Here is a 46050-nt window from a genome sequence, read left to right on the forward strand (position 1 = left end):
GTCCGCCTGCGCCATCTGCCTACGGATTTTACCTTCAGCGAGGCCGCCCCTGTCAGCTATGAGCGTTTCGGCTATGACTACACGTCAGGCCTGACGCGCGCCTTGCTCGCGGCCACCTGCGCCGAAGAGGAAACCCCGCCGGCGCCTGCGCCTGCGCGCGCCCTCCTGCTGCCTGCCATGCCGCAAACGCAATCGGGGCAGGCCCCCTCTCAAGAAGGATGGGCCCACCCCGACACGTCTTAAGCTCATTTTCCGTCCCCGGATCACCGGGGATCAGCACTTTTGCCGGGCAGCCCGAGGGCTGCGCCGGGCAAAGGCGCTGGCGTTTACATCGTCACGACCACTTTGCCCTGCGCTTTCCGGTCCTGCAGTTCACGGATGGCATCTGCCGCCTGCTCCATCGGATAGGTATTGGAGACGTGCGGGCGGATCTTGCCGGCCTTGTAGAGGTCGAACAGTTCCTTGACATTCTGCTGGTGGGCCTTGGGATCACGCGCCACCGCCGCGCCCCAGAAAACGCCGCGCACATCGCAGCTTTTCAGCAAGGTAAGGTTCAGCGGCAGTTTCGGAATGCCCGCCGGGAAGCCGATCACGAGGAAACGCCCTTCCCAGTTCATCGCCCGCACGGCCGGTTCGGCATAATTGCCGCCCACCCCGTCATAGATGATATCGACCCCGCCGCCGGAAATCGCCTTGATGTCCTCGGAGAATTTCTTCTGCCCGTCCCGGTCCAGTTCGCGCTCATAAACGAGCCCCTTGTCGGCGCCCTTGGAGAGGCAGAAATCCACCTTCTCCTGGCTGGAACACGCCGCGATCACTTCCAGGCCCATCGCCTTGCCAAGCTCAACAGCGGCAATGCCCACCCCGCCGGCCGCGCCCAGCACGAGCAGCTTCTCGCCGGGCTTGGGGTCGCCCCGGTCCTTGATGGCGTAATAGGAGGTGCCATAGGTCATCAGGAAGGCAGCCGCCTCTTCAAACGGCATGCCCTCGGGGATCGGCATCACGCCGTGTGCGGCGGCGAGGCAATATTCCGCCATCCCGCCATTACCCGTGGAGGCCAGCACCCGGTCGCCCGGCTTCACATGCGCCACTCCCTCGCCCACGGCAGAGACAATCCCGGCCACTTCCCCGCCCGGAGAGAACGGGCGCGGCGGCTTGAACTGGTACATGTCCTGGATGATCAGCACGTCCGGATAGTTCACCCCGCAGGCCTTCACCTGCACCAGAACCTGTCCCTTGCCAGGGGTTGGCACCGGCACATCCTCGATCACGAGTGTTTCTGGCCCACCGACCACTTTCGACAGTACGGCTTTCATATGCCTCTCCCTTCAAAGCTTGTTGTTTCGACCTTCAGACGGTAGCCATGCCGCGAGCAGGCGCCAAGCCTTACGCGAGGGGAAAGGAACCATTGCGATGTCAAAAATCTGGGCCATCGCCATCCATGGCGGCGCCGGACCGATCCCCGGCCGCGACTACGCCCCGGAAGAAGCCCATATCGCGGGCCTTCTGAAACGCGGCGCGCAGGCGCTCGCTGGCGGCGAAGCCGCGCTCGATGTCGTCGAAGCCATGGTCATCGATCTGGAAGCCTCCGGCCTCTATGTGGCCGGCAAGGGCGCCAGCCCGAATACGGCAGGCGAATGGGAACTCGACGCCGCCATCATGGACGGGCGCACCCGCAATGCCGGCGCCGTCGGCGCGCTGCAAGGCTTTGAAAGCCCGATCCGCGCGGCAAGAGTGGTGCTGGAGAAAACCCCCAACGTCCTGATCGTCGGCAAGGGCGCAGAGGCCATCGCCAGCGCCGCCGGCCTCGCCCGCGTCACCGATCCTGCCAGCTATTACGGCGCCGTCGATGAAGACACCGTCCAGGATGGCAGCGTCCAGATGGGCACCGTCGGCGCCGTCGCGCTCGACATCTATGGCGACATGGCGGCGGCCACCTCCACCGGCGGCGTCCTCTCCAAAACCCCCGGCCGGATCGGCGACACGCCGATCATCGGCGCGGGCACCTGGGCGGACGAGCGCTGCGCCATCTCCTGCACCGGCCTTGGCGAATACTTCATCCGCGCCAACGCTGCCGCAGACGTTTCCGCCCGTATCCGCTATGGCGGCGCCACGCTCGGCCCCGCCCTCAGCGGCGCGCTGGATGATGTCAAACGCCTCGGCGGCAATGGCGGCATGATCGGCGTCTCCGCCAATGGCGATCTCGCAGCTGGGTTCAATTCCAGCGGACTGAAACGCGGCCTGGCTGACTGGAAAGGCCGTTTCGAAGTGGCAACCTTCCTATGACCGTACTTTTCTGGGCCCTCGCCGTCATCATCGTCTTCGCCATCGCGCTGGCCGCGCAGATGCGGGTGATGATCTCCATGGTTCTGCGCCGGGCGCTGGCGGCAAAGTTCGGCGGGGGCCCGAATGATGTCGAATACCGCGCCGCGATCCTGTCGCTGGGCCGCGGCCCTGCCGATACAGAGGCGGCAAAATATCTGGAGACGGACTATCCCAAACCGCTGGCCCATATGAAGCTCGCCCGCCGTGTCTCCCTGGCGGGGCCCCTTGCCCTGCTGGTCGTCGTCGCCATCGGCCGCTTCTGGCTGGGGGCGTTCTGATGCGGGGCTATTTCGCCATCGGCTCCGAACGTATTTCCAAGCCGATGAACCTCGGCGCCCTGATGAGAACGGCCCATGCCTTCGGCGCGAGCTTCGTGTTCTCGATTGATGCCGAGCGCAACCTGAAGGAAGCCTACGCTGCGGACACGTCCAAATCCGCTGGCCAGATTCCCTACTATCAGTGGGACTCGCTGGACGACATGCAGCTGCCCAAGGGTTGCCAGCTGGTCGGCATCGAGCTGACCGATGACGCTGTGGACCTGCCGGTCTTCCGGCATCCTCCGCAGGCGGCCTATATCCTCGGCCCCGAGAAGGGCAACCTGTCCAATGCGGCGCTCGAGCGCTGCGCCCATGTCGTGAAGATCCCGACCCGTTTCTGCATCAATGTCAGCCTTGCCGGCGCGCTGGTGATGTATGACCGTCACCTGTCGATGGGGGGCTATGGGCCAAGGCCAATCATGCCGGGCGGCCCGGATGGCGCGCGCCGCAAGCATGTTCAGGGTCCGGACAGAAAGAAAGCGGCCAGCTGATCCTTCAGCGGACGCCGAGCAGCCTCTGCACCATGCCCATGACGCCGGTGAAACGCAGCCCGCCATCGCGCACGGCCAGGGCGTAGCAAACCTCATCCTCATCCGCGACGGGCTGGTGTGTATCATTGGGGCCGTTCAGGCAGACATCGCCCGGCCCGTAAGTGCCCCGCTCATCAGAAAAGCCGCCAGCAAGCACCATGGTGAACTCGTTCCCGCCATGGGAATGACGCGGGATCCTGGAGCCAGCCGCGATCCGGTAGAGCTCCACATCCATGGACGAGCCGACATCCAGCCTGAGCCGTTTGAGGCCACGCCCAAGCATCTGCCAGCCCTGCCGGCCCGCAGCATCCAGCGCCGCAGAGCGGACAGGTTCGGGCAGCTCGAGCAGCTCATTGAGCGCGTCTCCGGCCGACTTGCCGGCAGCGCGCTGCACGTCTTCGGGAACCTCCAGCGCATCGATCATGGCCAGCGTGCGCGCCAGCGCGCCTTCGCTCATCCGGGCGGCGGGCGCCGCCTCGAAGAAGTTGCCGGCGATCATCTCGCTCACGGCCACCGAGGCGCGCACATCGGCCCGCATCAGGCTTTGCGCTTCCAGCATCATCGCAAAGGCAGGATCGATGCATCCCGCCGCATAGGCGCTGTAAAGTTCGCTGAAGGCGTTTTGGGAGGTAGCGGTCATAGGCGTCAGAAGGTCTCGTTCCTTTAGGCAAACATTGTCCGGTTTGGTCTTTCGTCAAGCAGACACAGCCGGAGATTGCAGTTTTCAGGTCAGACCCCTCCTTCAAGGTCTCCTTTCAACCGCATGAAGGCCAGGCGGATACGGGATTTGACCGTGCCCAGCGGCAGATTGAACGCCCTTGCGATTTCCGAATGCGAGAGCCCGTCATAGAAGGCCGCCTGGACGAGGATCAGCTGATCCTGGGGCAGGTTTGTCAGCCGCTCGCGCACTATGGCGTCGAGCTGATCGCGGGCAAGGCTTTCATCGGGGGCCTGGATTTCCGGCGGCAGCAGAACCGGGTCATCGGCGCTCAGTTCCGGGCGGCGCTGGCGCCGCTGAGCATCAATCCGGCGATTGCGCGCGATCCTGAAAATCCATGTGGAAACAGAGGCCTGGTGCCGGTCATACATCGCGGCCTTCTGCCAGACGGCGATCATCACTTCCTGCGCCAGTTCCTCGGCTTCGGCGTCCCCTGCCCCAAGTCGCAGCATGAAGGCCTTCACCCGCGGGGCGTAATAGCTGAACAACTCAGAAAACGCATTACGGCACCGGCGCTCGGCAATCGCAGCCATCTGGTCTGCATGCCGTTCCCGCATCACCGGGTCTGCTGTGCGGACGGTATGGTCAAACACGCGCCGGGCCTTTCGGGGATACGAACACGCATTGTCTGTCTTCATGAACCGCAAGGCAACCATGGCGCTAGTAATTTCCTTTTTACGCTCGTGTCAGGTGTTTTGCTTGAGTATGCCCCCGGTGTATGGATCTGGGAGCGTCGGAGGTACTGTGTGAGTATTTTATCTAACATGCAACATAAAACGACACGCATCGCGCGGCCTCTCGGTCTCGTGATCCTGGCGGCGGCCCTTGCGGGCGGGGCTGCGGCTGAGCCAAAGGCGCTCGGGCGGTTCAAGGACTGGGCTGTCTTTACCGAGGAAAGAGGCGGCGACCTGATCTGCTATGCGGCCACGGAAGCCAGCTCCAAGGCGCCTTCCTCGGTCAAGCATGGCGAGGTGTGGTATTATGTGACGAGTTGGAAGTCCGGCCAGGCCAGGAACCAGCCGAGCTTCCGCGTGACCTATGACCTGAAGGCCAGCAACGCGCCCAAGACCACGGTCGGGCGGTCCTCCTGGCAGATGTTCGTTTCCGGCCGCGAGGGCTTTGCCGACGATGCCGACGATCCGCGCATTGTCGACGCGCTGAAGAAAGGCTCAAGCCTGACCGTGACGGCCCAGTCGGCGCGCGGAACGAATGTGACCTATCGTTTCTCCCTCAGCGGCTCTGCCGACGCGATTGCCAAGGCCGAAGAGGCCTGCCGCTGACCGGCCCAAACAAAAGCGGCGGCCTCCCGAAGGAGACCGCCGCCTGAGTGTTCAGCTTGCTGAACCTGTCGCGATTACTGGGTAACCGGCGTCAGGATGATCTCGACGCGGCGGTTCTGAGAACGGCCCGCTTCGGTCGAGTTGTCTGCCACCGGATAGTCAATGCCCATGCCGATAGCCGACATGCGGACCGACTGGACGCCCTGGTTGACGAGATAGCTGCGCACAGCGTCGGCGCGCTGCTGCGACAGGCGCTGGTTGAAGTCGCGGGCGCCTTCGGACGAGGCGTGGCCACGGATGTCCACAGCGGTGGAGGGATACTCGTTCAGCGTGGCCGCAACCTGGTTCAGGGTCTGGAAGAAGGCCGGCTGGATCTGCGCGCTGCCCTGCTGGAAGGAGATGCCCGAGGGCATGGTGAGGGCAATCTGGTCGCCCTGACGCTCGATCTCGATGCCCGTGCCGGCGGTCTGCTGGCGCAGTTTTTCTTCCTGCTTGTCCATGTAGACCCCAACCGAGGCACCGGCGATGGCGCCGACAGCCGCGCCGATGGCGGCGTTCCGCTTGTCGTCGCCGCCTGCCATCATACCGGCGCCCGCGCCGAGGATGGCGCCCGCAGCGCCGGTGGTCAGGACGCGCTGGCTCGGGCCGGTTTCGCAGGCTTGAACGAACGGCAGCATAAGTGCGGCCGCAATGAGAACTGATTTCTTCATGAGAAGGACTCCCTGTGGATGAAGTTGCAGTGCCGCCTGTGGCATGACCAATATGAACGGGAGCCAACTGGGCGGCGGATTTTCTATTTCCCCTCTAAAATGAAGGGATTTTCGAACTCTGGCGCGTTAAACTCTGTCCATGTTCGCGCCGTTTTCCTTGTGCGCCTGCTCATGCTATAGGCCCGCCCATGACAATAACCCTCGACCTCAGCCGCCGTAACGACGCTGTGCCTGGCAAGAAACGCCTGACGGGCCTTTCGGTTCCCGCGCTCAAGGCGGAACTGGAGGCCCTCGGCCTTGAGCCAAAGCCCGCCAGCATGCGCGCGCGCCAGCTGCGCCGCTGGATTCACCATTTCGGGGTAACCGATTTCTCCGCGATGACCGACATCGCCAAGGATCTGCGCGCGCAGCTTGCCGAGAAGTTCGAACTCGACCGGCCGGGTATTGCCGATCATCAGGTGAGCCGCGATGGTACCCAGAAATGGCTGACACGCTACGCCCCCGGTATCGAGGGCGAAAGCGTCTATATTCCGGATGTGGGCAAAGCGGGCGCGCTATGCGTCTCCTCACAGGTGGGTTGCACGCTGAACTGCACCTTCTGCCATACCGGCACGCAGGCGCTGGTCCGCAATCTCACCGCGCAGGAAATCGTCCAGCAGGTCATCATCGCCCGCGACGCGCTTTCCGAATGGCCCTCCTCCAATGAAGACCGCCGCCTGACCAATATCGTGTTCATGGGCATGGGCGAGCCGCTCTACAATCTCGACAATGTGGCCGAGGCGATCGACACGATTTCCGATGGCGACGGCATTTCCATCGGCCGCCGCCGCATCACCGTCTCAACGGCCGGGGTGGCTCCCAAGATCCCGGAGCTTGGCGCCCGCACCGGCGCGATGCTGGCCATCTCGCTGCATGCCACGAATGATGATCTGCGCAACGAGCTTGTTCCGCTCAACCGCAAGTATGACATCCAAACGCTGTTCGAGGCGATCCGTGCGTATCCGGATCTTGGCAATTCCAAGCGCGTCACGTTTGAATATGTGATGCTGAAGGGCGTCAACGACACGCTGGCCGAAGCGCGCGACCTCGTGAAGCTGATGAAGGGCGTGCCCTCGAAGATCAACCTCATTCCGTTCAATCCCTGGCCGGGCTCGCCCTATGAGTGTTCGGACTGGGAGACGATTGAGGCCTTTGCAGAAGTGCTGAACCGGGCGGGCTATGCCTCCCCCATCCGCACGCCGCGGGGCCGGGATATTCTTGCCGCCTGCGGGCAGCTGCGCTCGGAAAGCGTCAAGGTGCGTGCCAGCGAACTGCGCAAGCAGCGCCTGGCCGCCGACGGCTCAGAAGCGCAGGGTTAGCACCGGCTGTCTCAGCGTTGCTTGCGGACCAGCCGGTCCCAGATCGCGCCGGGAATGTTGGAATAATCGTCCGTCCACGCACGGCCCCCATCGCTTTCCAGAACGCTCCAGGCTCCCGTGGAATCGAGAGGCGCCAGCGCCAGATCATTTCGGGCAAGGGCCACAACAACGCTCGACTGGGCACGATAACCCGTTTCCCGCACGGTATGATACTGCATCCGGGCGGGCACGCCGAGCTCTCCGGCCACGCGGCCAACTACCGTTTCCAGCGCCATATAGCGGTTGGAAACGTGCAGCAGCAGGACACCGTCTTCCTTCAGGCGCGAGAGATAGAGCGCAACGGCCTCACGCGTCATCAGATGTGCGGGCACCGAGTCGGACGAGAAGGCATCGATCAGCAAAATGTCGAACGCGCCTTCGGGCTCTGCGGCCAGGGTGAGCCGGCCATCGCCCAGAACAATGTCCGCATCCGGCGTACATTCCGAAAGATAGGTGAAGCGCTCCGGATCGCTGGCGAGACGGGCGACGATGGGGTCGATCTCGAAAAAAGTGTAATGCTGCCCCTCTGTGGAATAACAGGCCACAGAACCCGCCCCGAGGCCCAACGCACCAACCCTTCCAGGGCGCGTATGGCCAGCAAAGACCTGGCCGATGGGTGTTTCCGGTGCATAATAGGTGGCCGGCCGCCAGGCATCCTCCCCAAGTGCCTGCGCGCCGTGCAGCGTGGTGCCATGCACCATCACGCGGTAGCCATCCCGGTCATGGATCTTCACGACGCCGAAAAATCCGCGCTCTGAGTAAGCGCCAACCGTCGGGCTCGTCGCCGCGCCAATCGCCCAGATTGCGGCGGCCGCGCCGACGCTGGCAAGCCGGGAGCGGCGTACGGCGTAAAGCGCGACCAGCGCCAGAACCAGAAGCACGAAGAAGGATCGGCTGGGCTCCCGCGCCAGGGCCGGAACATCGTACACATATTGCGCAATGATCGCGAGGCCGCCGGCAACTGCCGCCACCACGATCATCCAGGTCGGCCCAAGCCAATAACGCTGGGGCATCAGCAGCAGCGCCGCGATCAGCATCAGCGGATATTCGGCAACCGTGGTGAAGATGACCGGCACAAGCAACGCATTGAACGCGCCGCCGAGCACCCCGCCGAGGGACATCAGCAGATAGAACTCGGTGAGGCGGCCCGTCTCCGGCCGGTCATTCGCCAGGAGGCCATGGCAGGCGACAGCGGCGAAGAACAGGGCCATCAGATGGACGGCGAAGCTGAGCAGGGTCGGCACGCCCGACACCTTCGTCAGCACAAAGAGGGCAAGCCCAGCACACACCGGCAGAATGGACATGGCGGCCGGCAGGCTGATCGGCGGCCTCTTGGCGAAGACGACAATGAAGCTGCCGATATAGAGCATCAGGGGAGGCGCCCAGAGGAAGGGCGCGCTGGCCACATCCGTGGCGATATGGGTGGTGACGCCGACCAGAAGGCTGGACGGGACGAAGGCAAGCAGGAGCCACCAGAGACGCTGGCGCCAGAGGCTGCGGGCGGGCACTGCGCTGGCCGCCGTGTCACTTGGGGCAATAGCTTGGGCAGCTTCGGCCGGAGCGCGCATCGTGAGCAGGCCGCAGCCGACAAGCAGCACAAACAGCACGCCATATCCGGCAGACCAGGCCATCGCCTGCCCTGCCAGCGGCGCGAGCGGCTCCAGCAATAGCGGATAGGCCGCCAGCCCCAGGAGAGAGCCGGCATTGCTGGCGGCATAGAGATGGTAGGGATCGTGGGCGTCTTCCCGCCCGGTGCGCGCATACCAGGCCTGGATCAGCGGCGCGGTCGCCGAAATGATCGCAAAGGGCGGCGCAATCGAGACGGCAAACACCCCGATCAGCCAGAGCGCCGGGCGGGCGGGATCGGGATCGCCGAACAGCCCCGTGAGTTCAAACGGCAGAACCAGCGCGGCGGCCACCAGAAGCGCGCCATGCACCATCACCTGCCGGGAAAGGGTTTTGACCAGATGCGTCAGCAGGTGAGCATAGGCATAGCCGGCCAGCAAGGCTGCCTGGAAACAGACCAGCGACACGTTCCAGACATTCGGAGACCCGCCGAGCAGCGGCGTTGCCATACGGGCAAACATCGGCTGGACGAGGAAGACCAGCGCCGCAGACAGGAACACCGTGACGACAAAGGGCACGCCGGCGAACCTGTGCAGGAGCGGGCCGGACGGCGGCGCGTGAACGGCGGAAGACTGGTTCATCGGAAGACCCCTTTGACGCCACCCCTAGCAAAGGGGGGTAAAGGACAGCTTTCACAGCATAAGCACTTGGCGCAGTTGCGAATCCCCGGCCGATGATTAACCTGCAGGACATGCGGTTGCCTCCCCTTCTTCTGGCCCTCTGCGGCGCGGTTCTTTCAGCCTGCGGCAGCGCGGAAGACGGCCCCTGCAAGACGCAAACCTTTGAAAACCTTCCCTATCTCGTCTGCGAGTTCGATGCGTCGCAGGATACGATCCGCCTGTTCCTGCGGGACGAGACGGGCGCGCCCTTCGGTCAGTTTGACCGGCTGGCCAATCATGTCGCCTCCAAGGGCGGCAATCTCGTCTTCGCGATGAATGCTGGTATGTATCATGACGACCGCCGGCCCGTTGGCCTCTATATCGAGGACGGCGAAGCGGAGATGGGCCTGGTGCGCTCGGCGGGTCCCGGAAATTTCGGCATGCTGCCGAATGGCGTCTTCTGGATCGACAATGGCCGGGCGGGCGTTTCCGAAACCCTCGCCTTCGACGAGATGTTCAGGGACGCCCCGCCGCGCTTTGCCACCCAGTCCGGCCCGATGCTGGTGATCGATGGCGAGCTTCACCCAGCGCTCAATCCGGATGGCACGAGCCTGCGCCGCCGCAACGGCGTCGGCGTCAGCGCAGATGGCCGCCATGTCTATTTCGTGATCAGCGATGTGTCCGTGAACTTCCATTCCTTCGCCCGCCTCTTCCGCGACGAGCTTGGCACACCCAACGCGCTCTATCTCGATGGGGCTGTCTCAAAGGTCTACGTACCCGCGCTCGAGCGCAGCGAGGCCGGCCTGGACATGGGCCCCATTGTCGGTGTTGTCCGGGAATGAAGACACTCGTCCTCTCCCCGGAACGCCGCCAGCGCCTTGTCGATGAGCTGCGCAAGCTCGCATCGCAGGATTTCGACATCACCCTCAGCCAGTTCCAGGCAGGCGAACTGCTGGACCGGATGACGGCGCTGATCGGCCCGGCGGTTTATAACGAAGCGGTCCAGGACGTGCGCCTGCATCTGCAGCGCCGCCTGGATGACCTCGACGGCGAAGTTTTCGTTGACGATCCTGGCTGACTGCTAAGCTCTGCTGACAGCTCTGATGAGCAGGTTGCAGATCCTCCAGCCCGGCCATATCTGCGGCCCAGACACCCGTTCCAGATTATAAGAGATGTCCCATGACGCGCACCCTTTACGGCCTGAAAAACTGCGACACCTGCAAGAAGGCGATCAAGGAACTCGAAGCGTCCGGGAAACCCGCCGAGTTCGTCGACATCCGCGCCGAGGCTGACCTTCCCGCCAAACTTCCCCGATGGATCGCGGCGGTCGGCGAAAAACTCGTCAATCGCAGCTCCACCACCTGGCGCAGCCTGTCGGACGCTGACAAGGCGCGCGCCTCCGGTGTCACCCTGGAAGGCCTGCTCCTGGGCAACCCCACCCTGATCAAACGCCCGGTCATCGAGACGGGCGACGATGTACTCGTGGGCTGGAGCGCGGAGACGAAATCCCGGATCGGCTGACAAATGCCCGCATTTTTGCCCGCAAGCGACGGAAAAGCAGCCTGCATCCGTTAGACCTGAACTGTCCTTCTCTGCGGAGCTTTACATGCGCCTTTTCCTTGCGGCCTGTGTTTTCAGTCTCTCTCTGGCAACCGGATGCGCCTCAGCAGCGCCCGCGCGGGCGGGCAGGGGCGAAACGCTCCCGGTGATGACGGGCGGGGAGACCCGGGACCTCATCCTTTACACCCCCGAACCCGCCAGGGCCCCCGTACCTCTGGTGCTCGTCTTCCATGGCGGCGGCGGGGGCGCAGAATGGATGGCCGGAAAATCGCAAACCCTCACGCGCACGCTCACTGAGGCGGGCTACGCCGTCGCCTACATGAATGGCTCCTCCCGCCGGGGCGGAGACAATCTGCGCACCTGGAACGCAGCCCATTGCTGCGCCTATGCCCAGCGCAGGAACATTGACGAGACCGCCTATGCCGACGCCGCCATCGAAGCCCTCGACCGCCGCCTCGGCATCGACCGTGCCCGGATATTCCTGACCGGCCATTCCAATGGCGCGATGCTTTCCTACCGGCTGGCCGGGGCCATGAAGGTCACCCCGCGCGGGATCGCCCCGGTCAGCGGGGCTATCTTCGCCGACCAGCCGGATGTGCCCGCGCGCACGTCGATCTTCATGTATCATGCGCAGGACGATGAGGTGCTCAGCTATGACGGGAACCCCGATGACAAGGCCGAGCGCTGGCGCACGCAGCCCCATCTCGGTTTCGTGAAGGCAGAGGCAAAGCTTGCCGAGATGAAAGCCTGCGGCGCCCCCACCCGCGCTTCCTCCGTTCCGGGAATGACGGCCACGACGCGAAACTGCGCCGGAGGCTCCGTCCTCGTCGCAACTACCTCCAGCACAGGCGGCCATGAATGGCTCGCCCGTCCGCAGGCTGATTACCAGATTGAGGATGCCATCCTCCTCTTTTTCAACAGCCAGAAATGAGCGGGCGCTAAGCCGTCACAAGCAAGGCCCCGAGGCGGTCCAGGGCGCTCGTCCAGCCGAGCTCGGCCTCTGCGAGAAGATCTGATCCGTCAACGGCAAGTGTCTGCAGGGTCACCACAAGGCGCGTTCCCTTGCCCTCTGCAATGAACTCTGCCGATACGAGGCTCATGCCCTGCAGCTGCGCCTCATCCCGGATCACTTCGGTATAGATGATCCGCGCATCGGGCACGATGTCATGATAGCGGCCGACCACAGTGGCAACGGGATGCCCCTCCACGAGACAGGTCTGAATGTCTTCCCCGCCCACCCGGAAATCTGATGCATCATTGCGGATTTCCACCTCGTCGGAAGGCGCCCCCCACACCCGCCGCAGATCGGGATTTGCCCAGGCATGAAATGCGCGCGCCGGGCTGGCCGCATAAGTCCGCTCAAGCGTGGCGGTTCTGTGGGCCATCGATTTATGGCTCATTGAGTGTCTCCTTTGGTCTCAAGAATTTGTCCCAGGCGGTCGAGCCGCGTGTTCCAGGCGGCCTCATAGCCCGCAATCCACTGATCCAGCGCGGCGAGGCGCTGGGCCTCCAGCCAGCAGGTGCGAACGCGGCCTGTCTTCACTGTACTGATCAATCCCGCCGCTTCGAGAACCCGGACATGCTGCAGAAAGCTGGGCAGCGCCATGTCATAAGGCGCCGCAAGATCAGCGACACTCGCTTCGCCCTGCGCCAGGCGGGCGATAACTCCCCGGCGCGTTGCGTCGGCGAGCGCCTGAAAGCCGCGATCGAGGGCATTTGAATCCGGGGAAAGAATGTTAGGCATATACCTAAGTAACTCGATCTCGCAGCACCGGTCAAGTCACTTAGTAAATTGCCTAACTTTTAAAGTGCGCCGCGTTCACCGGCAAAGACGGGCACAGTCCCCAAAACAGCAGGTCAGTTCTCGTCGTCCCGCCTATCGGCAATATCTTCGGCGATATCCTGGACGGCAGAGTCAGTGGCTGCGGCCACGTCTTCTGCGGCCGAGCTCGCTTCGGTCGCAGCCGCGCCAAGCATCCGGTCCATCCGTGCGCCGGCCGACTGGAACGACCCGTCCGCCAACCGGAAAATCAGCATAACGGCAAAGAACAGGACCAGAATTGCGGTCAGTACTGCGTGAAAAGCTTTCATCTGTCTCTCCCCCTTCGGCCGGCAATGGCGGTTAGTTAATGCGCAGGCCACCCGAAGGTTCCCCGTGGTCAGCTTTTGTCTTCCCCCTTTCCCGCGGGCAGCATCTCGCCTATGTTGATGGCCATCCGAGGGGTGTCCGGCATGGGGCCGGGCTGAGAGTTACCCTTTGAACCTGATCCGGGTCATGCCGGCGCGAGGGACGGAGTGAACCAATGGCCAGCACGGCCCTCCCGCCATCCATGACGCCAGCCGTCTCTGCAGTATATGACGGGTATCCTCCGGCAGCGCGAGCATTCCTGCTTGCGATCCGCCAGCTGGTCTTCGAAACGGCGGCAAATCTTCCTGAGGTGGGCGCTTTGACCGAAACCCTGAAATGGGCCGAGCCAGCCTATCTCACACAGGCCACGAGAAGCGGCACCACGATCCGCCTCGCCTGGTCGCCGAAACGTCCCGAATTTGCCAGCATCTTCGTCAGCTGCCAGACCTCGCTCATCGAAGACGGGCGCGCGCGATACAGCGATGACCTCACCTTTATCGGGAACCGCGAAATCCGCCTCCCCCTCAGCCAGCCCCTTCCGGCCACCCCCGTGCGTCACTGCATCGCCATGGCCCTCACCTATCACAAGAGAAAGTCCGCACCATGAACAAGCCAGCCAAGCCCGGCGATTTCGACGCCCCCAAAGTCACCACCGGCGCCCTGCCCGCCAGCCGCAAGGTCTACACCCATCCCGCGCCGGGCCTCGCCGTGCCCCACCGCGAGATTGACCTTCATCCGTCGGCGAACGAACCGCCCGTGCGCGTCTATGACACCTCCGGCCCCTATTCCGACCCCTCCGCCGAGATCGACGTGGAGAAGGGCCTCCCCCGCCACCGGCGCGACTGGCTGCTGGCGCGCGGCGGCCTCGAGGAATATGAAGGCCGCGATGTAAAGCCGGAAGACAATGGCGGCGCCACCGGCAAATATCTCGCCCGAGAATTCCCGGTGAAGCACAAGCCCCTGCGCGGCCTGCCCGGCCAGATGGTCACGCAATACGAGTTCGCCCGCGCCGGGATCATCACCAAGGAGATGATCTATGTCGCCGAGCGGGAAAACCTTGGCCGCCAGCAAGCCCTCGAAAACGCCCGCGCCCAGATCGACCAGGGCAATTCCTTCGGCGCCGACATCCCCGAATTCATCACACCCGAATTCGTCCGCTCAGAGATTGCCCGGGGCCGCGCCATCATCCCGGCAAACATCAACCATGCCGAGCTGGAACCCCAGATCATCGGGCGCAACTTCCTTGTGAAGATCAATGCCAATATCGGCAACTCGGCGGTTGCCTCCTCCATCGAGGAAGAGGTGGAGAAAATGGTCTGGGCGACCCGCTGGGGCGCGGACAATGTGATGGACCTCTCAACGGGGCGCAACATCCACAACACCCGCGAATGGATCATCCGCAACAGCCCGGTTCCGATCGGCACAGTGCCGATCTATCAGGCGCTGGAAAAAGTGAACGGCGTCGCCGAAGACCTCACCTGGGAAGTCTACCGCGACACGCTGATCGAACAGTGCGAACAGGGCGTCGACTATTTCACCATCCATGCCGGCGTGCGCCTCGCCTATATCCACCTCACCGCAAAGCGCGTCTGCGGCATCGTCTCGCGCGGTGGCTCGATCATGGCCAAATGGATGCTCGCCCATCACAAGGAGAGCTTCCTCTACACCCATTTCGAGGAAATCTGCGACATCATGCGCGCGTATGATGTCTCCTTCTCCCTCGGCGACGGCCTGCGCCCCGGCGCCATCGCGGACGCCAACGACGCGGCGCAATTTGCAGAGCTCGAAACCCTCGGTGAACTGACGAAGATCGCCTGGGCCAAGGGCTGCCAGGTGATGATCGAAGGGCCCGGCCACGTACCGATGCACAAGATCAAGGTGAACATGGACAAGCAGCTCAAGGCCTGCGGCGAAGCCCCCTTCTACACGCTCGGGCCGCTGGTGACGGACATTGCCCCCGGCTATGACCACATTACCTCCGGCATCGGCGCAGCGATGATCGGCTGGTTTGGCACATCCATGCTCTGCTATGTGACGCCCAAGGAGCATCTGGGCCTGCCGGACCGCAATGATGTGAAGGTCGGCGTCATCACCTACCGCATCGCCGCCCATGCCGCCGACCTCGCCAAGGGACACCCAGCCGCGCAGCTGCGCGACGATGCCCTCTCCCGCGCGCGCTTCGAGTTCCGCTGGGAAGACCAGTTCAACCTGGCCCTCGACCCCGAAACCGCCCGCGACTTCCATGACCAGACCCTGCCGAAAGACGCCCACAAGGTCGCCCATTTCTGCTCCATGTGCGGCCCGAAATTCTGCAGCATGAAGATCACCGCCGAAGTCCGCGACTACGCCGCCGGAATGTCCGAGAACGAACGTCTGGACCTGGAGCGGCAGGCCGCAGAAGCGCGCAAGGGCATGGAAGAAAAGAGCCGTGAGTTTCTGGACAAGGGCGGAGAGATTTATCTCTCCGAGGACGGCCGGAAGCGCGAGGCTATAGACTAGGGTAGTGCTTTCGACAAAAAGCCTGCTGATGGGTGGAGCATGAATGACAAACCAGAAGATAAAATCGATAACTTGATTTCGTCCGGTTCTGATATTGGCGGCGCTGCAATTGGAGGAGCCATAGGCCTGCTTGGCGGTCCAGTCGGCGTGGTCGGCGGCGCTGCAGGGGGCGTTGTCGCCGCCCGTGTTCTCAAGGGCATTGGCCTTGAAATTTCTAAGCGCCTACTTGGCCCACGTGAAAAGACTCGAATAGGAGCTACTCTGGCAATTGCCGCGGTCGAAATCGACCAGAGAATCAAAAATGGCGAGACACTTCGGAACGATGACTTCTTCAGCCAGCCCAAAAACGGGCGAAAGAAATCGGAAGAGTTCGCAGAAGCGATTCTTCTAAAGGCGCAACGCGAAGCAGAGGAAAAGAAAATCCCATACCTTGCAATGTTTCTGGCCAATGCCGCATTCGATTCTGAACTGAATGTCGAAATGGCTCATCAAATAGCAAAAGCTGCTGAGAGCCTGACATATCGCCAATTTGTCTTGTTTAAGGTCGCGGTTCAAAGAAAACAGCTTGGCCTTAAGCAAACCGCATTTGGCGCAGGAACATTTGACCGAATGACTGTCCAACTAATGTACGAAATACACGACCTTGCGCGCCGAGAGTACCTTAACTTCGAGGGCACTGCTGTGCTGGGCGTAACAGATCCAATCCCCAACGCTATGGCGCCCATGGGCATGGGCGCGCATATCTACAACTACCTTCGCCTCAAGAACATTCCGGACACGGAGGTGGCCGCAATAGCGGCATACCTGAAATAACTATTGAAGACGCAGCGCGACTCGCAGCACGCATCAGATGGATTGAGCGGTGCGATACCCACCGTGTTCCCTCGCCCCATGGTGGGTTGCGCCTTCGGCTAACCCGCCCTACGGGGCGTCCCGCGCCCTCGCACCCATCACCCCATTCGCGCGTCTCGCCTTGACGCACTCAAAGCTCCCGGCACGGAAGGCGCGGCAGGCTTCGGGGCGGTCTTCGTAGACTTGGCAGGCGGCCTTGCCGTTGGACAGGTCAAGGTGGATGCAGTGGCCGCAGTCGAAGCGCACGAAGGTGCGCCCCTCTTCGGTGAAGAGGCTCTCCGGCGGCAGGGACCGGGCGGCGTCCCAGGGGAGAAGTTCGAGATAGCGGGGGTTCCGGCTGAAACAGCAGGCGCCGCAGGACACACAGTCAAACGACACATCGGGCATGGGATTGCGAAAGAAGGCTCCACCGCCCGGCCCGCGCCTCTCGCAGCTCCCGGCAGCGGCGCGCGATTTACGCCAACTCAATTTCGCATGCAAGAGGGGCCGCCCCGGCTGGAGCGGCCCCTCCAAAACTCTGGCTAAACTCTGGCGGTCAGCCCGCCTCAGCTGCCGAATTTGGCGCGCAGCCTGGCAAGGGTGGCTTCATCGGTTTCGGCCAGCTGGATAATCTCCGTATACCGCTTGGGCGTGATGCCTTCCTTCTGGATGGCGGCCGTGATCTGCTGCTCGGCCTTGGCCTGAACGGCAGCCGCCTCGTCCTCGCTCTTGGCCGCCTGCAGCTCCAGCGTCATCTTGTTGGCAACTTCCGTCACCTTCTTGTTGGCGGCCACGAACTGGGTGGCTTCGGCGTCCGTCATCGGCGCAATGGCGGCGGGCGCAGCTTCAGTGCCCTGCGCGATGGCAGCGCCCCCGCCCATGACGGCCAGCGCCAGCATTGCCGAAACAGTACGTGCCCGGAATTTCTGTAGAGCCATGATATGATCTCCTCTCAGGTCTCTGCAAATGTCCGGCGCAACCAAACAAATGCCGGCCAGCGGCTCAACCCCGCGCGCTGCTTTCTGAGGGGATTTTAATATAAAGCTTTGTCATGACATTCCGGACACGAAGGCGCGTCCTGAAGCATCTTCAGCAGAACACGCTAAAGCTCTGGCACCTGCGGGCTGAGGCGCCCGCCCATGCGGATCGGCTCCACGCGCAGCGCAAGGCCCGTGCGATCATCGGTTTCCACATAGGTGCCACAGAGCGTGCCCTCGCCCAGCGCCGGCTGATACCGCTCGCCCGGCAGCTGCGTGGTGAAGCGGTAAAGCGACATTTCCTTCTGCATACCGATCACCGAATCATAATCCCCGCACATGCCGGCGTCCGTGTGATAGGCCGTGCCGCCATTGAGGATCATCGTGTCGGCCGTGGGCACATGCGTGTGGCTGCCCACCACCAGGCTCGCGCGGCCATCGCAATGATGGCCCATCGCCATCTTCTCGCTGGTGGCCTCGCAATGCATGTCCACGATTACGGCGTCCGCCACCGCGCCCAGCGGCATCTGGTCGAGCGCCGCATCGGCCGCCGTGAACGGACAGGCCAGCGATTGGCGCATGAAAACATTGCCCTGAAGCTGCACCACGCCCACCCGGCGCCCATCGGGCAGCATGTAAAGCTCTGCCCCCTTCCCCGGCGCGCCAGCGGCTGCCGGATAGTTCAGCGGGCGGAGCAGGCGCGGCTCCCGCTCAATATAGGTGAGGGCTTCGCGCTGGTCCCAGGCATGATCGCCCAGCGTCAGGCAGTCTGCGCCTGCGCCGAAGAACTCCTCCGCAATCTGACGGGTGAGCCCGAAGCCGCCGGCGGCATTCTCGCCATTGACCACAACAAAATCGAGCCGCAGACGCGCGCGCAGGCCCGGCAGGTGCTCCAGCACCGCCGCCCGGCCGGGCTTGCCGACAACATCACCGAAAAACGCCAGTCTCATGCGTTCAAGCCTATGACTCCAATATCCCTCAATGAAAAGGGCGCGGCAGCCATTCAGCCCCGCGCCCTTCCCAGTATGCCTTGACCGGCAATCGCTTACTTGTTGCCAGCGGAGAAGCCGAGCTTCGTCTTGTCCAGCTTCTTGGCCGGATCAGACGGGTTGCTCGCGGCATCCACGAAGGTCTGCGCCGTTACCGGCGTTTGCGGCGTCATGCTGATCGTCAGGGTCTTGGGATCCTGAACGAAGCTGGAGATCGCCGTTGCCAGCTCGGTCACCACAGCAACGTCGATGCCAGTGCTGCCCGCCATCATCGGCGCCATCGCCATCACGCCGGAAATCTGCGCGCGCAGGTTGGCCGGATCTTCACCCGACTGCGCCGCATAGGCGTTGAGGGCGCGGTTGAAGAAGCCCTTGTCGGCGAAGGAGATTTCAAACTGGTGGAAGGCCAGCTTGCTCATCATCGCGTCCATCATGGCGTCGGGGTTGGCGTCCAGCTGCGCCGCAGACGAAGCCGCAGCAATCGCCTTGGAGCCTTCATACTTGGCCGAAACGTCCAGCTTGAAGCCATCGTTAAGCTGCCAGTAGTTCTTGCCCTTCGGCAGGGTCACGATGTCCGCATCCGGATCATAGAGCTGCTCGCCTGCAGCGCTCAGCGTCAGCGTCTCATAGCCGAGCGTCGCCAGCGCGCCGGCAAACTGCTCCCCATCGGGATTGTCGCGGGCAGCCACTGTCAGGGTGAACGGGTCGGTGGTGATCTTGGTCGCCCGGCCCTGCTTGTCACGGCCGACATAGGAGTTGAACGAAGCCAGGTCGATGCTGGCCCCGACGACGTCCGCCTTCAGGCCCTTCATCACGGCGGCATCAAAGCCCGGATTGCCCGGATCGGCCTGCATCGCCTCGGTCATGGCCGTCGGATCGGCCGAGCTGTTGGCAGCAGCGGCGATCAGGCCATAGTCGAGACCGGCAAGGCCAAAACCGTCCAGCTTGATGTTCACGTCGCCGGAGGTTTCCTCGCTGAACTGGAAGTTCAGCTTCGAGAGGCCCATCCTGCCGGCCTTCTCGTCCTTCAGGCCGTCAATATAGAAGGAGGCCAGCTCAAAGCCGCCCGTGCCGCTGGCATCTTGGATGTCGAGATCAACATTCTTGATTGCCCAGCGATCAAAGGACAGCGCTGCGCCTTCGGGAAGATCGTCGGGCTCGCCCTGGCTGAACAGGCTGGCGACCCAGGCAGCCGTTTCCGGAGACGGGTTGATAAGCTCAATGCTGCCCACAGTGCCCCTGCTCTGGTCTTCAGAGCCTTCCACCGGGGTGACGGTGATGTCGGACAGGCGCATCAGCGAGAAGTTCGCCGCGCCATTGATCATGCCGAGGCCGTCGAATTCCAGCTTGGCAGCCTTGACCACAGGCGGCGGGCCGGCTGGCTCTGTGGCATTCATGCTGGCGCTGTATTCGTCCAGCGTCATTTCCGAGCCGTCATCGGCAATGCCGTCGCCGTCATAGTCCATATAGGAGAAGAGTTCGGCGATTTCCTCATCGGTATAGAGCGGCTCGCTGGCGCCGGTGTCCCGGGGGATGGACAGGATCACATTGGTGAAGATGGCCTTGTCGCCGCTGATGTCCTTGCTGTCAAAGGACAGGATACCAGAACCGGACTCAGACAGGGAGAAAGCGGCGAGGGCCTGGGAGGCAGTTGCTGCATCCCCTTTCCGGAGCGAGACATCAGCAAGTTTCGACACATCAAATTCAACTGCCGCGAGAGCAGCCTCACCACTCGGCTTGTCTTTCTGCCCACATGCCGTAAGCAAAGTTATAGCGATCACGCCGGTGAGCAAATACTTCATAAGATGTCCCTCTGGTTTCGGTTTGGGGGGGTGCGGTGTGGCCGCTGTGTTCAGTGCGGATTCTTTACACATGCTCTACAACAATGGCCAGACCATGACATTGAAGGCACCCGGCGGTCAGCGGGTGAAAGTACGCCTTGAGGTCAATGCCAAGGCCAGGCGGCTGATTATCCGGCTGGACGAGCGCCGCCGGGAGGCCGTCGCGATTGCCCCAAGCCCACGTCAGATGGAGGCTGCGGCCGCCTTCGCAGCAGAGCGCGTGGACTGGATTTCCTCAAGACTTCAACACCTTCCGGAGATTGTTCGGTTCGAGGATGGCGCGGTTTTCAATTACAGGGGGTCTCCCTGTCAGATTTCGGGTGAGGGCGAAGGCCGGCTCGCGAAGCTTACTGCCGGTGAGCCGAAAATCCTGTATGTTCCCGGGGATGCCGAGACCATTCATATGCGGGTCGAGCGGTTCCTGAAAAAGCAGGCACGCGCCGATCTGGCGCGCGCTGTCAAACGCCACACCGAAACGCTTGGCGTTGAATATAAAGGGATTTCCGTCAAGGATACACGGTCCCGCTGGGGGTCCTGCACCTCCGATGGCCAGCTTTCTTTCTCCTGGCGCCTGATCATGGCCCCGCCCGAAGTGCTGGATTATGTGGCAGCCCATGAGTGCGCCCACCTCAAGGAGATGAACCATTCGAACAAATTCTGGTCTCTGGTGGCCAAATGCTGCCCCGACTGGAAGCGCCACAGATCCTGGCTGCGCGTTCATGGGGCAGAACTTCAGGCCGCTGGTGAATAATCCGTGTCAAGACGGATTTTCTGCAAAAACCGGAAATAAATTTTCTCCCCAAGAGGGAGAATACTGATTCCAGACCGAAGCCTGCCTGAACGCCTGAGTATTTAGGTCCTTTATGGGTATTCAGATATCCAGCTTGGATTTGGACTCAGGCAGGGAGAACTCAAACCCGATCGCGCGGGCGCCATACGCCCCTTCGCGATACCGTTCGATATTCTCTTTGAACCAGTCCTGGATGTGCTCGAAGATATGCGCATTGAAAGGCCGGGCATCTTCCTCGCTGATCGGCAGACGGAACTCATATTCGGCCCCCTCCTCGATATGCACGATGAAACTCTCGCCGGCTTTGCGGCAGTGCAGCGCCAGCCTCAGCCAGTCCTGCGATTTGGTAACCCGCACGGCGAGACCAAACGACACCGGCCCCAGCGGGCGGAAGCCACGCGGCGGGATGGAGAACGCCTGGTCACCATAGGAGCGCGGCTCGAACGGGCCGGCGGGCGGCACCAGATGCACGCACACCCCATCGCTGGCGCCCAGATAGTCACACAGCCCCGAGCGGACCTCTTCAGCGAGGCGCCGGATACGGTTGTAATTCTCCTCTGCCAGGGCCTGATAGACCTCGACAGTGGCCACAAGTTCATCGAAGCGGGACATGGGCGACAGCCTCATTGTACAGATTGGATCGGTTCGCCGGCGAGCCTAGCCTCTATGCCTCCCGGCGCCAATCAGGCAGCTGGTCTTCGCGCGCCCGCCAGCGGGGTGACCGGCGCCCCGCCCATCCCGGCGACATCCGGCTGCAGCGCCAGGGGCAGCGTCGTGCGCGCCATCTCGATGGCGAGCGAGGGCGCCGCGCCCTCCCCGAAGCTGCGGATGAGCACACGGATGGTTTCGAGAAAGACCGCCTCTTCCTCCACGATCTGGCCATAGCGCGCCGCAATCGGGCCGACGAGCCCATACGCCAGGAACACGCCGAGGAATGTGCCCAGCAGCGCCGCCCCGATCATCGCGCCCAGAATGGCCGGTTCCTGATCGATGGCGCCCATGGTGCGGATGATGCCGAGCACGGCTGCCACAATGCCCAGCGCCGGCAGCGCGTCAGCCAGCGTCTGCAGCGCGCCGACCGCCTTGGCCCGCTGCGCCATATGCCCGTCAATGGCTTCCATCATCCGCTGATCCGCCCGCTGAGGATCGGAGAGGTCCAGCGCCATCAGGCGGAAGGCGTCGCAGATCAGCGTGCGCGCAGGCGCATCTTCCAGAATGCGCGGCGCGGCCTGGAAAAGCGCCGATTCCTCCGGCCGCTCGATGTCCGCCTCGATGGCGACAAAGCCGCGGCGTTTGACAGCCCGCATCAGGCCGCCGGTCAGGGTGAAGAGATCGGCATAGTCGGCCTTCTTCCAGCGCGCGCCCTTGAAGGCGCGCACAAAGCCCGCCAGCGCCTCACGCGCCACGGCCGGCGAATTTGCCAGCATCACTGTGCCGATGGCCGCCCCGCCGATCAGCGCCAGCTCAAACGGCAGCGCATGCATCGCCGCTGGCCCGCCGGTCAGCGCCAGCCCACCTCCCACCAGCAGGAGAACAATGACAAGACCGGCAAGTTGGAGCACCGCGCGTCATTTCCCTTTCAAGACTCAGAAGCTGAGCCTACCCTTCATGCCCGGCGCGTCTTAAAGCCACGTTCACAAGGGGCATATTCGGGCGCACCGCACTCGGCAAAATCCGTGGGGAGCGGAAAACATACTCATGCCAGGCACAAATGACCGGCTGCCCGATCAGTCCCGCCCGGATCGCCGGGGCGCCTTCATCCTGCTTTTCTTCGCCCTCATGGCCATCGGTGCCGGCAATACGATGCTGCTCGCCGCGGTGCTGCCCCAGCTGACACGGGAAATGCAGATGCCGGACTGGATGGCGGGCGCGGTGTTTTCGCTCTCGGCCCTCCTCTGGTCGCTGACCTCGCCCTTCTGGGGCAAGCGGTCCAATCTCTGGGGCCGCCGCAAGGTCGCCGCCATTGGCCTGGCTGGCTACGCAGCGTCCATGTTCTTCATCTGGCTGACCGGCCGGCTCGCCCTTTCCGGCATCATGACGAACATCATCGCCGTTTTCATCTGCCTTGCCCTCGCCCGCTCGCTGTTCGGCCTGATCGGCTCGGCCGCAAACCCCGCCGCGCAGGCCTATGTGGCGGATCGCACCAGCAAGGCAGAGCGCCAGAGCGAGATTGCCTTCCTCTCCTCCGGCTTCAGCGTGGGCAGTGTCATTGGCCCGGCCTTTGCCGCCGCGCTGGTGGCCTGGGTCGGCATCCTCTCCCCTGCCCTGGTAACCGCGCTGCTCGCCGGAACGATGGCCGCGCTGGTCTGGTGGCGCCTGCCGGAAACCCGCGCGCCAGTAGCCGACGCGGTCAAGATCGATGCCGAGATCGGCGCCAAAGGCCTCTGGCACTCAGACAGGGTCCTGCCCTTCCTCGTCTATGCCGTGGCCATGTCGCTGGTCACCGGCGTGCTGACCCAGGTGTTCGTCTTCGCGGTGATGGACAAGCTCGGCGTCTCGGGCCGCGAGGCGGCTCAATATACCGGCCCGGCCTTCACGGTCGGCGCGGTGGCCGTGCTGCTTGCCCAGCTCGTGATCATTCCGCGCCTGCACCTGCGCAACAAGACGCTGATGTGGGTGGGTTGCGTGCCGCTACTGATGGGCACACTGATGATTGTCTTTGCCAATGATTTTGCGAGCCTCATCCTGTCGCAATTCCTGATCGGCCTTGGCCAGGGCCTTGCGCGGCCTGGCTTTTCCAGCGGGGCCTCGCTCGCCGTCTCGCCCCAGCTTCAGGGAAATGTCGCCGGGCTCGTCATCTCGGCCAATGGCATGGGCTATATCGTGACGCCCTTCTTCGGGCTGTTTTTCTACGAATATGTCAGCCGCGAACTGCCCTTCTATCTCTGCGCAGGCATGCTGATCGCCATGTTCCTCTATGCCCGGTTTGGCATGAAGGACGGTCTCGGCGAGATCCGGGACGACGACTGACGCCGCCCCGGACCTTGCCTCAGTTGATGGCTGGCGCGCCCGACCGGACAGCCTCCAGCATTTCCTTCGTCGGATAGCCGTCAGCCAGGAAGCCGCGCGCCTTCTGGAAGTTCTGCAGCGCGGTCTTCGTCCGCCGGCCGGCGATGCCATCCGGCGTGCCCGCATCATAGCCAAGGGCGTTGAGGCTGGTCTGAAGCTCACGCACTTCCGCCACAGTCAGTGGCGGCAGATGCTTCGGCCAAGCCGCCACCGGGCCGCCCTTGCCCACGATCATGTCGCCGGACAGTCCCACCGCCAGCGCATAGGAATCGGCCCGGTTATAGGTCTTGAACACGTTGAAATTCTTGAACAGCAGGAATTTCGGCCCGCTCGCCCCGGCCGGCAGCCAGAGTTCTGCGAAATCTGCCCCGCCAGTATCAAAGTTTCCGCCCCGGATCGGGGAAAGACCGGCCGCTACCCAGGTCGCCATCCGGCGTTCGCTGCCGTCGGCCAGGCTGAAGTCAAATCCTTCCGGTGTCAGCACTTCGATGCCCCAGGGCTGACCCTTCATGTATCCGGACCGGGCAAGATAATTGGCGGCCGAGGCGAGCGCATCGGCTTCGCTTTTCCAGACATCCTTGCGGCCATCGCCGTCAAAATCGACCGCATGCGCCACATAGGTGGAGGGCATGAACTGGGTCTGCCCCATCGCCCCGGCCCAGCCGGCGATCAGGTCGCCGCGGCGGGCGTCGCCATCCTTGAGGATTTTCATCAGGGCGTAGAGTTCCGTTTCGGCAAGGTTCCGCCGCCGGCCTTCCACCGCCATGTTGGCCAGCGCGTTGGCCGCATCATCCCGGCCGATGAAGCCGCCGAAATTGGTCTCCATCCCCCAGATCGCCAGCAGCGCCGAGCGGTCGACCCCATAGGCGGCCTCGATGGCATCCAGGGTCGCGCGGGTGGAGGCGAGTTTCTGCTGGCCCTGCGTGATCCGCGTATTGCCCAGCGGCGTGGCCAGATAGTCCCAGATTGGCTTGGCAAATTCGGCCTGATCACTTGGCGCGGTCTGGGTCTGCAAGGTGTCGGCGGTGCCCAGCCACATCGTGATCGGGCTGATATTCTCCAGCAGCGATTTGACGATCGCCCGGTCATGGCCTGCCGCCATCGCGCGGGCGGAAAAATCGTTCCGCCAGGCATCCATCGCGGCATGGCCGGAGGATCTGTAGACAATCGGCCCGGTTTCAGGCGCCGGAGAGGGCGTTCCGGTCACCGGGGGCTTTGGCGAAGGGGCCTGCGGCCCGGCCGCGCAGGAGGCCAGCGCCCCGCAGACAACGGCAATTCCCATCCATTTTGACTGAGCCAATCCTGTGATAATCATGGATTTTACCCTCTCGGTGGCTTTCTCGCCGCAGTTACCGTTCTTGACTCGGCTATCCGGATTCATTACGCGCTCCGCTTTCCCAATTTATAAACGTTCCAGGCCAGACCCATGAAAGTCCGCTCGTCTCTCAAATCGCTCAAGTCGCGTCACCGTGACTGCAAGATCGTGCGCCGTAAGGGCAGGGTCTATGTGATCAACAAAACCGACCCGCGTTTCAAAGCGAAACAAGGCTGACCCTTAGATGAACAGGGATTGAGGCGGCACCATGACAGCCCGCATCGCCCTGTTCGATTTAGGTGGCGTCCTGCTCGATTGGTCGCCGGCGCGGCTCTATTCCCAAATCTTCAGCAACGCTGCTGAAGCAGACCGGTTCCTTGCCGAAGTGTGCACCATGGAGTGGCACCTCGAGCATGACCGCGGCGTCAGCTTTGCTGACAATGCCGCCCCGCTGATTGCGCGCTATCCCCAATACGAATCCCAGATCCGCGCCTGGCACAGCCGCTGGGCCGACATGTTTGATGGCTACATCACCGGCACGGACCGGCTGATCGAGATGCTGTTCGGCCGCGAAGTGCCCCTCTACGGCCTTTCCAACATGCCCGGCGAAGTCTGGCCGCAGGTGCTGGACATGTTTCCGGCCCTCCGCCGCTTCCGCGAGGTTGTGGTTTCCGGACAGATCGGCCTGGTGAAGCCCGACCCGGCAATCTTCCACTATGCCCGCACGCGCATGGGCGACCCTGATCCGCGCGATGTGCTGTTCATCGACGATGCGCCGCGCAATATCGCGATGGCAGACGCGCTCGGCTACCAGACCCACCTGTTCACCGGCGCCGCGCGGCTTGAAAGCGAGCTGATCCGCCAGGGTCTTCTCTGAGACCAGGCCCTTCTTTAACAGTTGACCTGAAAGCGGGCGTTGCCGCCGGCCGCCGGGGCGTCATATTGGAAAGCATGATCAAGCAGCTTCTCCCTGCCCTTCTGCTGTTTGCGCTGGCGCCGCTGGCGCAGGCCTTTCCATCCGATCAGATGTTCGAGAAGCTGAAGACGGCCGAGGATGAGGCGATCGCAGCCGATGTGGCTGACGACATCTGGGCCAGCTGGCTGGAATCCGGCTCCCCCAGCGCAGACCTCGTGATGCGCCGCGCCGCCGAAGCGCTGGCCTATGGTGAAACAGAGCTTGCGCGCGACCTGCTGGACCGGGTGATCCTGATGCGGCCAGACTTTGCCGAAGCCTGGCACCGGCGCGCCGGCATCTTCCTGTCCGAAGAAAACTATTCCGAAGCGCTGCGAGACCTGAACCAGGCCCTGGAGGCAGAACCCCGGCATTTCGGCGCTTGGCTGGGCCTCGGCTTTGTTCTCGAACAGCTCGGCGGGGAAGCCGAAGCGCTCGACAGTTACCGGGAGGCGCTGAAAATCTATCCGCTGATGCCCCAGGCAAAGGCGGCCGAGGCCCGCCTGACGCTGAAGGCCGAAGGCCTGGAGCTTTGAAACGCATGCTCATCGTTTCCCTCGTGGCCCTGTCGGGCCTGAGCCTTGGTGCTTGCGTGAGCAGCCTGGCGTATACCTCGAAGGTCGAAGCGGCCTATCCCGCCGAAGGCCAGCGCATCGGCGTGAACGGTCACGGTGTTCATGTGATGACACGCGGGCCGGAAACCGCGCCTGTTGTGCTGATGATCCACGGCGCCAGCGCCAACGCCCGTGAGTTCAGCGGTACGCTGGCCCCGCGCCTGGAGATGGACCTGCGCGTGCTGATGGCAGACCGGCCGGGGCATGGATATTCCGACCGCTTCAGCGGCGCCGAAAGCCTTGCCGCGCAGGCAGGCCAGATGGCCGGCGTACTGGAGCAGATGGCGCCGGGGCAAAAGGCCACCATCGTCGGGCATTCCTTCGGCGGCGCTGTTGCCCTCCGGCTCGCGCTCGACCGGCCAGACCTTGTCTCCAGCCTCGTGCTGCTTGCGCCGGTCACCCATGATTGGGGAGACGCCGAAGGCGGCACCGCTTGGTACAACTCTTTCGCCGCCGCCCCTGTAGTCGGCCCGGTCTTTTCCCAGCTGGCGCCGATTGCCGGGCCGGCGCAAATGAAAAGCGGCATTTCCGGTGTCTTCGCGCCGGCCCCCACTCCGCCCGACTATTTTGAGAATTCCGGCGTCGGACTTTTCCTTCGCCCGCCCAATTTCCGCGCCAATGCCCGCGATATGACCCGGCTGAAACAGCAACTGGCCGAACAGTCCCTGCGCTATGATGAGCTTGCCGTGCCCATCACCGTATTTTCCGGCAGCAAGGATACCGTTGTTTCACCAAAACTTCATACCGCCCGGCTCAAGAAGCAGGTTCCCCTCGAACTGGTGATCCTGCCGGACGAGGGACACATGCCCCATCATGGCGAAGGCGGCGCTGTTGCGGGTGCCATCCGGCGGCTGGCTTTTGGCCACCAGACCCGCTAAGAGCCTTCCCTTCGCCTCAGCCCGGAAAGGACGCCCCATGGCCGATGATGACAGCTTCGAGCTCACCAAGATCGACGAAACCACCCGGGAAAAGCTCCGCCAGACCGTCGCCAAGATCGAGCGTCTGGAAGAGGAGAAGAAGGAGGTCGCCGAGCAGATCAAGGAAGTCTATGCCGAGGCCAAGGCCATCGGCTTTGACACCAAGGCCCTGCGCCAGGTGATCCGCCTCCGGAAGATCGAACGCGCCGAGCGCGAGGAACAGGAAATGATCCTGGAAACCTATCTCATTGCTCTTGGCGAGGCCTGAGACCAGAGGGACAATTGCGGCAACGGGCAAATTCGTCTGATGTGATCGCATGGCCAGAGAAGTCGATGAGCGCAAGAAGCGCGCGGCGCTGAGAAAGCTGCGAAAAGCCGCGATGCTGGCCGAAAAGGGCCTCGGGCCGCCCTTGTCGGACTGGGAACGCGAATTTCTCGAAGAGGTCGAAGGCCGGATCGAGAAATTCGGCTCCGCCTTTGCCGACCCGATGAAGGGCGCCGAAGGCGAGGCGCTGTCGAGCCTGCAGCAGGCAAAACTGCGCGAGATCGACAAGAAAGCCCGCGGCAAGCCCAGCCGCGGCCTTCAGACCCGCAAGCCGATGGGCATGAAGCGCAAACCGCCCCTCCGCGCCCGCAGCCATGAGTCCGGGCCCGAGCCCGAAGAGACCCTGCCCGAGCCGCCCGCCAAGCCGAAACCCACCCTCGTGCCCGCCTCCAGCCTTCCCCCGCCGGAGCCCGGCAAGATCACACGCCTGCGCCAGGCAAAGCCCCGGCTGACCGTGATTGAGGGCGGGGCGAAAAAAACTGAAAACTGACCGCCGTTTCAAGCGTATAGTCAGGTATGACCGAGCTGACCGCCCCCGCCCTCGCCCGCACCCTGCTTGTTACCGGCGCCTCTACGGGCATTGGGGAAGCCTGCGCCCGTCACATGGCTGCCAAAGGCTGGACGGTGTTTGCCGGGGTGCGCAGCCAGAAGGATGCTGATGCCCTGAAACAGGACGCGGCCGGAGATCTGCGCCCGATCATTCTGGACGTGACCAGGCCCGAACAGGTGGACGCCGCCGTTGCCATGATCGGCGCGGCGCTCGGCACCCAGCGGCTCTCGGGCCTCCTCAACAATGCCGGCATCGCCAAGATGGGGCCGCTGGCAATCCAGCCGCTGGAAGATTTCGAGGCCCATTTCGCCGTCAATGTCTTCGGCCTGCTGCGCGTCACCCAGGCCTTCGTGCCGCTGCTCGGCGGCGACCCGGCCCGCAACGGCCCACCCGGCCGCATCGTCACCATCACCTCGGTCGGTGGCAGGATCGCCGCGCCGTTTCTGGGCGCCTACACCGCCACCAAACATGCCAATGAGGCGATGACCGATACGCTCCGCCGGGAACTGGCCGTCTATGGCATCGATGCCATCGCTGTGGGCCCGGGCTCCGTGCGCACGCCGATCTGGGACAAGGCCGAGAAGGACAATGAAAGCGGCCTCTATGCGGGCAGCGACTGGGCCGAGTCTCTGAAAGTGTTTGAAGAAACCATGCTGACGGGCGGCAAGACCGGCCTGCCGCCTGAGAAGATCGCCGAAGTGGTTGAACACGCACTCAGCAGCCCCAAGCCCAAGGCTCGCTACGCCCCGGTGCCCGACAAGCTCACCAACTTCACCATCGCCACCCGTCTCCCCAAACGCTGGCTCGATGCAGTGTTCATCAAGCGGTTCAAACTGCAGAAGAAACGCTGACCCTCCCCTCTCCCGCTTGCGGGCTTGTGAGGATCAGCAATCGCACTGCGATTGCCCGAACAAGGGGAATAGAATTTGACGCCCCCGTCATCTTTCTCCCTTGACGCCCCTCGCGGAAGGGTGCCGCATGTCTCCCAAAACCGGGAGGAATACATGGCAGATCTCAAGGGCAAGGTGGCGGTGATCACCGGCGCGGCAAGCGGCATCGGACTGGCCGGCGTGGAAACATTCATCGCCGCGGGCGCCAGGGTGATCGCGGGCGACATCCAGGACGAAAAAGGCAAGGCGCTGGAAACCCGGTTCGGCCGGGACAAGCTCCGCTTCGTCCATTGCGACGTGACCAATATGGACGAGCTTAAAGCCATCATGGACGCTGCCCCGGCCGCCTTCGGATCGCTCGACATCGTCTGGAACAATGCCGGCCATGGCGGCACGCCCACCTCGGTGGAGGAGCTGGACCTCGACGGCTACGACCAGACGATGAGCCTCCTGCTGAAGCAGGTGTTCGCGGGCACCAAATTCGCCATCCCCCACATGAAGGCCAAGGGCGGGGCGATCATCAACACCTCCTCGATCAGCGCCGTTTCAGCAGGCTATGCCCCCATCACCTATTCGGTGGCCAAGAAGGGCGTCGCCCACTTCTCCAAGCTCGCCGCCGCTGAACTCGCCAAGTACAAGATCCGCGTCAACGCCATCCTGCCGGGCTTCATCGCCACCTCGATCTTTGGCGCCTCGCTCGGCCTGCCGCGCGAAGTGGCCGACCAGATGGCCGAGATGCTCTCCCAGGCAGGGGGCAAGATGCAGCCCATCGGGCGCGTCGGCAAAGGCAGCGACATCGCCGAGATGGCAGCTTTCCTGGCGTCTGATGCGGCCGAGTTCATCACCGGTGGGGAATTCCTCGTCGATGGCGGCATGACCGTCGGCCCGCGCCACAGCTGGGACGAGACCGCCGCCAGCCCGGTTCTGGAAAGCCTCGGCATCAGCCCGGAACAGGCCGAGCAGATGCGGCTGGCACAGCAAGCTGCCGCTCAGTCCTGATCGGCAACCCGCAGCTGGGGCACGGCTTCCACCGCCTTGAGCAATTCCTCCAGGGTCGCCGCTTTCCGGAAGAGGCGGCCCTGATCATCGCCGAGGGCATAGCCGTCTTTCGTGCGCGTCAGCGGAAAGCGCCGCCAATGGGCCCGCGACCGATAGATCCACACCGTCTCGGGGGACTGGCCAACAGCGGCCCAACCGGTCCACATGTGGCCCGGTGGCAGGCTTCGCCAAAGCTGGTCAATCGCGTCGATATCTTCAGGTGAAAAGCGTAGCATGAACGGCAAGGCACCTTCTGGCTCAGAGGGATCTGTAAGTCGCCCCGGCCTCTCGGGCAATCTTCAGGGCGCATTGTGGATGCTGGTCTCAGGGGCCGGCTACACCCTGCATATTGCCCTCGCCAAGGAAATCACCGCCGACGCGCACCCGATTTTCCTGGCTTTCTGGCGCAGCTTCCTGGCGTTTGCGATTGCCATGCCATTCGTGTGGATCGGCGGCGTGAAGATCCACACCGCGCGCTTCGGGGCGCTGGTGACGCGCAGCCTGATCGGGTCGGCGGGGTTTGTATTCGGGCTGATTGCGATCTGGCCGATCTTCGGGTTGCCACTGGCGGAGTTCAATGCGCTGTCGTTTACGCGGCCGCTATTCGTGACGCTGCTGGCCATTGTGCTGCTGCATGAGAAGGTGGGGGTTCACCGGGGCGGGGCGGTCATCATCGGCTTTGCCGGCGTGCTGATCATGACGCTGGTGCCTGCCCTTCTGGGCAGCGACGGGGGCACGCATCTGAACCTGGGCGCGCTGTTTGCGCTTCTCTCTTCCCTCTGCTTTGCCTTCACCATCGTGCTGGTGAAATCGCTGACCGGGGTGCATGCGCCGCTGGCCCTGCTGGTATGGGCCAACATGCTGTCTTCCCTCATCATTTTGCCCTTTGCCCTGTTCTTCTGGAGCAGCCCGGACCTCACCGGCTGGGCCCTCATCTTCGCCATGGCCTTTGCCGGTTTCGTGGCCCAGTTCTGCTTCATCAAGGGCATGTCGGTGGGCGACGCCTCGTTCCTTTCCCCGCTCGACTATGTGCGCCTGCCGATGGGGGCGCTGGCGGACTGGGTGATGATCCGCCTGCTGCCGGGCCCCTTCGTCTGGCTGGGCGCGGGCATCATCATCACCTCGACCCTCTACATCACTTGGCGGGAACACAGGCTGAACCGGAAAAAACCGGCGCTGCCGCCAAAGCCCGTATAGGCCCGGACAAACAGGGCCAAAGCGGCGCCAGGGCCGGTCACGGCGTGGACAAATCCGGACACGTCCGGACAGATCATGGACAATTCCGGACAGTTTCGGACACATCTGCGCCACCCCCGGACGCCCCCGGACAAATTTCGTTTGTGAACGAATAACAGATCGTTTATTGTTCACCCCATCTCAGGGGAGGCCAGCATGGCGAAGGTTCTTGTCACGGGCGCAACCGGCTTCATCGCCGGACATGTCATCCACCAGCTGATCGAGGCGGGCCATGAGGTGACCGGTACGGCCCGTTCCGCTTCAAAGGGGGCCGCGCTCAGCCAGACGCTCAGCGCCTATGCCGGGCGCCCCGTCTCCATTCCCATCCGCGAGGCAGACCTTTCCTCCGACAAGGGATGGGCCGAGGCGGCCGAAGGGATGGACTACGTTCACCACATCGCCTCCCCCATTCCGGTGACCGTGCCGAAGAATGCCGACGAGCTGATCATCCCCGCCCGCGACGGGGCGCTGCGCGCGCTGAAAGCCGCCAGGGCCGCCGGCGTCAAACGCGTGGTGATGACCTCCTCGATGGCGGCCTGCGCCTATGGCTGGGGCGAGGCGCGGCCCAACCCGATCACCGAGGAGCACTGGTCTCAGGACAAGGGCGCGCCGGACATGACGCCCTATATCCGCTCCAAGCTCGTCGCCGAGCGGGCGGCCTGGGACTATGTGAAAGGCGAAGGCCAGGGGCTGGAGCTGACCACGATCAACCCCGCCCTGGTGCTCGGCCCGGTGATGAGCGGGGACTTTTCGGCTTCGGTTGAAATCCTCACCCAGCTGATGTCCGGCAAGCTGCCGGGCACGCCGAAGGTGGGCTTCGTGGTGGTGGATGTGCGCGATGTGGCCGCGGCCCATGTCGCCGCGATGACCAGCCCGGCGGCGGCGGGCGAACGCTTCCTTCTGGGCGACCGGTTCATGTGGTTTTCGGAAGTGGCCGCCACCCTCGCCCGCGAATTCCCGGCCTATGCCTCAAAACTTCCGTCCAGGGACATTCCCGCCTGGATGGTCCACCTCACCGCCCTCATCAACCCACCCGCCAAACAGCTCATCCCGGAACTGAACCGCGAACGCCACATCTCCAGCGAGAAGGCCCGCCGCGTGCTGGGCTGGACGCCGAGGAGCAGCGAAGAAGCGGTGATCGCGGGGGCGCAGAGTTTGGTGGCGTTTGGGGTGGTTTGAGGGGGCTTCAATTTAGTTCATCAGCTGCAATTTTTGATTTGATAAATTCAACCCAAAACACACCTTAAATTAACCGACTTCACAAAAGTCTCGACGACATCACAATTCGTTGCAACTGATAGAAAATGCCAAAAGTGAACCCCAATATCCTCATCTGGGCTCGCGAAACTGCTGGCTTCTCTGCCGAGGAGGCAGCGAAGAAGTTGGCAATATCCGAGGAACGCTTGCTCGCTTTTGAAGCTGGTGAATCCGAGCCGTCGCGTAAGCAGCTTGTGAACATGGCTGAAAGATATCGGAGACCACTTCTTACATTTTATATGAGCTCGCCGCCAAAACAGAAACAACTTGGACAAGACTTTAGAACTCTTCCTCTCGATCAACGTGAGGCAGCCCAGCCTATTCTCTCGACGCTTATTCGAGATGTTTATGCGCGCCAAAACTTAATCAAGTCTGCCCTAGAAGACGCAGACGAAGCAAGGGCGCTGCAGTTTGTCGGCTCTGCCCAAATGAAAATGGGGGTGGCCGAAGTTGCCAATTCTATTCGGCAAGTAATCCATTTTGATCGGGATAAATTCCGGGGCCAAAACTCCGTGAACGACGCCTTTGCAATGTTACGTGAAGGCGTGGAGGAGGCCGGGGTGTTTGTCCTTTTGATGGGCAACCTAGGGACACACCACACCGATATAGACGTCCGCGCATTTCGTGGGTTTGCATTGGCCGACCCCATTGCTCCGTTTGTGATTATTAATGAAAAGGACGCCAAGACAGCTTGGTCGTTTACACTGCTTCATGAATTGACCCACATTTGGCTCGGACAAACTGGAGTGAGCGGTTATGACGGCGAGGCTGAAGTAGAGAAGTTTTGTGATCAGGTCGCAGCACACATACTGCTAGATGCCGCTGAGTTGGCAACCATTCCGAGCGTTGTACGGAATGATTTTGATCTGCTAGTTGCCAATCTTTCGGATTTCGCAGAGCGCCGAAAAGTCAGCAGAAAAATGGTCGCCTTCAACCTTCTGTCTACAAACAGAATATCTAGAGATATGTATCAGAGGCTCATTCGCCAATTCGATCAAGATAGAGTTCAGGCCGCGAAGTCTAAGGAGAAATCTGGTTCTGGCCCAGACTACTATGTTGTGCGCAGACATCGAATGGGCGCCGGTCTTGTTAACACCGTTCGGCGAATGATTGCCGACGGAGCTATGACCACAAGCAAAGCAGGGACGGTATTAGGCGTTAAAACTACCGCGGTTCCTCGCCTCGTCGGCAATGGCGCCGGGTAGATACTGCTTATGGCTATCTTCCTTCTAGACGCTGACACACTAATCAAAGCAGATCGCACATATTATCCTCGCAAGCGATTTCCGATTTTTTGGGATTGGCTGCTGTCTCAAGGACAATCAGGGAAGATAAAAATTCCGGCTGAGCAGTATGAAGAGATTACAGCAGGCAGCGGCGATTTGGTCGATTGGTTGAAACAAAAAGAGGTCAGAACCGCACTTGAGTTTGACGAGGAAGTCGATCCAACGCTGGTAAATTCTATAATAGAAGGTGGATATGCAGTCGATCTTGATGAGTCTGAAATTCTAGAAATCGGTCGCGACCCGTTCTTGATAGCACATGCACTCAAAGCCCCCAAAAACCGGACTGTCGTTTCATTTGAAGTGTCAAAGCCATCAAAGAAAAGACAGAATAGAAAAGTTCCGGACGTTTGCCGTGATTTCAAAATTCGTTGCATCACGATTTTTGAAGTTCTTGAGGAACTCGATTTCACAACCGAATGGTCACCGTAACTCCAAATACTTAAATTACCCCCGCCCCCAATGCGGCGGCTTGATCACTTCCATCAATCGCTCCGGCGCCTTGAGCGGGGCGAAGCCGAGGTCTGCATAGACGCCGTGGGCGTCGGCGGTGCCGAGCATCCAGCGGCGGACGGTTTGCGTGTCCGGATGGGTCATCAGGGAGCGGACGAGATTGCGGCCAAGGCCCTTCCCGCGATGGGCGGGCACCACCATCACATCACACACCCAGGCGAAGACGGTGTAATCGGTCACCGCGCGGGCAAAGCCCGTCAGCGTGCCGGCTTCGTCCCGCGCGAGGGCGCAGAGGGAATGGGCGCAGGCGCGTTCCACCGTCTCGCGCGGAATGCCGGGCGACCAGTAGGCCGCCTGCAGGAGGGGGTGGAGCACGTCGATGTCTGCGGGTGTGGGCGGGGCGAGGGTGATCTTCATACGGCAGATATGCCTTGGCCGCGGGGGATTGGGAAGCGGCCTGCAAAGCCCCCTCGCCCTCTTCAGAGGGAGAGGGGGTTGGGGGTGAGGGTGGCGGCGCTAGCTTCAGCGAGCAAGTTTGGCGTTCCGGGCGGCCCCTCACCCCCAGCCCCTCTCCCCGCAAGCGGGGCGAGGGGAGCAGTCCGGGGAAGACCCTTACCGTCACTTCCCTTCCGTGCCCCGGCTCGTCCTTCGGCTTCGCTCAGGATGAGCCGTTCGGGAGGCCGGCCTTCGCGGCAGGCCCTCACCCCCGGCCCCTCTCCGATGGAATGGGAGAGGGGGGTTAGCCCTCCCCTGCCGTACCCGGCGTGGTGAGATTGTCATGCAGCGCGCGGATGCGGGCGTTGAGGTCGCGCAGGTCGTCTGCGGACATTCCGGCCTTCTCCACCAGGTTTGTGCCGACGCAGCCTGCCTGCAGCTGCATCGCGCGGCCCTGATCGGTGAGGCTGATCAGAACCTGACGCTCGTCCTGCGGGTTGCGCAGGCGGGTGAGGTGGCCGGCGGCCTCCAGGCGCTTGAGCAGCGGGGTCAGCGTGCTGGGCTCCAGCTCCAGCTGGCCGGAGAGCTCGCTGACCGACTGATTGTCACGATCCCAGAGTAGGTTGAGCACCAGATACTGAAGGTAGGTGATCCCAAGTTCGTCAAGCACGACCTTGTGAACGCGCTGGATGGCCAGGTTGGTGGCATAGATCGTGCGGCAGATATGCTCGCTGAGCGGCGGGGGCAGCGGCGGGTTGGCGGCGGTCAGCTTGGGCATGTCATATTCCTTTGGTGCGCGGGGGCAGAAGGGACCCTTATCGCGAAATTACCTATCGCGATAAAAATAATGCTTGACGCCGAAATGGCAATCTCCTATCTGATGTTTATCGCGATAAGGGTTATCGCAAAAAACAACTGGAGCCCCTCATGATGAAGTCCCTTCTGTCTGCCGTTGCCCTTTCCACCCTGGCCGCTGGCCAGATTTCCGCCGCCGACCCTGCCCCCAAAACCCCTGCCCAAGGAGAAATTCAGATGTCCATGATCACCACCAAAGACGGTACCCAGCTCTTCTACAAGGACTGGGGCCCGAAAGACGCCCAACCCATCGTGTTCCACCATGGCTGGCCGCTGACGGCCGATGACTGGGACAGCCAGATGCTGTTCTTCCTGTCGGAAGGCTACCGCGTTGTCGCCTTTGACCGCCGCGGCCAGGGCCGCTCCACCCAGACCGATATCGGCCATGACATGGACACGTTCGCCTCTGACACGGCCGATCTTGTCGCCGCGCTGGACCTGAAGAACGCCGTCCATATCGGCCACTCCACCGGCGGGGGCGTTGTTGCCCGCTATGTGGCGCAGGCTGAGCCGGGGCGCGTGTCGAAAGCCGTGCTGATCGGCGCGATCACGCCGGTTCTCGGCAAGATCGAGAGCAACCCGACCGGCGTGCCGCTGGAAGTGTTTGAAGGCTTCAAGGTGGCCCTTGCCAAGAACCGCGCCGAATTCTACCGCGAAATTCCCTCGGGGCCGTTCTATGGCTTCAACCGGGAAGGCGCCGAAGTCAGCGAAGGCCTCATCCAGAACTGGTGGCGCCAGGGCATGATCGGCAGCGCCAAGGCCCAGCTCGACACGATCACGGCCTTTGCCGAGACCGACTTCACCGAAGACCTGAAGGCAATCAAGGTGCCGGTACTGGTGATGCATGGCGGGGATGACCAGATCGTCCCGGTCGATGAAACTGCCCGCCGCGCCGCCGCCCTGCTGCCGAACGGCACGCTGAAGGTCTATGACGGCCTCTCGCATGGCCTCTTTGCGACGCATCCGGACGTGATCAACGCCGACCTGCTGGCCTTCATCGAAGGCTAACGGCCTGCCTCAAAAAAGACCCGGGCCGCCCTTCCCAAGGCGGCCCGGGTTTTTTGCTGCTGAGGGGTCAGAAATCGTAGGCGATGCCCTTGCGTTCCCAGTCGCCATAGCGGGTGGGTTCGATGGTTTTCGGGCCGCCGATCTCGTCTGCCGGGAGGGCGGCCTCGGCCCGTTTGCGGGCGTCGGCTTCTTCCAGCGCGCGGCGGGCCGCTTCGGGCAGGCCCGCGCGGCGGGCGATCTCTTCTTCGGGCAGATCATTGCTCATTTGAAATCTTTCCCAGACGTTCACCCTTTCCCATATAGGGCTGCAGACACGAATTGCGCAAAGGCGCGCAGGCTTCGTTCTTGTTGATGAGGAGCACCCCACCGATGGGCACGGCCAAGACATTCATCCTTCTCGCCGCCATGACGGCCATTTTCATGGCGATCGGCTTTCTTGTGGGCGGCACGGGCGGCATGATTGTCGCCTTTGTGGTGGCCGCCGGCATGAACGTGTTTGCCTGGTGGAATTCCGACAAGATGGTGCTGCGGATGCAGGGGGCACAGGAAGTGCTGCCCGATACGCGCAACCCGATGCTGCGCGCCTTTGGTGAGGATGTGGCGCGCCTGGCGGAGAATGCCGGCCTGCCTGCCCCGCGCATCTACATCATCGACACGCCCCAACCCAACGCCTTCGCCACGGGCCGCAACCCGCAGAACGCCGCCGTTGCCGCCACGACGGGCCTGCTCAACATGCTCAACCGCGAGGAAGTGGCCGGGGTGATGGCGCATGAGCTGGCCCATGTGCAGAACCGCGACACGCTGACGATGACGGTGACCGCCACGCTCGCCGGGGCCATCGGCATGCTGGCGAACTTTGCCCTCTTCTTCGGGCGCGAGCGGACGGGGCTGATCGGCGCCATCGCCGTCATGATCTTTGCGCCGATGGCAGCAGGCCTGGTGCAGATGGCGATCAGCCGCTCGCGGGAATATGTGGCTGACAAGCGCGGCGCGGAGATTTGCGGCAACCCGCTCTGGCTCGCCTCGGCGCTGGAGAAGATCGAGCGCGGCGCCCGCGCCCAGATCAATCCCTATGCGGAGCGTAACCCCGCCATGGCGCACATGTATATCTCCAACCCCCTCAACGGACGCGGGGCAGACAACCTCTTCTCCACCCACCCGTCGACCGCCAACCGCGTCGAAGCCCTCCGCCGCATGGCCGGCGAAATGGGCCTCTCGGCGGCGCCTGCCCCGGCGGCGCGGTCAAGCGGGCCGTGGGGGTAAGCGAAAGCAGGCAATGGCTGGCGCTGCCCGCCTCGCCCGGTTACGGGGGAGGATGACAACCTCTATCGGAGAGCCCTGATTTGAGCGGCGCGCATATCCGGCTGGCCGCAGGCCGCCTTCTCAATCTTGTGCTCGACAAGCGGCGCACGCTGGATGACGCCATGGCGGCAGACGACGCCTTCAATGCGCTGGACGGCTCAGACCGCGCCTTTGCGCGCGCCATCGCTTCCAGCGCGCTGCGCCATCTTGGCTGGATCGACCGGGGCGTCTCGCCTTTCCTCTCCCGGCCCTTGAGCGCGACGGGCGCGGAAATCCGCGCGCTGATCCGGGCCGGCGCGGCGCAGATCTGGTTCATGGATGTGGCGCCTCATGCCGCCGTATCCGAAACGGTGGAGGCTGCCCGGCTCTGGTCACCGGCCCGTTCGGGCGGCGGCTTTGTCAACGCCGCCCTGCGCCGGGTCAGCGAAACCGGCAGCCCCGCCCGCACCATCAGCCCCCTGGCCCTCTGGCCGGACTGGCTGGCCAGCCGCCTCGGCTCTGCCTATGGCCGCCAGACGGCCGAAGCGCTCGCCCTGGCCCAGCTGGAAGAACCCGGCCTCCACCTCTCTCCCAAGGGGGACGGCGCCCGCGTGGCCGAGGCGACCGGCGGCACGCTGCTGCCCGATGGGGCCATCGACATCATCAGCGGCGCGGTGGAAACCCTGCCGGGCTATGCCGCTGGCGACTGGTGGGTGCAGGACGCGGCCGCGCGCATTCCGGCAAAGCTGCTGGCTCCCCAGCCAGGCGAGCGGATCCTGGATCTTTGCGCCGCGCCGGGCGGCAAGACGCTGCAGCTCGCCGCCGCCGGGGCCGAGGTGACCGCGCTGGACCGCTCCCGCCCCCGGCTTGAACGGCTGAAGGAAAACCTTGCCCGCACGGGGCTTCACGCGGAAGTGATCGTGGGCGATGGCGAGGCCTGGGAAGCGCCCGCCCCCTTCCCGAAGCTCCTGCTCGACGCGCCCTGCTCGGCGCTCGGCACGCTGCGCCGCCATCCCGAAGGCGCGTGGATCAAGACCGAAGAAGATGTGACCCGCTTTCCCGCCGTGCAGGCGCGCCTGCTGGCGGCGGCCACCGGGATGCTCGCCCCCGGCGGCACGCTGGTTTACTGCGTCTGCACGCCCCTTCCGGCCGAAGGGGTGGAGATTGTCGAAGCGGCCATATCGAAAGGTCCGCTGAAACGGGCGCCGGTGCAGGCCAGCGAGATTCCGGGTTTTGAGGCCTGCCTGACACCGGCCGGTGACGTGCTGACCCTGCCCTCGGCCGGGCGCCAGTATGACGCCTTCTACATTGCCCGGCTGACCCGGCCGGATTGAACCGGCTGGCAACCTTTCCAAACTGTAATTGTTTGCTGAACGGAAATCTGTAACACAGTTCATATCTCATTCAGCAGCGACTGCGGTATAACCAGCCCCATCGCAGGTATGCAGTGCGAAAGGAATAAACACATGACTATGGCGATTACCCAACGGGCAAAGCCCCTCAAAATGGCTGCAGGCGCTCTTGCGGCTCTGACCATGGTGCTGGCCGGTTGCGCCAGCACGTACAACTCCAGCCGGGTGACCCCCGGTTCGGTCGGCCAGGCCTCGACGGTCTATACCGGCTATGTCCAGTCGGTGCGCGAAGTGACCATCAAATCCGACCGTTCGCTGATCGGCGCGGCTACCGGCGCCGTGCTCGGCGGTCTGGCAGGCTCTGAACTCGGCGGCGGCGACAAGGCCCAGACGGCCGGCGCCATCGGCGGCGCAGTTGTCGGCGGTATCGCCGGTAACGAGGCCGGCAAGGCCATCGGCACCAAGCGCGGCTATGCCTACACCGTTCGCTTCGACAATGGCGAAGTGCGCGAGATCGTGCAGGGCGCTGACATCTACATCCAGCCGGGCACCCCGGTGAACGCCATTGCCGGCGCGGATGGCTGGCGGATCGTTCCCCGCTAAGCCCCGCACCCAAGCGGAACCCTCCCCGACAGCCGGCTGCCCAGCGTAGCCGGCTGTTTCGCATTTGACCCCCGCAGACCGCGACAAAACACGGCCTTTGCGCGAAAGGCCGTTTCCCAATTGGGGAATCCGCTTTAGGGAGGGGACATGAAACCCGTCCTGATTTCCCCTTCGATCCTTTCTGCGGACTTTGCCAAGCTGGGCGAGGAAATCCGCGCCATTGATGCAGCCGGCGCCGACATGATCCATGTCGATGTGATGGATGGCCATTTCGTGCCCAACCTCACCTTCGGCCCGCCGGTGATCGAGAAGCTGCGCCCGCATACGAAGAAGCTGTTCGACGTGCATCTGATGATCGCGCCGGTGGACCCCTTCATCGAGGACTTCGCCAGGGCGGGCGCCGACATCCTCACCGTCCATCCGGAAGCCGGGCCGCACCTGCACCGCACGCTCCAGTCGATCCGCGCCGCCGGCATGCGCCCCGGCGTGGCGCTCAACCCCGGCACGCCTGCCAGCGTGATCGAGCCGGTGATCGGCGACATTGATCTGGTGCTCGTGATGTCGGTAAACCCCGGCTTTGGCGGGCAGAGCTTCATCGAAAGCCAATTGAAGAAGGTCGAGCAGCTGCGCCGCATGATTGATGCGTCGGGCCGCGACATCATTCTGGAGATCGACGGCGGCCTGAACGCCGAAACCGCACCGCGCGCCATTGCTGCGGGTGTCACAGCCATTGTCGCCGGGTCTGCCGTATTCAAGGGCGGGCCGGAGGCATATGCTGCAAACATCCGGGCACTGAGGCCGCAGGTAAACGCCTGATCGCATAGTCCGGGGACGGGTCTGAAGTCTTGGCCGAGAGCGATTCTGATTTCCACACCGACCGCACGCGCACCAGCAGCGATGATGCTGCCCTGTGGCGCCGCTTCCGGGGTGTTGTCGGCGATGACGCGAAAGTCTCCACACTGCAGAAGCTGAAGCTGACCGGCCACGGGCCGGATGGTTTCTCAATGCACATCTCAAACCTTCTGCCCCCGGACGACCGGCGCGGCGAAGCGCTGATGGCCGGCATCTGGCGCATCGGCCAGCAGCGCATGGCGATGGCCAGCGGCGAGCCGCCCTGGAGCCTTGAAATGCCGTCCCGCCATTTCGCAGACCGGGTACACCGGTTCGGCTGGCTGCCCGATCTCTTCGCGCGCGGAGAGGAGGGCGCCGCCCTCGCCCGCCGCCTCACCGATGACTGGATCGAGCGTTTCGGCAAGTTCAATGGCTTTGCCTGGCGCATCGAGCCGACCGCGAGCCGCGTCTGGAACTGGATGCGCTGCGGTCCGGCCCTGTTCGAAACGGGCAGCGCGGAAGACCGCAGCCAGCGGATCGACGCCCTCTCCCGCCAGCTGCGCTATCTCGCCGAGGTGATCGACACCGCGCATGATCCCAAATCGCGCTGGATGGCGGCGGTCAGCCTGATCGCCCATTCCCTCTGCCTGCGGAAGGGCGCGGGCCTCAGCGAAGCGCTCGCGCGCCTGGAAGGCGAAGTCACCGCGCAGATCCTGCCCGATGGCGGCCATGTCACCCGCAGCCCGGCCCACACCCTCTCCTCCCTGCTCCATCTGCAGACGGTGGAAGACGCCCTCATCCGCGCCCAGCGCCCGGTGCCTGACTGGATCACCAAATGGACCCCGCGCATGGGCGCGATGCTCGCCTTCTTCCGCGCAGGCGACGGCGCGCTTGATACGTTCAATGATGGCGACGAGAGCCGCGCCGAAGTGGTCGAAGCCGTGCTCTCGCGCCTGGAGGCGCCGCCGCGCCGTTTCCTGTTCGCGCCGAAATCCGGATTCCAGAAGATCGAGCGCGGCAGCCTCCGCTTTGTGCTCGATTGCGGCGAGGCCCCGCCCCGTCCGTTTGCGGAACATGCCCGCGCCGGCGCGCTCGGCTTTGAATTCTCCGACGGCCCGGCCCGCATCATCACCTCGTGTGGCTATTCCTCCGAAGTGAATGTCGACTGGCAGGCCGCCGTGCGCCGCACCAGCGCCCACTCCACGCTGATCCTCGCCGGCCGCGACAGCTCCGCCTTCGTCCTCAACGAGGAAACGCGGATGCGCGCCGTCACCGGCCCGGAAGGCATCGCCGCCAAGCGCCTGGAGGAGGCGAGCGAAATCTGGCTCGATGCCCAGCATGCCGGCTACAAGGCCTCCCACGGCCTCCTCCACCGCCGCCGCATCTTCGTCTCCGGCGCAGGCGACCGGCTGACCGGCGAGGACTCCCTCGTCCGCCCCGTTGCCCAGCCAATGAGCGACGACAAGAAGGGCGTGCCCTTCGAAATCCGCTTCCACCTCCACCCCACCATCACCGCCCATATGGGCCGCGATGCCATCCGCCTTGTCAGCGAGACGGGCGCGGTCTGGCGCTTCAAGACCAGCCATGAGGGCGCGCGCCTCGAACGCACCGCCTATCTCGCCCGCGGCGTGGTGGAGACGCCCGAACAGATCGTCCTCTCGGGCTTTGCTGACCCCAATGGCGATGGCAGCCAGCCGCCCAACTGCATCCGCTGGGCCTTCATCCGGGAAACGGCGTCTTGACGCCGCCTGAGGGGGTGCTAGGCCGCGCGCAGCTTTCCCAACGCCTCTGAAGGAGCAGCCCATATGTCCGGCGCCCCCGTCACCCTCCGCCGCGCGCTTATCTCCGTGTCCGACAAGACCGGCCTGATCGACCAGGCCAGGCGCCTCGCCGCCCTCGGCGTCGAGCTTGTCTCCACCGGCGGCACGTCGAAAGCGCTCAAAGACGCCGGCCTCGCGGTGAAAGACGTCTCCGACCTCACCGGCTTCCCCGAAATGATGGACGGCCGCGTCAAGACGCTCCATCCCGCTGTGCATGGCGGCCTCCTCTACCTGCGCGACAACCCCTCCCACGTCAAAGACGCCGAAACCCACGGCATCGGCGCCATCGACCTCATCTACGTCAACCTCTACCCCTTCGAGGCGACCGTCGCCTCGGGCGCAGATTTTGAAACCTGCATCGAGAATATCGACATCGGCGGCCCCGCCATGCTGCGCGCCGCCGCCAAGAACGGCGCCTTCGTCGCCGTCTGCACCGATGGCGGGGATGTCGACGCTGTCCTTGCGCAGGCCGAGGCCACCGGCGCGGTCTCCCCCGCCCTCCTCCGCAAGCTGGCCGCCAAGACCTATGCCCGCACCGCCGCCTATGACGCGGCCATCTCCGGCTGGTATGCCAAGCAGATCGGCGAGGACGCGCCGGACTGGGCCGCCATCGGCGGGCGCCTCCAGCAATCCCTGCGCTATGGCGAAAACCCCCACCAGAAAGCCGCCTTCTACGTTACCGGCGAGAAGCGCCCCGGCGTCGCCACCGCGCGCCAACTTCAGGGCAAGGAGCTTTCCTACAACAACATCAACGACACCGACGCCGCCTATGAGCTGATCGGCGAACTGGGCGCGGAAAAACCCGCCGTCGCCATCATCAAGCACGCAAACCCCTGCGGCGTGGCCCTTGGCCCGAACATCATCGAAGCCTACAAGGCCGCCCTCGCCTGCGACCCGACCTCCGCCTTTGGCGGCATCGTGGCCCTCAACCGCCCTCTGGACGAGGAAACCGCAAAAGTCATCACCGAGATCTTCACCGAAGTCGTCATCGCGCCGAGCGCGGACGCGGCGGCTGAAGCGGTCTTCGCGAAAAAGAAAAACCTCCGCCTCCTGATCACCGACGGCCTGCCCGACCCCGCCGCAGGCGGCATCTTCGCCAAGACCGTCGCCGGCGGCTTCCTCCTGCAGGACCGGGACGCCGGCCGCATCCATCTCGACGACCTCGAAGTCGTCACCAAGCGCGCGCCCACCCCGCAGGAACTCGAAGACATGCTGTTTGCCTGGCGCGTCGCCAAGCATGTGAAATCCAACACCATCGTCTACGCGAAAGACGGCGTCACCGCCGGCATCGGCGCAGGGCAAATGAGCCGCATCGACTCTGCCCGCATCGCCGCCCGCAAGGCGCAGGACGCTATGGAGGCCGCCGGCTGGGCAGAGCCGCGCACCAAAGGCTGCGTCGCCGCCTCCGACGCCTTCTTTCCGTTCCCGGACGGTCTCTTGCAAGCCGCCAGCGCCGGCGCCACCGCCGTCATCCAACCCGGCGGCTCAATCCGCGATGATGAGGTGATCGCCGCAGCGGACGAAGCGGGGCTCGCGATGGTGTTCACGGGAATGCGGCACTTCCGGCATTGAGGGACTATTGTCCTTGCGAGGGAGTCGGCCTGGAAAATCTTACGATTTCCGGCGGATTTTTTCCATCCACCTCATCGATAATCGATTGGTGGCCGCTTCTATGCCAATCCCTTATATAACTGCCCCAAATGCCCATTTCTGCGAAAAGATCTGCAGCTTCTTCTTCGGTAGTTACCTGCTTTGATCGCACCGCGTATTCGATCATGGCTAAGCCAATTTGTTTTGCAGCATCCTCTTTGGCTTCGTAGAAGAGCTTTTCCATTGGCCATAGCTCCCGCGCTTTCGTTGCCGGAGCGCAATAATGCATGCTGTTGGAGTCAAATAGGAAAACTCTTCGAGCCAAGTCTGTCTTCATTTGTGAAGAGAGCCCCGGTTGATCAATTACAAAAATGGGAGACGCATACTCCTCGCCTTCAATGACGATCGTGGTGTTTTGAAATTTTATCCAGTTGTCATCGTAAACTAGGCTAAATAGGCATTGTCCAGGATGCGTAAAGACGACCACGCCATTGTCAGTCTCGTTGCGCTCTGCGGTCTTCATATCCGGAGGTCCAGAGAAACCGTAAGAAATCGACGTTTGCGGACCAACGCTGTTGGTCGAGAAAACCGTGCCCCGGGCATGAGGGGCTGTGGGGGCATAATTGGTACAACCGGCCAACCCGCAATAGGCGCCAATTGCCGTAATCCTAAGCAGTACGATCATGGAAAACTTGCATCCCCACCACATTCCGTCTTGTTCCCCGCCATTGGTCGACCGTCTTTCATTGAAGCTAACTCCGACAAACAACTCGAGGCAAGCGTAGTCAATCGAACGGCGTTTAGCCAAGTCTGGATATACAAATGAACAAGCGTAGGGTGGGTTGAGGCGTAGCCGATACCCATCGGGCTGCGGCGCGGAGGAATGCGAGGTGGTGGGTATCGACCCGCTTTCGCGGGCCTCAACCCACCCTACGGGTACGGAGCAAGGCCGCCCCTTTCCTCTTTGCTTTGAGCAGCCCCACCCCACCCCTCCCCATGACTATGGGGAGGGGAGGGGTGGGGTGGGGTGGGGCTCAGCGGGGACAAGCACGCCCCCTATCCCCCAATCTTCCCCCGTCATCCCGGAAATCGCGCAGCGATTATCCGGGCCCCAGAATCCCCCGTGTCATCCCGGCCAAGGCCGCGCAGCGGCCGCAGAGCCGGGACCTTCTCTCCGCTCTTGTTCCACCTCCAGCAGGTCCCGGATCGGCCCTCCGGGCCGTCCGGGATGACACGGAAAATGAAAAACTTATCCGCCCGGGTCCCTCCCTCGCGCAAACTCACGCCTATCCTCCCCACAGGAGCCGCGCCGGTACCGT

Annotated in this window: 54 protein-coding genes and 1 riboswitch; of the genes, 34 read left to right on the forward strand and 20 right to left on the reverse strand. The window is 63.2% G+C overall.

What is annotated here, in order from left to right; all coding sequences use genetic code 11:
* A partial coding sequence (locus C0456_RS15680; RefSeq protein ID WP_291054020.1) for a hypothetical protein occupies positions 1-243 on the forward strand: 243 nt, incomplete at its 5' end.
* An 83-nt stretch (positions 244-326) separates the two neighbouring features.
* Here the strand turns inward: C0456_RS15680 and C0456_RS15685 are convergent.
* Positions 327-1316 carry an NADPH:quinone oxidoreductase family protein gene (locus C0456_RS15685; protein ID WP_291054022.1) on the reverse strand — a complete coding sequence of 330 codons (990 nt, stop codon included), beginning with the start codon at positions 1314-1316 and terminating at the stop codon, positions 327-329.
* A gap of 97 nt (positions 1317-1413) precedes the next feature.
* Here C0456_RS15685 and C0456_RS15690 point away from each other — a divergent pair, with 97 nt between their 5' ends.
* The 3 genes from C0456_RS15690 to C0456_RS15700 are packed head-to-tail and all read left to right on the forward strand — an operon-like array spanning position 1414 to position 3133.
* The gene (locus tag C0456_RS15690) at positions 1414-2286 is read left to right on the forward strand and encodes an isoaspartyl peptidase/L-asparaginase (RefSeq protein WP_291054024.1); all 873 of its coding nucleotides are present in this window, start codon (positions 1414-1416) and stop codon (positions 2284-2286) included.
* Positions 2283-2603, forward strand: a complete 321-nt coding sequence (locus C0456_RS15695; protein ID WP_291054026.1) for a hypothetical protein — start codon at positions 2283-2285, stop codon at positions 2601-2603. Before C0456_RS15690 ends, C0456_RS15695 begins: the two co-directional genes overlap by 4 nt.
* Entirely contained in the window at positions 2603-3133 is a 531-nt protein-coding gene (locus tag C0456_RS15700) for an RNA methyltransferase (protein ID WP_291054028.1), read from the forward strand. Before C0456_RS15695 ends, C0456_RS15700 begins: the two co-directional genes overlap by 1 nt.
* A 4-nt stretch (positions 3134-3137) precedes the next feature.
* Here the strand turns inward: C0456_RS15700 and C0456_RS15705 are convergent, their stop codons facing one another.
* Positions 3138-3812 carry a ChrR family anti-sigma-E factor gene (locus tag C0456_RS15705; protein ID WP_291054030.1) on the reverse strand — a complete coding sequence of 225 codons (675 nt, stop codon included), beginning with the start codon at positions 3810-3812 and terminating at the stop codon, positions 3138-3140.
* An 89-nt stretch (positions 3813-3901) separates the two neighbouring features.
* Complete coding sequence (locus C0456_RS15710; protein WP_291054032.1) at positions 3902-4528, reverse strand: sigma-70 family RNA polymerase sigma factor; 627 nt, start codon at positions 4526-4528, stop codon at positions 3902-3904.
* A gap of 126 nt (positions 4529-4654) precedes the next feature.
* Here C0456_RS15710 and C0456_RS15715 point away from each other — a divergent pair, with 126 nt between their 5' ends.
* Complete coding sequence (locus C0456_RS15715) at positions 4655-5170, forward strand: invasion associated locus B family protein (RefSeq protein ID WP_291054034.1); 516 nt, start codon at positions 4655-4657, stop codon at positions 5168-5170.
* Positions 5171-5244: 74 nt separating this feature from the next.
* On the opposite strand, the gene C0456_RS15720 is transcribed toward C0456_RS15715, so the two are convergent.
* Positions 5245-5880: an OmpA family protein gene (locus C0456_RS15720; protein ID WP_291054036.1), complete on the reverse strand. Its 636-nt coding sequence runs from the start codon at positions 5878-5880 to the stop codon at positions 5245-5247.
* Positions 5881-6068: 188 nt separating this feature from the next.
* Here C0456_RS15720 and rlmN point away from each other — a divergent pair, with 188 nt between their 5' ends.
* Complete coding sequence (rlmN, locus tag C0456_RS15725) at positions 6069-7238, forward strand: 23S rRNA (adenine(2503)-C(2))-methyltransferase RlmN (RefSeq protein WP_291054038.1); 1170 nt, start codon at positions 6069-6071, stop codon at positions 7236-7238.
* Between the two features lie 11 nt (positions 7239-7249).
* Here the strand turns inward: rlmN and C0456_RS15730 are convergent, their stop codons facing one another.
* Positions 7250-9484 carry a fused MFS/spermidine synthase gene (locus tag C0456_RS15730; protein WP_291054040.1) on the reverse strand — a complete coding sequence of 745 codons (2235 nt, stop codon included), beginning with the start codon at positions 9482-9484 and terminating at the stop codon, positions 7250-7252.
* A gap of 110 nt (positions 9485-9594) precedes the next feature.
* Between C0456_RS15730 and C0456_RS15735 the strand changes: the two genes are divergently transcribed.
* The 4 genes from C0456_RS15735 (at position 9595) to C0456_RS15750 (ending at position 11993) form a co-directional block, all read left to right on the forward strand.
* Positions 9595-10344 (forward strand): phosphodiester glycosidase family protein, encoded by a 750-nt coding sequence (locus C0456_RS15735; protein ID WP_291054042.1) that lies wholly within the window; start codon positions 9595-9597, stop codon positions 10342-10344.
* Positions 10341-10580, forward strand: a complete 240-nt coding sequence (locus tag C0456_RS15740; RefSeq protein WP_291054044.1) for a DUF2164 domain-containing protein — start codon at positions 10341-10343, stop codon at positions 10578-10580. Before C0456_RS15735 ends, C0456_RS15740 begins: the two co-directional genes overlap by 4 nt.
* 101 nt (positions 10581-10681) lie before the next feature.
* Positions 10682-11023 (forward strand): ArsC/Spx/MgsR family protein, encoded by a 342-nt coding sequence (locus C0456_RS15745; protein WP_291054046.1) that lies wholly within the window; start codon positions 10682-10684, stop codon positions 11021-11023.
* Between the two features lie 85 nt (positions 11024-11108).
* The gene (locus C0456_RS15750; RefSeq protein ID WP_291054048.1) at positions 11109-11993 is read left to right on the forward strand and encodes a hypothetical protein; all 885 of its coding nucleotides are present in this window, start codon (positions 11109-11111) and stop codon (positions 11991-11993) included.
* 7 nt (positions 11994-12000) lie between these two features.
* Here C0456_RS15750 and C0456_RS15755 read toward each other — a convergent pair whose 3' ends face one another.
* From C0456_RS15755 to C0456_RS15765, 3 genes are all read right to left on the reverse strand, one after another.
* Positions 12001-12462, reverse strand: a complete 462-nt coding sequence (locus C0456_RS15755) for an SRPBCC domain-containing protein (protein ID WP_291054050.1) — start codon at positions 12460-12462, stop codon at positions 12001-12003.
* Positions 12459-12806: a metalloregulator ArsR/SmtB family transcription factor gene (locus tag C0456_RS15760; RefSeq protein WP_291054052.1), complete on the reverse strand. Its 348-nt coding sequence runs from the start codon at positions 12804-12806 to the stop codon at positions 12459-12461. The genes C0456_RS15755 and C0456_RS15760 overlap by 4 nt, the downstream gene beginning before the upstream one ends.
* Before the next feature lie 113 nt (positions 12807-12919).
* On the reverse strand, positions 12920-13153 hold the full coding sequence (locus C0456_RS15765; RefSeq protein WP_291054054.1) for a hypothetical protein: 234 nt from the start codon (positions 13151-13153) through the stop codon (positions 12920-12922).
* A 118-nt stretch (positions 13154-13271) separates the two neighbouring features.
* A riboswitch (TPP riboswitch) is annotated at positions 13272-13370 on the forward strand.
* On the opposite strand from C0456_RS15765, the gene C0456_RS15770 reads away from it, so the two are divergent.
* The 3 genes from C0456_RS15770 (at position 13366) to C0456_RS15780 (ending at position 16502) form a co-directional block, all read left to right on the forward strand.
* Positions 13366-13797, forward strand: coding sequence for a hypothetical protein (locus C0456_RS15770; protein WP_291054056.1), 432 nt, complete (start codon positions 13366-13368; stop codon positions 13795-13797). Its footprint overlaps the riboswitch before it by 5 nt.
* The gene (gene thiC, locus C0456_RS15775) at positions 13794-15689 is read left to right on the forward strand and encodes a phosphomethylpyrimidine synthase ThiC (protein ID WP_291054058.1); all 1896 of its coding nucleotides are present in this window, start codon (positions 13794-13796) and stop codon (positions 15687-15689) included. The genes C0456_RS15770 and thiC overlap by 4 nt, the downstream gene beginning before the upstream one ends.
* Before the next feature lie 39 nt (positions 15690-15728).
* The gene (locus C0456_RS15780) at positions 15729-16502 is read left to right on the forward strand and encodes a hypothetical protein (RefSeq protein WP_291054060.1); all 774 of its coding nucleotides are present in this window, start codon (positions 15729-15731) and stop codon (positions 16500-16502) included.
* Positions 16503-16610: 108 nt separating this feature from the next.
* Here the strand turns inward: C0456_RS15780 and C0456_RS15785 are convergent, their stop codons facing one another.
* The 4 genes from C0456_RS15785 to C0456_RS15800 all read right to left on the reverse strand — a co-directional run bounded on the left by C0456_RS15785 (position 16611) and on the right by C0456_RS15800 (position 20183).
* Entirely contained in the window at positions 16611-16928 is a 318-nt protein-coding gene (locus tag C0456_RS15785) for a YkgJ family cysteine cluster protein (protein ID WP_291054062.1), read from the reverse strand.
* Positions 16929-17086: 158 nt separating this feature from the next.
* A complete protein-coding gene (locus tag C0456_RS15790; protein ID WP_291054064.1) occupies positions 17087-17458 on the reverse strand; it encodes a DUF4168 domain-containing protein in 372 nt (123 codons plus the stop codon).
* Between the two features lie 164 nt (positions 17459-17622).
* The gene (locus C0456_RS15795) at positions 17623-18447 is read right to left on the reverse strand and encodes a TIGR00282 family metallophosphoesterase (protein ID WP_291054066.1); all 825 of its coding nucleotides are present in this window, start codon (positions 18445-18447) and stop codon (positions 17623-17625) included.
* Between the two features lie 95 nt (positions 18448-18542).
* Complete coding sequence (locus C0456_RS15800; protein WP_291054068.1) at positions 18543-20183, reverse strand: hypothetical protein; 1641 nt, start codon at positions 20181-20183, stop codon at positions 18543-18545.
* Between the two features lie 175 nt (positions 20184-20358).
* Between C0456_RS15800 and C0456_RS15805 the strand changes: the two genes are divergently transcribed.
* Entirely contained in the window at positions 20359-21078 is a 720-nt protein-coding gene (locus C0456_RS15805) for a SprT family zinc-dependent metalloprotease (RefSeq protein WP_291054070.1), read from the forward strand.
* Positions 21079-21198: 120 nt separating this feature from the next.
* Here the strand turns inward: C0456_RS15805 and C0456_RS15810 are convergent, their stop codons facing one another.
* Positions 21199-21729, reverse strand: a complete 531-nt coding sequence (locus tag C0456_RS15810; protein ID WP_291054072.1) for a hypothetical protein — start codon at positions 21727-21729, stop codon at positions 21199-21201.
* A 71-nt stretch (positions 21730-21800) separates the two neighbouring features.
* Positions 21801-22679 carry a flagellar motor stator protein MotA gene (gene motA / locus C0456_RS15815; protein WP_291054074.1) on the reverse strand — a complete coding sequence of 293 codons (879 nt, stop codon included), beginning with the start codon at positions 22677-22679 and terminating at the stop codon, positions 21801-21803.
* Between the two features lie 136 nt (positions 22680-22815).
* Here motA and C0456_RS15820 point away from each other — a divergent pair, with 136 nt between their 5' ends.
* Positions 22816-24087, forward strand: a complete 1272-nt coding sequence (locus C0456_RS15820) for an MFS transporter (protein WP_291054076.1) — start codon at positions 22816-22818, stop codon at positions 24085-24087.
* 19 nt (positions 24088-24106) lie between these two features.
* On the opposite strand, the gene C0456_RS15825 is transcribed toward C0456_RS15820, so the two are convergent.
* Positions 24107-25441 carry a lytic murein transglycosylase gene (locus C0456_RS15825; protein WP_291054078.1) on the reverse strand — a complete coding sequence of 445 codons (1335 nt, stop codon included), beginning with the start codon at positions 25439-25441 and terminating at the stop codon, positions 24107-24109.
* Between the two features lie 111 nt (positions 25442-25552).
* Here C0456_RS15825 and ykgO point away from each other — a divergent pair, with 111 nt between their 5' ends.
* The 8 genes from ykgO to C0456_RS15865 all read left to right on the forward strand — a co-directional run bounded on the left by ykgO (position 25553) and on the right by C0456_RS15865 (position 30688).
* On the forward strand, positions 25553-25678 hold the full coding sequence (gene ykgO / locus C0456_RS15830; protein ID WP_011648318.1) for a type B 50S ribosomal protein L36: 126 nt from the start codon (positions 25553-25555) through the stop codon (positions 25676-25678).
* Between the two features lie 31 nt (positions 25679-25709).
* A complete protein-coding gene (locus tag C0456_RS15835) occupies positions 25710-26318 on the forward strand; it encodes an HAD family phosphatase (RefSeq protein ID WP_291054080.1) in 609 nt (202 codons plus the stop codon).
* 74 nt (positions 26319-26392) lie between these two features.
* A complete protein-coding gene (locus tag C0456_RS15840) occupies positions 26393-26929 on the forward strand; it encodes a tetratricopeptide repeat protein (RefSeq protein ID WP_291054082.1) in 537 nt (178 codons plus the stop codon).
* A 5-nt stretch (positions 26930-26934) separates the two neighbouring features.
* Positions 26935-27885: an alpha/beta hydrolase gene (locus C0456_RS15845; RefSeq protein ID WP_291054084.1), complete on the forward strand. Its 951-nt coding sequence runs from the start codon at positions 26935-26937 to the stop codon at positions 27883-27885.
* A gap of 37 nt (positions 27886-27922) precedes the next feature.
* On the forward strand, positions 27923-28192 hold the full coding sequence (locus C0456_RS15850; protein WP_213269180.1) for a DUF2312 domain-containing protein: 270 nt from the start codon (positions 27923-27925) through the stop codon (positions 28190-28192).
* Positions 28193-28241: 49 nt separating this feature from the next.
* Positions 28242-28739, forward strand: coding sequence for a hypothetical protein (locus C0456_RS15855; protein ID WP_291054086.1), 498 nt, complete (start codon positions 28242-28244; stop codon positions 28737-28739).
* Positions 28740-28765: 26 nt separating this feature from the next.
* Positions 28766-29650: an SDR family oxidoreductase gene (locus C0456_RS15860; protein WP_291054088.1), complete on the forward strand. Its 885-nt coding sequence runs from the start codon at positions 28766-28768 to the stop codon at positions 29648-29650.
* Between the two features lie 153 nt (positions 29651-29803).
* Positions 29804-30688 (forward strand): SDR family oxidoreductase, encoded by an 885-nt coding sequence (locus C0456_RS15865; protein ID WP_291054090.1) that lies wholly within the window; start codon positions 29804-29806, stop codon positions 30686-30688.
* On the opposite strand, the gene C0456_RS15870 is transcribed toward C0456_RS15865, so the two are convergent.
* Positions 30679-30963, reverse strand: coding sequence for a hypothetical protein (locus C0456_RS15870; RefSeq protein WP_291054092.1), 285 nt, complete (start codon positions 30961-30963; stop codon positions 30679-30681). The two genes, C0456_RS15865 and C0456_RS15870, sit on opposite strands and share 10 nt — an antisense overlap.
* On the opposite strand from C0456_RS15870, the gene C0456_RS15875 reads away from it, so the two are divergent.
* The 4 genes from C0456_RS15875 (at position 30962) to C0456_RS15890 (ending at position 34935) form a co-directional block, all read left to right on the forward strand.
* Positions 30962-31924 (forward strand): DMT family transporter, encoded by a 963-nt coding sequence (locus C0456_RS15875; RefSeq protein ID WP_367179291.1) that lies wholly within the window; start codon positions 30962-30964, stop codon positions 31922-31924. The genes C0456_RS15870 and C0456_RS15875 overlap by 2 nt on opposite strands.
* A gap of 195 nt (positions 31925-32119) precedes the next feature.
* Positions 32120-33142 (forward strand): NAD-dependent epimerase/dehydratase family protein, encoded by a 1023-nt coding sequence (locus C0456_RS15880; RefSeq protein ID WP_291054096.1) that lies wholly within the window; start codon positions 32120-32122, stop codon positions 33140-33142.
* A gap of 125 nt (positions 33143-33267) precedes the next feature.
* Positions 33268-34425: an XRE family transcriptional regulator gene (locus C0456_RS15885; protein ID WP_291054098.1), complete on the forward strand. Its 1158-nt coding sequence runs from the start codon at positions 33268-33270 to the stop codon at positions 34423-34425.
* A 9-nt stretch (positions 34426-34434) separates the two neighbouring features.
* A complete protein-coding gene (locus C0456_RS15890; protein WP_291054100.1) occupies positions 34435-34935 on the forward strand; it encodes a DUF4411 family protein in 501 nt (166 codons plus the stop codon).
* Between the two features lie 15 nt (positions 34936-34950).
* Here the strand turns inward: C0456_RS15890 and C0456_RS15895 are convergent, their stop codons facing one another.
* Positions 34951-35373 (reverse strand): GNAT family N-acetyltransferase, encoded by a 423-nt coding sequence (locus tag C0456_RS15895; protein WP_291054102.1) that lies wholly within the window; start codon positions 35371-35373, stop codon positions 34951-34953.
* A 322-nt stretch (positions 35374-35695) separates the two neighbouring features.
* Positions 35696-36169: a MarR family transcriptional regulator gene (locus C0456_RS15900; RefSeq protein ID WP_291054104.1), complete on the reverse strand. Its 474-nt coding sequence runs from the start codon at positions 36167-36169 to the stop codon at positions 35696-35698.
* A 254-nt stretch (positions 36170-36423) separates the two neighbouring features.
* Here C0456_RS15900 and C0456_RS15905 point away from each other — a divergent pair, with 254 nt between their 5' ends.
* Entirely contained in the window at positions 36424-37254 is an 831-nt protein-coding gene (locus C0456_RS15905) for an alpha/beta fold hydrolase (protein ID WP_367179294.1), read from the forward strand.
* Between the two features lie 67 nt (positions 37255-37321).
* On the opposite strand, the gene C0456_RS15910 is transcribed toward C0456_RS15905, so the two are convergent.
* Positions 37322-37519 carry a DUF1674 domain-containing protein gene (locus C0456_RS15910; RefSeq protein ID WP_291054108.1) on the reverse strand — a complete coding sequence of 66 codons (198 nt, stop codon included), beginning with the start codon at positions 37517-37519 and terminating at the stop codon, positions 37322-37324.
* 104 nt (positions 37520-37623) lie between these two features.
* Here C0456_RS15910 and htpX point away from each other — a divergent pair, with 104 nt between their 5' ends.
* The 6 genes from htpX (at position 37624) to purH (ending at position 44713) form a co-directional block, all read left to right on the forward strand.
* Entirely contained in the window at positions 37624-38517 is an 894-nt protein-coding gene (gene htpX / locus C0456_RS15915) for a zinc metalloprotease HtpX (protein ID WP_291054110.1), read from the forward strand.
* Between the two features lie 80 nt (positions 38518-38597).
* Complete coding sequence (locus C0456_RS15920) at positions 38598-39869, forward strand: transcription antitermination factor NusB (protein ID WP_291054112.1); 1272 nt, start codon at positions 38598-38600, stop codon at positions 39867-39869.
* Positions 39870-40040: 171 nt separating this feature from the next.
* A complete protein-coding gene (locus C0456_RS15925) occupies positions 40041-40490 on the forward strand; it encodes a glycine zipper 2TM domain-containing protein (RefSeq protein WP_291054114.1) in 450 nt (149 codons plus the stop codon).
* Between the two features lie 147 nt (positions 40491-40637).
* Entirely contained in the window at positions 40638-41306 is a 669-nt protein-coding gene (rpe, locus tag C0456_RS15930) for a ribulose-phosphate 3-epimerase (RefSeq protein WP_291054116.1), read from the forward strand.
* Between the two features lie 29 nt (positions 41307-41335).
* Positions 41336-43063: a heparinase II/III family protein gene (locus C0456_RS15935; protein ID WP_291054118.1), complete on the forward strand. Its 1728-nt coding sequence runs from the start codon at positions 41336-41338 to the stop codon at positions 43061-43063.
* A 63-nt stretch (positions 43064-43126) separates the two neighbouring features.
* Positions 43127-44713, forward strand: coding sequence for a bifunctional phosphoribosylaminoimidazolecarboxamide formyltransferase/IMP cyclohydrolase (purH, locus tag C0456_RS15940; protein ID WP_291054120.1), 1587 nt, complete (start codon positions 43127-43129; stop codon positions 44711-44713).
* A 4-nt stretch (positions 44714-44717) separates the two neighbouring features.
* Here purH and C0456_RS15945 read toward each other — a convergent pair whose 3' ends face one another.
* Complete coding sequence (locus C0456_RS15945) at positions 44718-45416, reverse strand: hypothetical protein (RefSeq protein ID WP_291054122.1); 699 nt, start codon at positions 45414-45416, stop codon at positions 44718-44720.
* Positions 45417-46050 lie beyond the last annotated feature (634 nt).

It is taken from the genome of Hyphomonas sp., from assembly GCF_013823385.1.
In the GTDB taxonomy this organism is placed as follows: Bacteria; Pseudomonadota; Alphaproteobacteria; order Caulobacterales; family Hyphomonadaceae; genus Hyphomonas.

Excerpts from the sequence above, each read along its gene's own strand:
- C0456_RS15755 (WP_291054050.1), bottom strand. The coding sequence starts at position 12,462 with ATGAGCCATAAATCGATGGCCCACAGAACCGCCACGCTTGAGCGGACT.
- C0456_RS15745 (WP_291054046.1), top strand. The coding sequence starts at position 10,682 with ATGACGCGCACCCTTTACGGCCTGAAAAACTGCGACACCTGCAAGAAG.
- purH (WP_291054120.1), top strand. The coding sequence starts at position 43,127 with ATGTCCGGCGCCCCCGTCACCCTCCGCCGCGCGCTTATCTCCGTGTCC.
- C0456_RS15845 (WP_291054084.1), top strand. The coding sequence starts at position 26,935 with ATGCTCATCGTTTCCCTCGTGGCCCTGTCGGGCCTGAGCCTTGGTGCT.
- C0456_RS15770 (WP_291054056.1), top strand. The coding sequence starts at position 13,366 with ATGGCCAGCACGGCCCTCCCGCCATCCATGACGCCAGCCGTCTCTGCA.
- C0456_RS15885 (WP_291054098.1), top strand. The coding sequence starts at position 33,268 with ATGCCAAAAGTGAACCCCAATATCCTCATCTGGGCTCGCGAAACTGCT.
- C0456_RS15750 (WP_291054048.1), top strand. The coding sequence starts at position 11,109 with ATGCGCCTTTTCCTTGCGGCCTGTGTTTTCAGTCTCTCTCTGGCAACC.
- C0456_RS15765 (WP_291054054.1), bottom strand. The coding sequence starts at position 13,153 with ATGAAAGCTTTTCACGCAGTACTGACCGCAATTCTGGTCCTGTTCTTT.
- C0456_RS15780 (WP_291054060.1), top strand. The coding sequence starts at position 15,729 with ATGAATGACAAACCAGAAGATAAAATCGATAACTTGATTTCGTCCGGT.
- C0456_RS15910 (WP_291054108.1), bottom strand. The coding sequence starts at position 37,519 with ATGAGCAATGATCTGCCCGAAGAAGAGATCGCCCGCCGCGCGGGCCTG.
- thiC (WP_291054058.1), top strand. The coding sequence starts at position 13,794 with ATGAACAAGCCAGCCAAGCCCGGCGATTTCGACGCCCCCAAAGTCACC.
- C0456_RS15700 (WP_291054028.1), top strand. The coding sequence starts at position 2,603 with ATGCGGGGCTATTTCGCCATCGGCTCCGAACGTATTTCCAAGCCGATG.
- C0456_RS15925 (WP_291054114.1), top strand. The coding sequence starts at position 40,041 with ATGGCTGCAGGCGCTCTTGCGGCTCTGACCATGGTGCTGGCCGGTTGC.
- C0456_RS15895 (WP_291054102.1), bottom strand. The coding sequence starts at position 35,373 with ATGAAGATCACCCTCGCCCCGCCCACACCCGCAGACATCGACGTGCTC.
- C0456_RS15840 (WP_291054082.1), top strand. The coding sequence starts at position 26,393 with ATGATCAAGCAGCTTCTCCCTGCCCTTCTGCTGTTTGCGCTGGCGCCG.
- C0456_RS15880 (WP_291054096.1), top strand. The coding sequence starts at position 32,120 with ATGGCGAAGGTTCTTGTCACGGGCGCAACCGGCTTCATCGCCGGACAT.
- C0456_RS15890 (WP_291054100.1), top strand. The coding sequence starts at position 34,435 with ATGGCTATCTTCCTTCTAGACGCTGACACACTAATCAAAGCAGATCGC.
- C0456_RS15785 (WP_291054062.1), bottom strand. The coding sequence starts at position 16,928 with ATGCCCGATGTGTCGTTTGACTGTGTGTCCTGCGGCGCCTGCTGTTTC.
- C0456_RS15850 (WP_213269180.1), top strand. The coding sequence starts at position 27,923 with ATGGCCGATGATGACAGCTTCGAGCTCACCAAGATCGACGAAACCACC.
- C0456_RS15805 (WP_291054070.1), top strand. The coding sequence starts at position 20,359 with ATGCTCTACAACAATGGCCAGACCATGACATTGAAGGCACCCGGCGGT.
- htpX (WP_291054110.1), top strand. The coding sequence starts at position 37,624 with ATGGGCACGGCCAAGACATTCATCCTTCTCGCCGCCATGACGGCCATT.
- C0456_RS15710 (WP_291054032.1), bottom strand. The coding sequence starts at position 4,528 with ATGAAGACAGACAATGCGTGTTCGTATCCCCGAAAGGCCCGGCGCGTG.
- C0456_RS15720 (WP_291054036.1), bottom strand. The coding sequence starts at position 5,880 with ATGAAGAAATCAGTTCTCATTGCGGCCGCACTTATGCTGCCGTTCGTT.
- C0456_RS15735 (WP_291054042.1), top strand. The coding sequence starts at position 9,595 with ATGCGGTTGCCTCCCCTTCTTCTGGCCCTCTGCGGCGCGGTTCTTTCA.
- C0456_RS15685 (WP_291054022.1), bottom strand. The coding sequence starts at position 1,316 with ATGAAAGCCGTACTGTCGAAAGTGGTCGGTGGGCCAGAAACACTCGTG.
- C0456_RS15875 (WP_367179291.1), top strand. The coding sequence starts at position 30,962 with ATGAACGGCAAGGCACCTTCTGGCTCAGAGGGATCTGTAAGTCGCCCC.
- C0456_RS15825 (WP_291054078.1), bottom strand. The coding sequence starts at position 25,441 with ATGATTATCACAGGATTGGCTCAGTCAAAATGGATGGGAATTGCCGTT.
- rlmN (WP_291054038.1), top strand. The coding sequence starts at position 6,069 with ATGACAATAACCCTCGACCTCAGCCGCCGTAACGACGCTGTGCCTGGC.
- ykgO (WP_011648318.1), top strand. The coding sequence starts at position 25,553 with ATGAAAGTCCGCTCGTCTCTCAAATCGCTCAAGTCGCGTCACCGTGAC.
- C0456_RS15730 (WP_291054040.1), bottom strand. The coding sequence starts at position 9,484 with ATGAACCAGTCTTCCGCCGTTCACGCGCCGCCGTCCGGCCCGCTCCTG.
- C0456_RS15705 (WP_291054030.1), bottom strand. The coding sequence starts at position 3,812 with ATGACCGCTACCTCCCAAAACGCCTTCAGCGAACTTTACAGCGCCTAT.
- rpe (WP_291054116.1), top strand. The coding sequence starts at position 40,638 with ATGAAACCCGTCCTGATTTCCCCTTCGATCCTTTCTGCGGACTTTGCC.
- C0456_RS15860 (WP_291054088.1), top strand. The coding sequence starts at position 28,766 with ATGACCGAGCTGACCGCCCCCGCCCTCGCCCGCACCCTGCTTGTTACC.
- C0456_RS15835 (WP_291054080.1), top strand. The coding sequence starts at position 25,710 with ATGACAGCCCGCATCGCCCTGTTCGATTTAGGTGGCGTCCTGCTCGAT.
- C0456_RS15820 (WP_291054076.1), top strand. The coding sequence starts at position 22,816 with ATGCCAGGCACAAATGACCGGCTGCCCGATCAGTCCCGCCCGGATCGC.
- C0456_RS15855 (WP_291054086.1), top strand. The coding sequence starts at position 28,242 with ATGGCCAGAGAAGTCGATGAGCGCAAGAAGCGCGCGGCGCTGAGAAAG.
- C0456_RS15870 (WP_291054092.1), bottom strand. The coding sequence starts at position 30,963 with ATGCTACGCTTTTCACCTGAAGATATCGACGCGATTGACCAGCTTTGG.
- C0456_RS15760 (WP_291054052.1), bottom strand. The coding sequence starts at position 12,806 with ATGCCTAACATTCTTTCCCCGGATTCAAATGCCCTCGATCGCGGCTTT.
- C0456_RS15905 (WP_367179294.1), top strand. The coding sequence starts at position 36,424 with ATGTCCATGATCACCACCAAAGACGGTACCCAGCTCTTCTACAAGGAC.
- C0456_RS15810 (WP_291054072.1), bottom strand. The coding sequence starts at position 21,729 with ATGTCCCGCTTCGATGAACTTGTGGCCACTGTCGAGGTCTATCAGGCC.
- C0456_RS15945 (WP_291054122.1), bottom strand. The coding sequence starts at position 45,416 with ATGATCGTACTGCTTAGGATTACGGCAATTGGCGCCTATTGCGGGTTG.
- C0456_RS15695 (WP_291054026.1), top strand. The coding sequence starts at position 2,283 with ATGACCGTACTTTTCTGGGCCCTCGCCGTCATCATCGTCTTCGCCATC.
- C0456_RS15690 (WP_291054024.1), top strand. The coding sequence starts at position 1,414 with ATGTCAAAAATCTGGGCCATCGCCATCCATGGCGGCGCCGGACCGATC.
- C0456_RS15865 (WP_291054090.1), top strand. The coding sequence starts at position 29,804 with ATGGCAGATCTCAAGGGCAAGGTGGCGGTGATCACCGGCGCGGCAAGC.
- C0456_RS15790 (WP_291054064.1), bottom strand. The coding sequence starts at position 17,458 with ATGGCTCTACAGAAATTCCGGGCACGTACTGTTTCGGCAATGCTGGCG.
- C0456_RS15900 (WP_291054104.1), bottom strand. The coding sequence starts at position 36,169 with ATGCCCAAGCTGACCGCCGCCAACCCGCCGCTGCCCCCGCCGCTCAGC.
- C0456_RS15795 (WP_291054066.1), bottom strand. The coding sequence starts at position 18,447 with ATGAGACTGGCGTTTTTCGGTGATGTTGTCGGCAAGCCCGGCCGGGCG.
- C0456_RS15715 (WP_291054034.1), top strand. The coding sequence starts at position 4,655 with ATGCAACATAAAACGACACGCATCGCGCGGCCTCTCGGTCTCGTGATC.
- C0456_RS15740 (WP_291054044.1), top strand. The coding sequence starts at position 10,341 with ATGAAGACACTCGTCCTCTCCCCGGAACGCCGCCAGCGCCTTGTCGAT.